Here is a 43,267-nt window from a genome sequence, read left to right as displayed (position 1 = left end):
TTCTTCCGCCTTGGGGAACGAGTGCTCTTGGCTCATCATCATGGCTTCAGCTTAACCCTTTTTTGACTCCTGTCAACCCTTATCCCTGAATCCTTACAACAAACTTTATCCACTGTTTCGATTTTAGGCATTATTATCCTCTCAGGAATTGCCGTTTCTTCCGCAATCTTGTTACTAGAACTAATTTTAACAAAACGTCAAGAAGGTATTCCCAGAAGTAAAGCGATTCGAGAAGCGGGACCCGTACGTTTAAAAGCGATTTTCATGACGACTTTAACCACAATGATTGTGGTATTTAGACTTGCCTTTTACCCCGAAACAGGAATGGATGCTTATTCTCCCATTGCTACGGTTATTTTAGGCGGATTAACGGTATCAACGTTATTAACTTTAATTGTTATTCCTGTCGTTTATACCTTTGTTGATGACATTAGTAACTTCGTAAAAAATAAGATCCAACCATCAACAGCTACTAATCCCATTTTGGAACAATCAAGTTACAGTAATAAACTCTGAATTAAATGTAGGGTAGGCATTGCCCACCATAAACATCTACTTTTTAAGTTGGTATAACCTTGAAACAGATCAAGTCACTAATAATGGACAATCAGCTATAAAGTACGGTAGCCAAGGCAAACCCTACAAGTTTTTATCATTGATCGAAAGAAAATGGCATAATTTATGCGAATCTTATTAGTTGAAGATGAACCCGATTTAGGGCGTGCAATTAAAAGAACCCTCAACCAACACAATTATATAGTCGATTGGGTTTTAAATGGTGAGGAAGCATGGGATTATTTAGAAGACACTTTTTTAGAGTATGATTTGGCAATCTTTGACTGGTTATTGCCAGGGTTATCGGGACTGGAATTACTTCAACGTTTAAGACATCAAAATAATCCTTTACCTGTTCTCATGTTGACCGCAAAGGATACCATGGAAGATAAGGTAATGGGGTTAGATGCTGGGGCGGATGACTATTTAGTGAAACCGTTTGGTATGGCGGAATTATTAGCGCGACTCAGAGCTTTACAAAGAAGATCCCCTCAACTGCAACCGCAAACGCTAAAAGTCGGCAATCTTGAGTTAGATTATGGCACAAATACGGTGAAATGCACAGAGACATCTGGTGAAACAAAAGTTATTCCTCTCACCAGTAAGGAATTTCAATTATTAGAGTATTTTATGCGACATCCTAACCAAATCTTAAATCGAGAACAACTTTTAGAGCGATTATGGGAATTAGGTTCACAACCCATGAGTAATGTCGTCGCAGCACAAATGCGATTGTTACGGAAGAAATTATCGGAATATGGTTGTGAACATTTAATTGAAACCATTTATGGATTAGGCTATCGTTTAGCAATCAATGAAAATGAAACCCTTTAATTGGAATAGGGAGAAAAACCAACAACTGCAACAAAAAAGAGGAATTACCTTTGATAATATTATTCAAGCGATTGAACAAGGAAATCTCCTCGATGTTATTAAACACTATAACTCTGACAAATATCCCAGTCAAAAGATTTTTATTGTTAAAATAGATAATTATGTTTATCTAGTTCCCTTTGTCGAAAATGATTTAGAGATATTTCTCAAAACCATTATTCCTAGTCGAAAAATGACCAAAATATACTTAGGAGGTTAATCACATCATGAATTCTCTCAATCCTGAAGAAAAAGAACTGTTAGAAAGTGTTGAAAAAAAAGAATGGGAAAGTGTTGAAAATCTCTCTCAAGAAATGAAGCGTTATCAAACTTATGCTAGTCATCAAATCAATCAGCAAAAAATAGAAGTGACTTTATCTGTAGAAGATAGTCAAAAATTTCAAGAACTCTCTGAACAACTTGGTCAATCTATTCCTAATTTAAGTCAAGAAATTTTACATAAATACCTACAAGGTGAATTGATTGAAAGAGAACGATAGAGATAGGGGAATTAAAGAGAGTATAAAATGCAGAAATTGACAACTGATTTAAGATTCCTAACAGAATATAAAATTTAAAATCCATGAAACCAACCACTATTTATTTAGCAGAACGTTATCAAATTAGAAAAATTTTAACTTTAGATAGAAGACATTTTAATTTAATTCAATCAGACTATTTTAAATATTTGGAGTTATTTCCATGATTTTTAAATTCTTTGAAAGGATGAAATCAAGAGAAATTAGACGACAATGTAAATGTATAACAACAAATTATTTACAGAAACCAGATGGCGATTAGCGAGGTGGTATGCCGGAGTTTTAAGTTTAATTTTAGGAGTATCGGCATTAGGCGTTTATGAAGCGATCGCGCACGCCCATCGCATTAGTATTAATCAAGAATTAGAAACCGTTGCCGGGACAATTCATGACAGTTTAGAACCGATTTTAGAACAACCTGGACAATTAAATAAACGGGTTAAGAATCTAATCCCAACTTTGTGTGTAGAAACAACCAGTTGTACTCACAATAACCCTCAATTAGCGGGGGCACTGCAACAAGATCATTACTATTTACAGTTCTATGGTTTATCTGGGGAGTTAGTCGCCCTAGCAGGCATACAACCAGAAGGTTTATCAATCAATTATAATCAACAACAATGGAAAAATCTAAGGGATATTAATGGCATTCGTTATCGGCAAATTTATCTAGAATTACATACCCAAAATAATCAACCGTGGGGCTATCTTCAAATCGGAAGAAACCTAGAGGCTTTTGATAATTATGTTGCAAATGTCAAATGGATTATTGTATTAGGATTGCCGATTCTCATTGTTTTCGTCATGTTTGCGAGTTGGTGGTTGGCGGGAAAAGCAATGGCACCGATTTACCAATCCTACCAACAAATTCAACAATTTACGGCTGATGCAGCCCATGAATTAAGAACGCCTTTAGCTGCGACTCGCGCAACGATTGAATCTTCTTTAATGTTACCAACTTTAACCGAAAAAGACAGCCGAGAAACGTTCCACACCCTTAAACGACAGAACCAACGTCTTTCCGCTTTGGTTGCCGATTTATTAATGCTTTGTCGGATGGAACGACAATTAACAAACGATGATCAGTTATTAGAAAAAACAGTTATTCTCAATGATTTAATTACTGATATTGCTGAGGAATTTTCTGCTTTTGCCTATAGAGAAGAGATTAACTTAATTGCTCAAATGCAAGTTACTCAACCTTTAAAAGTAAGGGGAGAGGAAGAAAAATTGTATCGTTTAGTCACGAATTTAGTCATTAATTCCATTCAACATACCTTAAAAGGAGGAAAAGTCACTTTAGTTTTAAGGCAAGAACATAATAAGGCTTTGATTGAGGTGATCGATACAGGGATTGGCATTCCAAAAGAGGAACAAACCCTCATTTTTGATCGCTTTTATCGCGTCAATAAAGCCCGTTCAAGGGATAGAGGGGTTTCGGGTTTAGGGCTAGCCATTGCGAGCGCGATCGCGCTGGCGCATCAAGGTAAGATCAAAGTCAAAAGTGAATTAGGAAAAGGTAGTATTTTTACAGTTTGCTTACCGATTATTATCTGATTAATAAATAAAAAAATTCACCAATCTTCTAATTTGAATCATTTCTAACTAAGCAAATGAAGAAACGTTGCTTAAAAACCGCTGGGTCATGATGATGTTGATGATTGTGGTGTCCTTGATGACTTTAAGAAGAATGTTGCGAACGCTGATGAGAAGGGTTCATGAGTTGAACGGGTCATGCTTTGTTCTCATCCTAAACTCTACAGTTAACAGGAGAGTCTAATTCAATCAATAAAAACAATCGTTAATTCAAAAATGTAAAACTCAAGTTAATAAAAAAGCCAATTTAATGATTGCTGCCAAGACAAACCAGTTAATCATCGCTTGGTAAGGCAATGCGATTAAACATTTTTCTGTGTTTCAGAGTGATCTGGCGATTGAGGTTGTAGCCGTTTAAAAAACATCATGGTTAGAGAACCAACTTCGTGAATTTCAAAAAATTCCCATCCCTCTTTCCCTAAGCGGTTTAAAGCATCTTGTAATTGACGCGCCGGATGGTTAGAGGCTCCTTGTCCGCTATAAATATCTGGAAATTCTTGCTTGAGAAACTCGGGGCTAAACGTTCCTTTTGTTGCTGAACTCGCTGCTTCAGCATTGGGAGTTTCTGTATTTTTAATATTAAGATGAACGACTTTATATTCCCAAATGGGTTCGTTTTGTTCTGGCTTTTCCATGATTTTGCTCCTAATCGTAGCTTCTCCTCACTGTGACAAATTAATTGCCGCCTTTGCCACTCATCAGTGATCGCACTGATCAATGGCAAAATAGCAGTGATCTAATCATTAATTAAACGTTTCTTAACAAATTATGATGGCATTTTAGCTAAAAATCCTTCATGGCGAGAGCAAAATCGCGACAATGTGCTCAACTGAATATGTCACAATTGTTAACGGTATTTCCACTCAGTCTTCCCCAAGACGGTGGAAACTCTCCTCTGTTATCGATTAACTAGGGTGTAATCACTACTATCAGTAGGCTTAAATTATATGGAACAACTGTATCAATATGCTTGGCTAATTCCGGTTCTGCCTTTGGTCGGCGCGATGATTGTTGGCACTGGGCTGATTTCCTTTAACCAAGTCACCAGTCGTCTGCGTCAACCCGCAGCTATTTTTATTGTCTCTCTGACTGGGGCAACCATGGTTTTATCTTTCGCGTTGCTCTGGAGTCAAATTAATGGTCATGAAACGTTTCTGCGCACCTTTGAATGGGCAGCAGCGGGAGATTTTAAATTAACCATGGGTTATACCATTGACCCTCTCAGCACGGTGATGTTGAGCGTCGTAACCACTGTTGCTTTTTTGGTCATGGTCTATACCGATGGCTATATGGCTCATGATGCAGGTTATGTGCGCTTTTATGCTTATTTGAGCTTATTTGCCTCTTCCATGTTGGGCTTAGTGGTTAGTCCCAACTTAGTGCAAATTTATATTTTCTGGGAATTGGTGGGGATGGCATCTTACCTACTGATTGGCTTTTGGTATGACCGCAAAGCGGCTGCTGATGCTTGTCAGAAAGCTTTTGTCGTTAACCGTGTCGGTGACTTTGGTTTTCTCCTCGGAATGCTCGGACTCTATTGGGCAACCGGTACTTTTGAATTTACCGAGATGGGATTACAATTGGAAACCCTTGTTGAGTCTGGTATTATCGGCGCCAGTTTGGCGGCTTTATTTGGGATCTTAGTTTTCCTCGGTCCGGTAGCGAAATCAGCGCAATTTCCTCTTCATGTCTGGCTTCCCGATGCTATGGAAGGTCCAACGCCGATTTCGGCACTGATTCATGCGGCGACAATGGTTGCAGCCGGTGTTTTCCTAATTGCGCGGATGTATCCAGTGTTTGAAGCCATTCCTTCTGTCATGAGTATCATTGCTTGGACGGGGGCATTTACAGCGTTTTTGGGCGCAACGATCGCGCTGACGCAAAATGATATTAAAAAAGGATTAGCCTACTCCACCATTTCCCAATTGGGATATATGGTAATGGCAATGGGAGTTGGCGGTTACACGGCGGGTCTCTTCCACCTGATGACCCATGCTTTCTTCAAAGCCATGTTGTTTTTATGTTCCGGTTCGGTCATTCATGGCATGGAAGAAGTGGTGGGTCATAATCCCGATCTGGCTCAAGATATGCGCTTGATGGGAGGCTTACGGAAATATATGCCCATTACCTCTTTAACGTTTCTGGTGGGAACGTTAGCCATTTGTGGAATTCCTCCCTTTGCCGGCTTCTGGTCTAAAGACGAGATTTTAAGTCAAGCCTTTAGTGCCAATCCAGCTTTATGGTTTATTGGTTGGCTAACCGCTGGCTTAACGGCCTTTTATATGTTCCGGATGTATTTCATGACTTTTGAAGGTCAATTTCGTGGGAATGACGAGTCGATTTTGGCTTCTCTTAGACCCGCGTTTGGTCCGGGTGCTATGGATACCCGAGAACTGGAATCCGACCCTGGAGCCGATGAACATCATCACAGTGAAACCCCTCATGAATCGCCGTTAAGCATGACCTTACCTTTAATCATTCTGGCAATTCCCTCTCTTGCTATTGGTTGGATTGGTAAGCCCTGGGAAAACTTCTTTGAGGAGTTTGTTTATGCCCCTGGGGAAACTCTAGAAGAAGTGAAAGCGGTGATGGCTGAGTTTGAATGGTCAGAATTTTTGATTATGGCTGGAAACTCGGTGGGAATTGCTTTAATTGGCATTACCGTGGCGTCTTTAATGTATGCCAGTCATAAAATCGATCCGAGCGCGATCGCGCAAAAATTCCCTTCCCTCTACCGCTTCTCTCTCAATAAGTGGTACTTTGACGAACTCTATTACAGCCTCTTTGTACAGGGGAGTCGTCGCCTAGCCCGACAAGTGCTGGAAGTAGACTATCGGGTGGTTGATGGTGCTGTTAATCTCACCGGCTTAGTCGCCATTATTAGTGGTGAGGGCTTGAAATACTTTGAAAACGGTCGCGCCCAATTTTACGCTTTGATTGTTTTTGGTGCCGTTCTCGGGTTTGTCATTGCCTTTAGTGTGATTTAACCTTCTGTCAAAGCGGATCCTGAAAAATCGGCAATTGGGGATAGGAGAGGGAGAAAAGATGAGTACATCGTATCTGGTCTCCCCGATCCCTTGTCATTCGCTCACCTATCACCTTAAACATGAGAATTACACTTGATTTCATTTGAAAAACTATGACAAATTTTCCTTGGTTAACCACTGTTATCCTTTTTCCTTTAATTGCTTCGTTTTTTATTCCCTTAATCCCAGATAAAGATGGGAAACAAGTGCGTTGGTATGCCCTTGTAATCGGTTTAATTAACTTTGCCTTGATCGTAGCCGCGTTTTATCTTGACTATGACTTCTCGAACCCAGAACTACAACTCGTCGAAAGTTATAGCTGGATTCCTGAACTGGACTTGAATTGGTCAGTAGGGGCAGATGGTCTTTCGATGCCTCTGATTCTACTCACTGGCTTTATTACCACTTTGGCAATTTTAGCGGCTTGGCCAGTCACGCTCAAACCGAAACTCTTTTATTTCCTGATGCTGGCAATGTATGGCGGACAAATTGCTGTCTTTGCCGTCCAGGATATGCTGTTATTCTTCCTCGTGTGGGAATTGGAGTTAATTCCGGTTTACCTATTGCTTTCGATTTGGGGTGGAAAAAAACGCCTCTATGCCGCAACGAAATTTATCCTTTATACCGCAGGCGGCTCGCTCTTTATTCTGGTTGCAGGCTTAACCATGGCTTTCTATGGTGATACTGTCACGTTTGATATGCGGGCGTTAGTCAGCAAAGATATTGCGCTAAACTTTCAGCTCTGGCTCTATGCCGCTTTTCTAATTGCTTATGCGGTAAAGCTACCCATTTTTCCCCTTCATACTTGGCTTCCAGATGCCCATGGTGAAGCTACCGCTCCTGTCCACATGTTACTGGCAGGAATTCTTCTGAAAATGGGCGGTTATGCCTTAATTCGGATGAATGCGGGGATGTTACCCGATGCCCATGCCTACTTTGCCCCAGCGCTAGTTATTTTAGGGGTGGTGAATATTATTTATGCAGCACTGACTTCTTTTGCCCAACGCAACCTGAAACGAAAAATTGCCTATTCCTCGATTTCGCACATGGGCTTTGTTCTCATTGGCATTGGCTCTTTTACCAATTTAGGTTTAAGTGGGGCTGTCTTGCAGATGGTGTCTCACGGCTTAATTGGGGCAAGTCTCTTCTTCTTAGTGGGAGCAACCTATGACCGGACTCATACCCTAATGCTTGATGAAATGGGCGGTGTGGGACAAAAAATGCAGAAGATTTTTGCTATGTTTACCACCTGTTCTCTCGCCTCTCTTGCTTTACCAGGAATGAGCGGTTTTGTGGCGGAAGTGATGGTGTTTATTGGCTTCTCAACCAGTGATGCTTACAATACAACATTTAAGGTGATTGTTGTCTTTTTAGCGGCAGTTGGAGTCATTTTAACGCCAATTTATCTGCTCTCAATGCTACGAGAAATTTTCTACGGGAAAGAGAACCAAGAACTGGTGTCTCATGAAGTCTTAGTGGATGCTGAACCACGAGAAGTGTTTATTATCGCTTGTTTGTTGATTCCCATTATTGGCGTTGGACTCTATCCGAAAATTTTGACGCAGGTTTATGATTCAACAATGGTTGCCTATACAGATCGATTACGGAATTCAGTACCAACTTTAGTCAAATCATCTGATGTAGCAAAACTTAATTCTTCAGTGCTTTCTTTCACAGCGCCAAACTTAGAAAAGTAAGAAGGATTTCTGAATTCTTCAAAAATGTGATTGATAAAGGGTGAGAAATTTCTCACCCTTTTTATTTTTAATGTGTAATTTATAACAATCAATATTTTGTTTTATATCACATTAAAATTGTAATCTCAACAAAGAAATGTAGTTAATATTACAATTACAAGGGAAGCTGAAAATCTTGTTTTTCTGGGTAATGAATGCTTAAATCCTTTCTCCTAACGCTGATTGATCTCTAACAAAGAGGAAGAGAATGGGTAGTTATTAAAAGCAATTTTTTACAGTGTAAACAAGAAACTTTATGTGATCTAAATAACAGCTTACTTTATCTTTAATACCTAGAATTGTATTGTCAGCCACTAAAAAAAGGTGAATTTTGTCATGCGTTGCCAAACATTGACTCTGACTTTACTTCTAACAATCATCTTTATTTCAGCAGGGGATTTTTTCTTACCCCAACCTTTAGCTGCGACAAGCTATCGTGCCCGAAGTGAAATAAATCAGTTTTTTGTCAGCTTATTGCCCACGCCCGATCTTGATCAAATACAACAGAATCGTTTAAGGGAATGGGAAGAGATGAACTAAGGGAATTGCAAGTTCCAAGCAGCGGCAAAAAACTCGTTTTCACACTGCAAAGCATAACGGTAGGTGCTGTTACCTTTTTCCTCTCTAATCAGATACCGGTCAACTAAGCTTTCCAAGGTAGCGACCAGTTGACCGAACTCAGCATCATTGTAAGTTTTAATCCAATCGCTATATTGGTGAGTCTCAGCTTGATTTTGAGCGAGTTGGGTACCAAGAAAATAATACAGCCGCAGACAAGGCGTCATGGCACAAGCGGTTAGACCGACTTCACTTCCCCAAGCTGTTGCTAGGAGAAAATCAGTATAGCGGCGGGTAGCAACAGAAGGCGTCACTGCCTTGATCTCGATGCCCCATTGCTGGGCGTAGCTTTGATGAAGATTTAGCTCTGCGAGGACTCCTCCTGCCAATTGATGAAAGGTATTAAATCCTTCCCAATCTAAGGCTTTAGCCGCAGCAATACTGTAAGCGCGAGCAAATGATTCTAAGAAAAAGGCATCTTGTGCCACATAAAAAGCAAAGCATCGCTGATCGAGGCTGCCATCAGCAATTCCTTGGACAAAGGGATGGTTGAGACTGGCTTCAACTAAATCTTGGTTTTGCTGCCATAGTTTTTGGCTGAATGTCATTGTTTCTTAATCTTACAGTTGCTAAAGTCGATTTTAACAACTGATTGAATGATTAATCGCTTAACAAGTTAAGATCAAAAGCGACACAAACTTCTAACATTTACAAATTGGTCTATGTCAGCAAACGTCGAGATTTATACTTGGAGTTCCTGTCCGTTTTGTCTACGAGCGAAAGCACTACTTACTCAAAAAAATATTCCTTTTACTGAATACACCATTGATGGGGATGAAGCAGCCCGTGAGCAAATGGCAGAACGTGCCAACGGAAAGCGCAGTCTTCCTCAAATTTTTATTGATGATAACTCCATTGGCGGTTGTGATGAGCTGTATGCCCTGGAAGAAGAAGGTCAATTAGATCCAATGGTTAGTTCTTAAAAGGAATCGTCAGAGGGTTAGAGATGATGTAGGGTTTCTTGGATTATTTTTGCTAATTCTTGTAATTTAATGGGCTTTCTAAAAGCGTGAGCCACTTCTATCTCCCAGTTTTTCTCATCGGATAAGGTCTGAGGCGCGATCGCGATCATCGGAGTGCTTGTCAATTCCCCTTGCTCACGAATCGTCTGTATCATCTCTAACCCATATTGATCAGGCCCTTCCCAAGTGACGATCACTAAATCGGGACAAGAGGAGCGAGCGCGTGCCACCGCCTTTTCTTGATTATGGGCTGAGAGCAAGTGATATCCTCTGGCTTCGAGGTAGTTACTCACTGTCATTAAATTGCCTGCATGTTCATCAACCACTAAAATGACAGGGGCTTTTCCTCCGTTGTGCCAAGACTTGAGTTGAATTTCAAAAGCACTACTAGCAATTACACAAGGGAGATCAAAGACAAAACAACTGCCGATGCCTTCTTGACTGGTTACGGTAACTTCTCCACCATGCAATTTCACAATTTGTTTCACCAGAGACAGTCCAATTCCTGTGCCTTGATATTTCCGGTTTAAAGCACTATCAATTTGCACAAATGGTTCAAAAATTTTCTGTAAGTTCTCTGCAGCAATCCCAATTCCGGTATCATAAACGGCAAAGCTAAGCCAATGCTCTCCTTTCGAGCTCGGAAACCTTACTTCCAGGATAATTTTGCCCCCTTTAGGAGTAAATTTAATCGCATTACTCAGCAAATTAATTAGGACTTGGCGCAGCAATCGCTCTTCTACTGAAATTTTGAGCAGTGGCAAGGGAAGCTTGGTTTCTAATTGCAGTTGCTTATTCTGAACTTCAGGTTGAACAATTGTCGTTGCAGATTGACAGAGTTCAAAAACTGAGGTGGGAGTATAGTGCAATTCTTTTGTCCCGGATTCAATTTTGGAAAGTTCTAGCAGATCGTTGACCATTTCCAGCAAATGAGAACCGCTTCGCTGAATCACTTGTATGGTTTTGTGTTGTCGAGAATTCATACCTCCTAATGCTTCTTGTTCTAAGGCTTGCGTCATCCCTAAGATAGCGTTTAGGGGGGTCCGTAGCTCATGATTAATCGTTGCCAAAAATTCATCTTTGAGACGATTGGCTTGCACCAGTTCGGCATTTTTTTGTTCTAACTCAATTTGTGTGTTTTTGAGTTCTGTAATATCGAAATTAACCCCAATCATACTTTGGGCATTACCCTGACGATCGAAGCGAATCAAGCCATAAGTTTTAAGAAAGTGAATGCTACCATCGGGATGAATAATCCGAAATTCGGTATCAAAAGCTGTTTGTTGAGCAATTGCTTGATGGAAGCGTTGGTAAACGCGATCGCGATCATCACGATGGAGGCGAGAATGTCAAATCGCCCGAATTTCATCCGATGTAAGGGGATAGGTAACCGCAAAAATATTGCACATCCGCTGATCCCAAAAAATTGTCTTTTGGGCAATGTCCCATTCCCAATAACCGATTTGACCCGCTGCTAAGGATAGTTCCAAACGTTCTGATAATTCCCAAAGCTGACGCTCAGACCGTTTTTGTTCCGTAATATCTTGAAATGTGACGACGGCATATTCAATTTCCCCTACTTGATTATAAATGGGTGTTCCCCTGGTTTCTAAAGAAATGACGTGCTTCCCCTGATCGCGCCAATGAATTTCCACATCATTATTACTTGCGAATTCTCCGTTCAGCGCTCGCACCAGAGCTAATTTTTCATAGGGATAAAGTTGATTCGTACCAGCAAGATAAATTTGATAAACCTCTGAGATATCTGACAACTTTTTGAGAGAAACAGCCCTTTTCCCCAGAAGCTCCACAGCGCGTTGATTGGTATAGCAAGGATTCCCTTGGGCATCAATAATGCCAATTCCTACTGGAATCGCTTCTAAAAATTGCTGGAGCCGTTGATTAGTGGCTTTGATTTCTTCTAGAGTCCTGCACAGATGATCGTAGCTATGCTGAATTTCTTGACTCATTCGGTTGTAGGATTTGGCAAGGGCATTGAATTCTTTGATTTTGCTATTTTCTGGAATTGGGTGTTGCCAGTTTCCTTCGGCAATGGAGCGACTGGCATCGCTCAAATTTTCCAGGGCTTTGATCAACCAATAGGTAATCGTCAGGGTGAAACTTGTCACGGTAAAAATCGTTAAACCGCCAATCATAAGAGTATATTTGCGATTGCTCTCAATGCTTGTCATTAACTGTGATTGCGGCAGAATCGTAACAATAACCCAATCCAACCCATACTGATTCTGGTATGGCATGACGTGCAGATATTGATCCTCTCCATTAACTCGCAATAATGCTTCTTGAGCCGTCATAATCTCTGCTAAAGGACCAAACTTGGCTTCTAATGCCTCAGCACTCACTAGGAGATGGACATTTTCCCAACCGGGAAGCCACTGCTGAGCGATGGGTTGGAGTGGGTCAGGAACAGAGGTAACAGAAGCAGATATACTCCCTTCTGAACTGGCAATTAATGACCCATCCCGCTGCAAAATTAAAACTTGTCCGGTATCACCAATTGCTTGTTGCACTAACAACCCATTCAATTTTTCCAAACTTAGACTAACAGCAAAAACGCCTTCTAGATCCCCTGAAAATGGACTGTAAAATGGAGTATACGCATCAATCGTCAGGGCTTTGCTGGTTCCCAAGAAAAAAGGCTCACTCCAGCCTGATTGTCCAGTGGTCACGGCACGACGATACCAAGCGCGATCGCGCACATCAATTTGCTCGATGGTCTGTAAATGTTGCCCGAGCCTTCTATCTTTTGTTACGGCATAAAGGTCTAATTTTCTGGGATTATTTTCCTGAGATCGTCCGGCTTGGAACTGCCCATCTGTTGGCTCAACTACAGTGATTCCCTTATCTATCGAACGCTGACTGGTTAAAAAATCGCCTTCAGGATTGCCAAACATAACGTTGGTAATCTCTGGAAAGTCTTGATGGGCCTCGATAAGATAACGATGGATTTGATCTAAATTATCAAAGTTGGCTAATCTTGATTTGACCAGTGGCAGATGCACCTGACTAATATCATAAGCGTTGTCTAAATAATGATTGGTTGTTTGCGTAACACGATCACTGGTTTTATGTAAGAGCTGATGGGCTAATTCTTCAACCGCTTTTTTCCCACTATAGTAAGATAAATATCCGATTACCCCCACCACCCCCAAGATCTGGATGAGAAAAGGAACCAATAGTAACCAGCGCAGCGAAATGGCAGGAAATAAGGAACGGAATTTCATTGGTTGAGACAGTAAGACCTAATTTTTTATGGATTTGATCAGTTTTTTTAGCGGGAGGAAGTTCTTAAAATCTTTAATAGCAATTTTAAATATTTAGTAATTAATATCATTTTTACTTAAAAATTTAAATCACAATTTTGAGAATAATTGAAACTGATTCAGGGCGCTCAGTCGGTTGCATTACTTGTCATTCATCTCTAGTCAACTTAAACTTTCTATTCCAGTCAAGTCACGATTCATGAACGGATCAGCTCTAGTGTATCGCTTGTCTAAAATTATTTCATTATTTATACCTCGTCAATTTTTTTTACTAAAAATTCCTCAATCAGCTCTGCAATAATTGATCAGAATCACCAATAAAGCTGAAGCATAAAAGGGGGTCTAACTTCCTTCGTTTGTCTATTTTCATCGAATCAGCAGCCCTGCTTAAAGGAAAAGTATTGAGAATAACAATGAAGACGCGATTAATTGCTCATTTCAGTTCAATTTTGAAATAATAACAATCATTGAAAGATGTATTGCTAATAATCTTTTACAAACTGAAACTTGGCTAAACAATTAAGATGAAACTTGCCTTTATTATTGATCCACTGTTCCAACTTGATCCAACTCATGACACCACAGTTGCTTTTATGGAAGCCGCCCAAGCCCAAGGTCATGAAGTCTGGACAACCTCCGCCTCTTATTTGAGCATTGTCCAATCTCAAGCTTGGGCACGACTCCAACGAATTCACCTTACTCCTGTGAGTTTGCAAGATAACCATTGGGTCGCACAGAAAGAGTGGTATCAGTGTGGAGAATGGAAGTTACAACCGCTGACACAGATGGATGCCGTGTTTATGCGCACCGATCCGCCGGTGACGATTCCTTATCTTTATGCAACGCAAATCTTAGACTTATTAACGCCAACTGACACATTAGTGATTAATTCACCGCAGGGGTTGCAGAAAGCCAATGAAAAACTCTATGCTATGCGTTTTCCAACGGTGATTCCAGAAACCATTGTCAGTGAAGATAAAAAAGTAATTCGCGAGTTTGTGGAACGAAAAGAGGGTGCTGTTTTAAAACCGCTAGCCGGGAAAGCGGGGGAAGGAATTTTATTTTTAGAGAAGCGCGATCGCAATCTTAATTCTTTAATTGAAATTAGCACGCAAAATGGGCGAGAACCTGTAATGATTCAAGCCTTTCTCCCGGAAGCGAAAGAGGGAGATAAACGAATTATTTTATTAGAAGGAGAACCAATTGGTGCTATTAATCGCATTCCCACTAGCGGCGAGTTTCGCGGCAATATGGCAGTGGGCGGACGGGTGGAACCCGCAGCGATGACGAGGCGAGATCGAGAAATTTGTAGCGCGATCGCGCCTACTTTATTGGCCGATGGTTTATTTTTTGTGGGGATTGATGTGATTGGGGGGTATTTAACAGAAATTAACGTCACTAGCCCCACGGGGGTGCGCGAAATTGACCGCCTGAACAATGTTTCTCTGGGTCAGCAAGTGATGGAATGGTTACAACAAAAGAAAGGGTAAAACTTAGCGCTTGAGACATGCTACCTTAGCAGTGAATCTGGCTGAAACTAAAACCTTCCCACCCAGATGAGTAACTCCTTGGTTACGGCAATGGTAAAAGTTACACAAGAAGAAGTCCGTTGGGCAATCGTCTGTCATCTGGCGGGCTTGATTTGGATTCCACTGTACTGGCTAGAATTTCCCATTCCTCTAATCAATATTATTGTTCCCGGTTTAATTTGGCTGGTCAAGCGAGAAGAATCCGAATATGTCGATTTCCAAGGGCGAGAAGCTCTCAATTTCCAGATTGCCCTTGTGGGTTATAGTTTGGTGCTGTTTTTTCTCGGCGTAATCGGCTTTTTTATTTATTTAGCCATTTTTGGTGCTGAGGTGAACAGCTCTTTGGGCGCAATTGCACTAGTAATAAATGGGATTGATTGGGCAGGGCGGGGTGTTGCTATCCTAACGACATTTTGGAGTTTAGCACTGGTACCCAATGGCGCCGTAAGAGCAAAAAAGGGACAGATGTATTTCTATCCCTTAACCCTTCGCGTATTTAAAGCCCGGCGCGATCGTTAATGGAGAGAAGGAACAACTTCCAGGAGGCTGGCTTTAACTTGACCTTCATCTAAATTTCGTCCAATCAAAACCAGACGCGTTTGGCGAAGTTCATCCTTCTGCCAAGCGCGATCGTAAAATGAGTCTAAGTGCTTGCCTACCCCTTGTATAACCAGACGCATCGGCTTATTAGGAACATTGACAAAGCCTTTCACACGATAAATTTCCGCTTCCTTAAATAAGACTTCTATGCGTTCCATTAATGGTTTTGGTTCAAAAGCCTCATCTAAAATCAATTGCACCGAATTAATATCATCATCATGTTCGTGTTCTTCTTCGTGGTCATGATGGCTAGGGCGACTGTCTAAGTTTTCTTCCACCGAAGCATTAAAGCCCAGTAAGATATCGGCAGGCACTTGCCCGTTATAGCAAGGAACAATATTGACGCCTGCTGGCAATTCTTGTTTCAACCGCTTTTCAACTTTTTTCCGTGTTGCCGCATCCACTTGATCCGCCTTGGTCAGTAATACCAGATCGGCACAGGCTAGTTGATCTTCAAATAACTCCTCAATGGGGGTTTCATGCTCTAGATTGGGATCAGCTTGACGTTGCGCTTCGAGAGCGTCTAAATCTCCTACCAATGCCCCACTGGCTAAGGCGGCACAATCGACCACGGTAACCACCCCATCTACGGTTGCACCATTGCGAATTTGCGGCCAACGGAATGCCTGAACCAGGGGTTTCGGTAGCGCTAGCCCAGACGTTTCTACAACAATGCAATCAATATCATTCCGGCGTTTGAGGAGGGCTTGCATCGTGGGAAAAAATTCCTCTTGCACAGTGCAACATAAACAGCCATTGGTCAGTTCCACAATATTATTACTGGTCTGTTCATCCTCATCACAAATTTGGCAACTGCGAAGTAAGTCGCCGTCAATACCCACTTCGCCAAATTCATTGACAAGAACGGCAATTTTGCGTCCTTGATTATTTTGCAGTAAATGTCGCACCAGGGTCGTTTTGCCAGCACCTAAAAAGCCTGTAACAACGGTGACAGGGATTTTTGCAGCCATATTTACTCCTATTTTTTTGTCTGAATATTCTTTGTATTTGAGCTCTCACCCTTCAACTGAGAGCTAACAATCAACGAGTTCTCATTGGGAAATTGGAATCATTGCTACGGTCGTAAAACTGGATCCGTCTGACCCCTAAATACAATTCTTGAACGGTATCCCCTGCCGGAAAGGCAGTAATCCCAAACAAATAAGCACCACCATATCTGGGATTTTTTCTCGGTTGCAGTCCAATGGTGAAAGTGGTTCCCGGTGTCACGGGAGTTTCAAGTTGCACGGTAATTTGACGGTTATTCTCGCTTTGGGAAACATCTGCAAGCGCGATCGGTTCTTGTTTATCGCTAGCAGTCCCGACAAAGGCGGTGCTTTGGTCTAAGCGCAAGGGAATATCATCTACCCCACCCCGTTGCTCAATCATTATTTTCCCCAGCGGTTCACCGGCTTGAGAGGGAAGGGTGAGGGTGAAATAGTAAGTTGCCCCTCGCATTTGGGTTTCATTAAAGGTGGTTTTCGCCTCTTCCAAGCGGGGAGGTGCATCAAAAAATACGGTTCCGTCTAAACGTTCTCCTGCCCAACTCGCGGGCGCTAGCAGGAGAACTGTACCGCAAACAAGCAAACCAGAAGCAATGGACGGAACAGGCATGAGCTTGACCTCCTTAGATGACAGACGTGACAAAGACGACTCCCATTCCCATTATTCCACAACCAATTAATCGCGTGAGCGGAACGCTGGGGGTGCTCACTTGGGCGAGTAATGTTTGCGCCAGTTTATAGCTTCCTAAAGCAATGCCCAGTTGGATCAACGTAAACCCGGCTAAATAAGCAACCAGTGGGGTCATTTCAGCGCCAACAACCGCTTCTCCATAAGCATAACCATGAAAGATTCCCGCGATCGCGCTGCCCAAGGCAATCAAAAGGCTATAACTAAAGGATTCTGCCTGATTATTATGATTACTTTCACCCACCACATTATGACTTTGGAAGAGGACTAAAAAACCGCCCATTGCTATCACAGAAGCCGCAATCATCACTTCTAATAGAGGAAGGTTAACCCCTTGCAAATGAAGTCCGGTTCCCGCTATTGCCGCCATGACAAAGCCTAAAGGAATCATCCAACCCCGCTTTGTATTCGCAGCGACTAAACCACTGGCAATGACAAAAGCCAGATGATCAAAGCCGATTACAGGGTGACCTAAACCCGATAAAAAGCCTTCCCACCAATTGTTAGGCGCTTCTCCAGCAAACGGATGGTGGGCAACCGCCGGTTGCGCTAGGCTGAGTAGAGCAATCAGAGCGAGTAAACCAATGGTTAAGCGCTTCCAAAACCGTTCATCATTCGTCTGAATGGCAGATAGAATTTTGTTCATGATGATTCATTCCTTATGATTAGAGTTAAAACATACGGGATCATGGCCAGAGACGCTCTTAATCCCCGTTGTACGAAGATCAACTACTGGGGTGCAAAGCGGACTCTCCACTCAAAGAAGTTGGCGCTGAGTTTTCATAAATTTCTCATCCAACGCGCTATCCGTAGTGAGCTCAACAAGCAATTTCCTTCAACTTCAGATTGCTTAAGATAACGGTCTGACTGTTCCCATCGCAAGTAGCATTGGTTGCCACTGGGAAATTAAAAAAATAGAGATTGTCGGTTATAAACCGCATCTGTACCTCGCAGAATGCTTCTAGTCGGTTGAGATGTCTTAGGCGGGTGTTCTGACTGAGAAATTCTGAGCAAAAACAAATTTCATCACAGTTGCGGGACAGTGTCGGCCCTACACCGAGCTTTCCCCTTTACTTCGATTGCCTTTTTTAATCGAAACCTAAGCGCAAACATTACTATACCATGCTGTGGGTCAGGAAGCGCGATCGCTTAAGGGTTATCCGTCTGGGAATGAGCTATTTTCTTTTCGTTGACATTCCAGTCGAGTTGTACTTTTGTTTGAGATCAATGATGAAAGTTAGCTCAGTTATACAATTAGGTCAGGATTAATTGACGACTAATGATTTGGTCTTGAACAAACTTGCTCTTTTCTACTCACAAGATAAACAAGATAATAATGTTAGATTTACCGCCTTTGAATCAAGAAACGATTTGGGGGATTCTCCAGGAAGAACTTTCGGATGCTACTGTCAATCAACTGGTTTGGTATTATTTGGGGTATCGCTACGATTCCAAGCGGGAAGAATGGCAAAATGATTTGGTTCCCCCGGAGTGGCGAGACACTTATCCCCAGCCTCCCGATTTTATTGAAAGTCGCCCTGCTACCGTCAAATTGACCCGTTCCATTGCCAAACCCAATAAACAACTCCTCAAGGAAAAATTAGGCTTTAAAGGCTATAAAATTGGCGACTTTGGTCCCCGACAAACTCGACGCGCCACCATGGCTAATTGGCTACTTAGCCATATGCAGGAAGAGGGATTATTAGAAGAATAAGTTCTAAACCGTATACTTTGTAATAATTATCAAAGTTTTTCTCCAGAGTTCTTGCGGTTATAATGGCTACGCCAGTTTCTGTAGAGAATATCCCATGAATTCTCTTCTACGTTAGAGATTAGACCGGGCGTGATCCCTTAAAGATGAAGGTTGGCAATGGTAGCAAAAGAGAGTGCTGTGTTTCATCCACAGCACTAACTTAAGCAACATAAAAACCACATAGATGAACTAAGTCTTTTATAGCATTAATTTAAATCACTGTCAAATTATGCGGATATTACATATTTGAGGTTGCTTTTCCATTAGTAGATTGTTCAGGTTCTTGAATTTGCTCTTGTAAACGTTCAATTTCTCGTTGGTTAGAATCAACGGCACTATTTAGATTTTCGAGATTTTGAGGAATCTGTTCTCGCAAGCGTTCCATTTGTTGCTGTTGTGTATTCAGTTGTTGTTCTAAAGCATCCAATTGTTCTTGGAGTTCAATTTCCGTTTGTTCAAATTCTTGAGCTTTGCGCCGTGCCGTTTGTTCTTGTAGGATTAAGCGGTAGGCAAACCATCCGGACACACCAATTGTAATTAGAATTGCCACAATTAACCCACCAATTAATGTTTGTGCTGATGCCTGTAACTGCTCTAATTTTACTTCCAACTCTTCCACAGTTTGCGATAAGTTTTGAGATCTAGAAGCTTCTGGATTGTTATAGTCTGAAAAAGATTGTGGATTCATGGCAATTCACCTAAAGCGACATGGGCGAGTCGATATAGACCACAGGTTCAGGAGTGGTAAATTTAAGATTGTAAGCAGCTAGTTTATGCGCGATCGCGCTATTAGCTAATTCGAGAAGGCGTTTACGCAAGCCGAGAGAACTTTCATCCACACTAGAAATAAAAAAGATAATTCGTGCTCGGGTTCCGGCTTGATAATCAGTGCTACAAAACTGGACATGAATACTTGCTTTGGTAAATCCCCAAAATACATTACTCGCATCTTGTACCACTTGTTTAACTAAAGCCCGTTCTCCATTATCTAAAACTCTTAAAAAATCTAAGCATAACATAGCAACAATTTTTTTCCCGCGACTGATGTTTTCAATATTTTTTTCTGCCATTAATGAGTTGGGAACGATGGTAATCGTATTTGTTGCCACCATACGAATTTTAGTCGAACGTAAACCAATAGATTCAATCCGACCATAAGCATCTTCATCATAAGGATTAAAACTAATGCGGATATATTCGCCAGGGCGATAGGGACGATCTAAATAAATTTCAAGAGTGCCAAACAAGCGACTCAGCGTTTGTTGTGCCCCAAAAGCAATTGCAACCCCACTAATGCCTAAACTAGCAATGAGTGCAGTAATATTGAGTCTTAAACCAATGGCAAAAATAATTCCTGCTGCAATTACGATAACAACATAAATCAGGGTTTCAAAAATTAAAACGACTTCATTAACTTCCCCAAACCAACGTTGCACTAGACCAATCACTGTCCGCCGAATCAATTGACGACTGATTTTGAGGGCAATCCAAGCCAGCGTGACGGAAAGGGCAAAATAAATAAAGAAACCCAGAAATTTATACAGTTCTTCATACTCGGCAAGTAAGTTTAACGCTAACGCTAGAAAAGACAAAGTTCCTGCAATTGCAATTAAATTCTGGAACGATTTAATAAATTGATCATAGGTATGCCTGGCATCAATCGCAATATAACGTTGGGTTAACAGTAAACACCGCCAGATTAATCTTGGTAAAAATCGACCCACAAATGGGGAAACGATTGCAGCCAGAGAAAAGCATCCCAAGCGCAACATTAATACCAAAACATCCTTTAGAATATCCCATTCAATCTGCACAATTCACCATCACTTTTCACCAACAGTCAGAGATTACTAAATTGTCATTTCCTGAGGAACATCGACGGTTGTTTGTTCGCAGTTAAAGGCAATGCCGTAAATTTCTAAACGGTTCACGATATTATCACGGGCAATTTCGAGTAAGCCTCGGCGTAATTCCATGGAAGTATCCGCTGCACCTAAAATAAAGAAAATAATATCAGCCCGAACACATTGGTCTCCTCCGCGCTCAACAACATCTTTAAAATTAACTTGGGTTAACTCACTATCAATCCCTAAAATATCATCAGTACTTTGGAAAATAAATTCCTGAATCAGAGCTTTTTCATTCTCAGATAAACGACTAAAGAATGTCAAGGTAATCATGGAAATCACTCGTTTTGCACGGGTTAAATTTTCAATATTTTCCTTGACTAAATTACTATTGGGGATGACCGCTAATGTATTTTTTCCTGAGAGACGAATTTTTGTAGAACGCCAACCAATAGACTCCACTTTACCGAGAGTACGATCTTGAAGATGAATGTAATCATCCACACTGAAAGGGCGGTCAATTAATAAGACAATACTCCAAAGAATTTCTTCAATCACTTTCTGGGAGGCAAAGGCAATGGTGGCACCTGCAACTCCTAAACTAGCAAGTAAGCCAATCAAATTAATTTGATGGGTTTGGGCAAAGCAAAAGATAATAATAAGAACGGTCGTGGCTTTACTTAAATATTCCCCTAAGGCAAACAGTTCACTATTAATTTTCGTTTCGTCTTCAAGGGCGACCCCCAATAGATAATTCTCGAATAATTTATCAATGACTTTAAAGCTAAAGAAACAAACATCAACTGCGACAAACAATCCTAAAGGAAATTCTAACCATTCCAACCAAGTAGGACTGGGAAGTCGCAAAAAGGCGGCATCGAAAGCAATAATGATAATGGTTAAAACCAGCCAAATCTTAAAAGAAGGACTGGTGTTACGATAAATTTCGCCAGGGGCAAACCGTTTGATGAGAGCTTGAGAAATTTGAAAGAAGGGTAAATAGGATAAACCAGCAATTAAAAGAGAACTAAGAAACAGAACAACTGCTAGAAAAAAGAAAATACTGAGTTGTAAGGGATTAATCGAATTCACCAAATTGTCCAAACCGAATGCTCGCAAGTTTTATTTTAATCTTACTATTGGGATTTCTAGGCGGAGAACTGGTCCGCCGACTGGGAACGCCTCCCTTACTGGGAATGATTGCAGTGGGGATTCTCCTCGGTCAAGAATTGACCCATTGGCTTGACCCAATTGTAATCACTCTCGCTGACGATTTACGAACGGCAGCTGTTATGGTGATTTTAATGCGGGCAGGATTAGGATTAGATCAAGAAAAACTATGGCAACAGGGGAGTGTAGCGTTACGGCTGGGGGTTTTACCCGCTTTAGCCGAAATGAGCGCGATCGCGCTGTTTTCCATGCTGCTTTTTGATTTTAACCTCTGGATGGGTCTTTTATTAGGCTGTGTCATCAGTGCAGAATCCCCCGCAGTGATTGTTCCGGGAATGTTACGCCTCAAAAGTTTAGGGTGGGGGGTGACCAAAGGTATTCCTGATGTCATCTTAACGGGGAGTGCCTTATCCGATGTGTTAGTTCTCCTCATTTTTAGCCTCTTACTGAATTTTCTGGGACAAGGGATAGAAGCAAACTCTATCACCTTACTGCCTTTCCAAGTCCTCTTACAAATTGCTGGTGGGGTCATCATTGGCTATGCTATGGCTTGGCTGATTACGCTAGTTCTCGCTAAGTTTAAATTTGCCCAAAACCCGGTTCATGAACTGATCATTGTTGCCAGCCTTGCCTTAGGATTAATTGTCCTTGCCGAAACCTTCCCTTATTTTTCCGGCTATCTCGCGACGATGGCATTAGGCTTTTTCCTGATTGAATTTGATGCCCCTTTAGCACGACGGTTACGGGTAGAATTTAATCAGCTTTGGATTGTCGCCGAAATTGTTTTATTTGTCTTACTCGGCGTTAGTTTGAAACTCGGTGTTTTAGCTAGCGTTTTCCTTCCCGGTTTAGCCATTTTAGGCTTAGGCTTACTGTTTGGACGCAGTATCGGCTGGTATCTCTCCACTGTCGGGAGTAACTGGAATTGGCGAGAAAAACTCTTTTTACTGCCTGGAAATTCGGCAAAAGCCACGGTACAAGCTGCCATTGGGGCAATTCCTCTATCCCAAGGTATCGAAGGGGGAGAAATTATTCTTGCTTTGGCTGTATTATCCATTCTGGTAACCGCACCTCTGGGGGCGTGGGCAATTCCCCATTTTGCTCCAAAATTACTCGAAAAAGGAGAAGTTGACCCGACAAAAGTTACAACTACAGAAAAAACTCGTCTTCTTGCTGCTATTGATACTTCTCCTCTGGCAACAGACGTTTTGAAAAAAACGGGAGATTTAGCCAGAAGAACGAATGCAGAAGTCATTGTTCTCCATGTGATTAGCCATCGCGATGAAGAAAAAACAAATGAGTTAAGACAACTCAGCCAAAAACTGCTGGCTGATATTCCTTACCGCTTTACCACCAGTAATGGGGTTGTCGGGACAGAAATTGTGGAAACCGCTCAATTTTTAAGAGTCAGCGACATTATTATTGGCAAACGGGGACATCAACCCTTAGACAAAGTTTTAATTGGTTCGATTTCGCAAACAGTGTTAGAAAGCAGTCCCATTCCTGTCATCTTGGTTGAAGAAAACACATCCTGAAAGGTGCGGAGTTTGCGCACGGGAATACTATGCCCCAAGTGAATATCGGTTCCGGTCGGGTCAATACCTAAAGTTGAAGGAACCCACTCCACGAAACGTTGATAACTGGGAATACCAGGGAAAGCTGAATCCCAGTGCTGTTTAACTTGATTCAGAATTCTCAGCTGACCTTATTACTCATGATTTGTCTTGGGTTGAACAAAAACCCATTCCAATTCTTCCATGGGAACATTGAGAGTGATTGTTGCTTCGGGTGCGGGGGCTTGATCTAAATTGAGAGCTGTTACTTTTCCCACTGGAATTCCTGGTGGAAACAAACGACTTGCAGGAGAGGTCAAGACACTATCTCCTACTTTTACATCGGGTACTTTTTCAAAAAAACGCATCACTACTTGTTGCTCTCCTTCACCCCGAATAAATCCCATATCACGGCTTCGACTAATAATCGCTCCGACTCGACTTTTAGGATCGCTAATCAGTAAGACTAGGCTTGAGTGAGGCGTAACCTGTTCTACTCGCCCTACCAACCCTCCTAATCCGGTAACAATATCTCCTTGATGAATCCCCTCATTCTTACCCAGACCAATTGCCATCTGTTCCCACCAATGATCTGCACTGCGGCCAATAATTGGGGCGGTTTTTAACGGTGTCGAATGATTTTCAAGATATCCTGAGAGTTCCTTTAAGCGTTGATTTTGTTGTTGTAATTCCTCAACTTGCTGCTCCAGCTCTTGAATTCTGGCATTGGTCAATTCTCTTTGTTGATTCGCTTGCGCCATTTCAATGGGGCGTGTTAGCCAATAATATAATTCATAAATAGGCACAGCTTGTGTCTGTCGAATGATTCCTGCTGTTAGCAAGAGCAATCCAACTAAGATCAATTGTGAACCATACCGACCCCACCACCGACGAAGTGAAATCATAACCTCCTTTTAAAAGTTACATTGGCTAGATAGGAGTGTTTTAAGCGTGAGTGAGCGATTGTCTTTACTAACTAGAAATAGAGGATTACAAGTACTAAGCGACCCGAAGTTAACGGTGTGCATCTGTTTCAATCGGTCCGCCGTGAGACAGCAATACCCTTTGAAAATCGCAACTCAGGATACGCTCTAAGCAATGGCGAACTCCTCTCTGATCGCCCCAACCTAACTGGTATTCAGGAGCTGGTTGGGGTTGATGCCACAGTTGAAAGACCCATCTCATCCAAAATTGTAAAGTCCAATTCGGATTTGGGGTATAGTTGATAAAATTTTCAGTAAATCTGCTAACAGTAAGGTTCGACTCAGTTGGTGGAGATAGACAAAAATTGATCAAGTGATAACAATAGCCAATTTTTCACTTACAGATAATGATTAACCACTTGTTGTAAGCCATCTAGTTCCAGACCATTGCCAACTGCAGCCATTTTCCACTCATCATTATGGCGATATACCTCAGCCAGTAGCATACTGGTTTTACCTTGATAGTCATTTCCAGAAAGGGTGTAACGGGCAATTTCTTGGTTATTGTCTAAGTCAACTAGACGCACAAAGGCATTTTCCACTTGTCCAAAATCGTGTTTTCGTTTAACAGCATCATAGATATTGACAACAAAAACGAGTTTCGCAATTTCTGTAGGAATTTTCGGTAAATCAACGATAATTTGCTCATCATCCCCTTCTCCTGCACCTGTTAAGTTATCTCCTAAATGGGTAATTGATCCCGATTGATGACTCAAATTGCCAAAATAAACAACATTCGAGTTGCCTTTGAGCTGATCGTTTTCATCGAGACACAACACTGAAGCATCGAGGTCATAATCCGCTTTAAACATGGAATTTAAGCCTCGGGAACGATCAACCACATCCCAACCTAAAGCACACATTAATCGGCTTAAACTTGGCGCTTCTTTTTTCAGTGAAATCCGTTGTCCTTTTTGTAAGTTGATACCCATCTTTTCTAGTTTTTCTAGTTGTAGTAACGATTCAGAATAGCTTGTAACCCACCTTCATAACCCGCACCAACAGCGCTCATACGCCATTGTCCATCTTTCTGAGGAGACGCGTTCTCCTTTTTTTAAGGAAATCCCCATAATCAACCTCTGTTTTGGCTAATTGGGTTTAGTTTAGCAAGAGATCCTCTTTATTTAATAGTCCTGCATTGTAGATTAAAAAATATTTGGCGGCGAGGGTCCTTCTCTGAAAATTTAAGATCGAAAATTATTTGCAATCTTCAGTAACCATTGAGAAAACTTGATGCCCCCTCCCCAATTTTGCTGAATCGCTATAACATAGGAAGTGTGAACGATATGTACTTCCCTTTACAATCTTTACAAGCAGGACACTGGTTTAAGCTGATTTGTGGTGCCAGTTATCAGCATCTCCCGGCAGTCAGACAGCTCAGTTTGGTCTATGCCTTAGCCGGTGCAGATTGCATTGATGTGGCTGCCGATTCTGCAGTTGTAGCAGCAGCCAAGGAAGGATTATCCGTTGCAGAAGCATTACAGGAGCGCGCGATCGCGCAAGGCTTTCTGACGCAAGGTCGTCCTTGGTTAATGGTCAGTCTTAATGATGGAGAAGACCCTCATTTTCGTAAAGCGACGTTTAATCCTGATTCGTGTCCCATAGATTGTCACCGTCCTTGTGAAGCGGTTTGTCCGGCAAATGCCATTGATTTCTCCGGTGTCATTACTGATCGCTGTTACGGTTGTGGACGTTGTTTACCGGTTTGTCCCTCGCAACTGATTACCACCCAATCGCATCAATTGTCTGCGAGTACGGTGGTTGAACAGTTAAAGGAATTCAACATTGACGCGATCGAGATTCATACCCAAGCTGGACGAGAAAGGGAATTTCAACAATTGTGGGAGTCCCTGCAGCCAATTCTGCCTCAACTGAAACTTCTCGCCATTAGTTGTCCAGATGACCCCAAATTAATTGACTACTTAAAAGCACTCTATCAAATCATTTCTCCCTTACCTTGTCCTTTAATTTGGCAAACCGATGGCCGACCCATGAGTGGAGATTTAGGGATGGGAACGACGCGCGCCACGGTCAAGTTAGCACAGAAAGTTCTACACGCCAACTTACCAGGCTATGTGCAACTGGCAGGAGGAACCAATCAACATACCGTAACCAAACTCCATTCTGAAAAACTACTCAACGTTCCTCCTGATTTTCCTCAGTCTTATGTTGCAGGAATTGCTTATGGCAGCTTTGCTCGTTCTCAGTTAAGCTCATTTTTAGAGTCTCTAGAGCAGTTTTATGACCCCAATTCAGCACTTGGAAGCAATGGATCTTCCTTGCAATTAGAAAATCATCCTGAATTATTATGGCAGGCTGTCAGCCAAGCCGATACTTTAGTATCCCAACTGAAACGAAATCGACAGCAAGCAAAGACAAACCCACTTACCACGAGTGAATCGCGAACTGAATTAACCTGTTAAAAACGTTTATGGTGAGCCAAAATCAACGCCAATCGGATCAGCAAAATCAATTTGATCATGATGCTGTAAACAATACGGAAAAGGAAAAACCTTTATTTCAACGGATGCAGGTGACTGATGACTTGGATGCTTTACTCGCCACCTTGCCGCCAGAAATTTCTAACCACTTGACCCATCATCCACAGCGCGGGGAATTGATTGAAGTGGTCATTGATCTGGGACGAAAGCCGGAAGCGCGCTTTGCCAATCATTGGGAATACCTGAGTGAGGCAACGGTCACTCGCGAAGATCTTCAATTTTGCAGCGATCGCGTGGGGATGTTTAGTGGCGATAACCGAGCAGGAATTGAACGGACTTTACACCGCATCAGTGCTATGCGCAACCGCACTGGAGAAATTGTGGGTTTAACCTGTCGCATTGGACGGGCCGTTTATGGCACCATTGGCATGATTCGTGATTTAGTGGAGACCGGTCGGTCTATTTTGATGCTCGGTCGTCCTGGTGTGGGGAAAACCACAGCACTGCGGGAGATTGCACGGGTGTTGGCGGATGATTTAAATAAGCGGGTAGTGATTATCGATACCTCTAATGAAATTGCGGGCGATGGCGATATACCTCACCCTTCCATTGGACGGGCGCGACGGATGCAAGTGGCAAGCCCCGAATTACAGCATCAGGTAATGATCGAGGCAGTGGAAAATCATATGCCGGAAGTGATTGTCATTGATGAAATTGGCACGGAATTAGAAGCCTTAGCCGCCCGTACCATTGCCGAACGGGGGGTGCAGTTAGTCGGTACTGCCCACGGCAACCAACTGGATAATTTAATTAAAAACCCCACCCTCTCCGACTTAATTGGCGGCATTCAAGCGGTTACTTTAGGGGATGAAGAAGCGCGACGCCGGGGTTCACAAAAAACGGTTTTAGAACGCAAAGCCCTTCCTACCTTTGATATTGCGGTGGAAATGCTGGAAAGACGACGTTGGGTGGTTCATCAAGACGTGTCAGTTACCATTGACCAACTCTTACGCGGACATGATCCGGTAACGGAAGTCCGGTCAGCGAATGAACAGGGGGAAGTGGAAATTTCCACCCAAGGCGGTCAACCGCCAGGAATGAATGGGAAAAATCGCTTGCAAAATCCGGTTTTGCCCCGTCCCACAGGATGGCGTGCTTCAGGACAAATGACCCCCGTTGATCCATCGCCACCGCACAATCCGGAATTTGAGCAGATGTTGGATCAATCTTGGCAGCAACCAGAAGGACCAACGGAAAAAGTTCGCACACCGGGTCCGAATGGGGAAGATTGGCCGGTTTATGTCTATCCCTATGGCATTAGTCGTAACTTGTTAGATCAGGTGCTGGAATTATCCAAATTACCCATCGTACTGACTAAAGATATTGATTCGGCGGATGCGGTGATGGCGCTGCGATCGCAGGTGAAGAATCATTCCAAGTTGCGTCAGATGGCAAAAACGAAAGAAGTCCCGATTCACGTGGTCAAATCCAATACCTTACCGCAAATTAGCCGTACCCTGCAGCGTTTACTCGATCTTGATCCAACCACTTCCGAAGGGATGGATTTGCGGATGTTTAGCGAAAGTAGCAATCAAGACGAGATTGAAGCGCTAGAAGAAGCAAGGTTAGCGGTGGAACAAATTGTCATTCCCAAAGGACAACCAGTAGAATTACTCCCTCGTCCGGCAAAAGTCCGACGGATGCAGCATGAACTTGCCGAACATTATCGCTTGAAATCCGATAGTTTCGGGGAAGAACCGAATCGACGTTTACGGATTTATCCTGCCTAGTTGTCAAGTTATGCACCAGCGGACACTTATTAAAATGACTGTCATTGCTATTGTTACGAACGGTCTGATTTTGATCGCTGCAATGACAGTTTCTTTTTTTTACTCTGTGGATGCAGAAAGTGTTCCCTCCCAAGCCTCGCTTCCTCCTTTACAATCTCATCCCCTTCCTCCTGCTTTAGCACAATGGCAGAGTGCTTTGGAAGGGGGGGATTATTTTTCAGCGGTTGAAGAGAGTCCGTTGGGTTATTTGATTTGGTCTGAGTTTCCTGTGAAAGTCTATCTTGATTTAGGGAGTGCTTCTCCAAGCGATCAACGGTTGCAAGAGTGGGTCAACGCAGTCACGACAGCCCTTGCGGAATGGGATGAATATTTGCCTCTAAAAAGAGTGGATAATCGCGCTGAAGCGAATATTATTATTGCGCGATCGCGCCCTCCCCTCAATACTACTCGTAACCCAGAAACCGGATTAATCAGGTTTTCTCGCGCTCGTAATGCCCGCACCCATTATAAGTTTGATTTAGCAGGGAAACAATTAATTCACCGCATGAAGATCGAAATCAGCCCCCACCAAAGCCAAGCCCATACCCTAGCGACAGCACGTCATGAAATCGGTCATGCTTTAGGGATTTGGGGACATAGTCCGCATCCTGATGATGCCTTATATTTCTCCCAAGTGCGACAATCCCCTTCAATTTCGCCTCGCGATATCAATACCCTGAAAAAAATTTATCAACAACCTACTCGCTTAGGCTGGAAGATTGTTTCTCCTGATCAGAGCAAGAATGTTTATTCCCAAACTAAACTTAAATCTAACGTAAATTCGGGCAAAACTTCTTCTCCAGAAACTTGTTGTGGATTATCTAAAACTTCTGTGGCTTTCCCGGGATGATAAATTTCCACTTGTTTGTCTAGGGGGTTAATTAACCAACCGAGTCTAACTCCATTTTCAATGTATTCCCTAAGTTTCGCTTGTGTCTCGGTTAAGGAATCGGTTTCCGAGCGTAATTCTAAGACAAAATCAGGCGCAAGATTGGGGAATTTTCGCTTTTCTTCAGTTGATAGATTATTCCAGCGTTCTTGTTTGACCCAAGCGACATCAGGAGACCGAATCGCACCATTGGCTAACTTAAATCCAGTAGAAGAATCAAATACTTGTCCGAGTTGTTTCCGGCGATTCCAAATAATAAATTCACCAATGAGTTCAGCATTACGGTTCCCTGTTTTACCTCCCGTTGGCGACATGATAATTAAGTTCCCTTGTTGACTTCTTTCAAACTTTAAGTCAGGATTGGCTTGCGATAATTGTAAGAATTGCTCATCATCAAGCCTGACAATAGGCTGTAATTTCACCGTGTAAGTATTCATGGGTCTGTTTCTATTCCCAAACTAAACTTAAATCTAACGTAAATTCGGGCAAAACTTCTTCTCCAGAAACTTGTTGTGGATCATCTAAAACTTCTGTTACTTTCCCGGGACGATAAATTTCCACTTGTTTTTCGAGGGGATTAATTAACCAACCGAGTCTGACTCCATTTTCAATGTACCCCTTGAGTTTTGCTTGTATCTCAGCTAAGGAATCGGTTTTTGAGCGTAACTCCAAGACAAAATCGGGAGCAAGATTGGGGAATTTTCGCTTTTCTTCAATTGATAAACGATTCCAGCGTTCTTGTTTGACCCAAGCGACATCAGGAGAACGAATTGCACCGTTGGGCAACTTAAATCCAGTAGAAGAATCAAATACTTGTCCGAGTTGTTTCCAGCGATTCCAAAGTCCAAATTCAATGATTAACTCGGCATTACGATTTCCTGTTTCACCTCCAGTTGGCGACATAATGATTAAGTTTCCTTGTTGACTTCTTTCAAACTTTAAGTCAGGATTAGCTTGGGATAATTGTAAGAATTGCTCATCATCAAGCTTTAAAATTGGTTGCAAATTGAGAGTATAAGTATTCATCATCCTTGACAGGTTTAAGGAATTTGTAAAACCACAAACTCTTGTTCGGGGAGGTAGCTACGAAACTGAGCGCGATCGCTGAAAACAGCAATAATATTGAGAAAAATATCGGGAGACATTCCTAAATCGTCCCAAGGCACCGATAATTCCAGACAATCATTAAAATAAAACTTCGCTCTGGTGCGACGACCAAACCAACGATTATGATCGGTTGCTTCTTCTAACCAAATCGTTTCTTCAACAATATTAATTCCGAGGTGATGATGATATAAATAATTGAGTGGAGGATGTTGGGGAACCTTGTGTAAGGGAAGCTGACTATTAATTAAAGTTACCCCCGGATAGAACCAAAATAAATGTAACTCTGGCGGTAAGTTGGTACCGGGTTGTCCCCCTTTTTTGAAATCAAACCGGAAATAAAAATTGAGATGATCTAAGCCATACCATAAGCGCTTGACATCACTATTCTGGTGCATCGCCCCACTGGTAGCAATATCAATCCGCCCGGCTTTATCCCAGTCTTGTTCATCAGCAATACCATCAATAAAGGGATGAATAAAACTAAGAGGCGGATGGGATTTTTTCCGTTGATGAGACTCTAGGGGGTGCTTGAGATCTTCGGGAATTGGGAGGTGGAGTGCTTGATAAATATTGGCAAGGTGATTGCGAAAGAGTTGATCAAAAATGGCATCTTGATTCGATGAATGTCCTTCTCCAAACCACCAAAACCAATCGGATCCTTCTGCTGCATAGAGGGCTTCCCACGCTTCTTCGCTGGCTTCAGGATGTTGGGCTAGGGTTTCTCGGGCGGCATTGAGTAAATCCCAAGCCCGATTTTTCACCGGATCGCCAATCCAAGTGGTCAAGTCGCCATCGACCCAAGATCCACTGTGTAATTGTTGACTGGGTAAGGTGGCTGTGGGGGGATATTTTTCGAGAAATTCAGAAACAGTCACCAATTCAATGCCGGGATGATCGCTAAGGCTTTGATAGAGCGTTTCTAAAAAAGGTTTCCCATCTTGAAGATACTCTTCCCAACAATTTTCGCCGTCTAAGGCAATGGTGACTAACCAGGGATATTCGATGGGGGTACCCAAACGTTGCGCGATCGCGTCTAAACGACCAATAAAGTCTTTCGCTGCCGTTTTTGCCGACAGTTTACTGTAGGTAAAGCCAATTAAATCGGATAACCGATGATCGCGGAAAACAACATTTAAATCGCCGTGAGAAGTGGGAAGACGATAGGGTTGATAGAGTAACTCTGGGGCATAAAGGGTTCCTCCTTCATTGCGATGGAAAAAATGATTGAGCGTCCAGCCCAAAATTGCTTCATCGGAACAAAACCATTTAAACCCAGCAGCAGCAATATCAGACAAAACCTGTGGACTAATCGCTTGTTCTGAGGGCCATAATCCTTGCGGTAAGCGATCAAATTGGGATTGATAGATGGCTTTTGCTTTTTCTAAATGAGGCGGGATATCTTCTTGCCAACGAAAACGATGTTCCGGCAGAATAATATCGGGAATGGCAACTTTAGCAACGTTAGTATCGGCCAGTAGAGGAAGAATGGGATGGGTATAAGGACTGGTAATAATTTCCAGTTGCCCCGTTTCTTGCATCCGTTTATGTTGCGGAAGAATCTGGCGAATAATCTCTTGCTGTTTAGCGTAGATCTGTTGCCGATCTTTTAAGGTAAAGCCTTTCTCTTTCTTTAACCAATAGGCAATTTCAGGATCATCCCAAAATAAAGGGTCGATCCAAGCTAAATTATGCCAAGCTAGGAGGTCGCTATAGTCTTGTTGCGTCCAATTGTGTAAGCACCAAACAGCACCATGTTCTTTACGCTGCTGATAAAGTTCTCGGTAGCGGGGATGGGGATCAATGAGCGTGCGATAGTTGGCATCAAAAAAATGATTAATGATGTATTGCCGTTTTCCGCGATCTAAATGCTTTTCCGGAGTTAAAGTTAGATCCAAATAGGGATCACGGGCCTTTCCTTGCGCATAATCTTCGAGTTGTTGCATCAGCGTTGGAACCAAATTCACCGTCTGATGAAGTTTTGGATAACGCTGTAATAAGAGAATGAGGTCGAGATAGTCTTTTGTCCCATGTAAGCGAACCCAAGGTAAATGATACTGCCCTGGCGAGGAGTAATAAAGCGGTTGGTGCTGATGCCAAACAAAGGCGACGTAGAGAGGATAAGCCATATCAGCTTGCAAAAAAATATTGAAAGATCACGGTTGAGACAAACTCCGGTTCGGTCGTCTCAGAGTTACAGGGACGATCGCGCTGTTGCTATAGAAACATTTTAGAAAACATTGCGAGAGAAACCAGAGGGAATACAGTTCAACTGCATTCCCCCAGTCAAAACCAGACCGGAAGATAATTATTTGTCTAGAATAGCAGGTGCGCTCAGATCAGCCAGGGAGACTTGACGATTATCGGCATTGGCTTCTTCAACACGGGTTGCTTCGGCATTCAAAATCGCTGTATTTTTCACCGAGGCATTGGCAAGGGAGAATAAAGGATTCGACAAAATGCCCGCCAAGGAAGTAACAACCAGCGAAAAGACTAACCCCACTTGTAAAGGACGCATTCCGGGTAAATTCCAACGGATTTCGGGATAGTTTTGGATGGTTTCCGACATTTCTTGCGGTTCTTTCACGACCATCATCTTGACGACTCGGATGTAGTAGTAAATTGAAATAACACTCGTAACCAATCCTAAAATCACTAAACCATATAAACCAGCTTGCCAACCGGCCCAAAACAGATAAATCTTACCAAAAAAGCCGGCTAACGGGGGAATTCCGCCTAAAGAAAGTAGACAAATACTTAAACCAAGGGTGAGCAGGGGATCTTTTTGATACAGTCCAGCATATTCCGTGATTTGATCGGTTCCGGTGCGGAGAGAGAAGAGAATAATGCCGGTAAAGGCACCCAGGTTCATGAAGAGATAAACCAGTAAATAGAAAATCATGCTGGCATATCCGGCGTCGGTTGCAGCAACCATGCCAATCATAATAAATCCGGCTTGACCAATAGAGGAGTAAGCCAGAAGGCGTTTCATGCTGGTTTGAGCAAGAGCCACCGCATTCCCTAAAATCATACTTAAGATGGCAAGGGCGGTGAAAATGAGACGCCATTGCGGTTCTTCTAAGGGGAAGGCGACCACTAACAAACGAATGGCAAGGGCAAATCCCGCGGCTTTGGAACCAACGGATAAGAAGGCAACCACTGGGGTGGGGGAACCTTCATAAACATCTGGTGTCCATTGGTGGAACGGAACGGCAGAAATTTTAAAAGCAATCCCGGCAATCATAAAGACCAACGCGATCGCGCTAGTGAGTTCTCCCCCTTCCATTTGGGCAATTCCTGCTGCAATTTTCGGTAAACTGGTTTCTCCGCCAGAAAGTCCATAAAGTAGAGAAGACCCATATAAAAATACTGCAGAACTAGCTGCGCCAATGAGAAGATATTTTAAAGCCGCTTCATTAGAACGAGAATCCCGCTTCATGTATCCCGTCATTAAATAAGAAGAGATACTAAGGGTTTCCAGAGACACAAAAATCATCACCAGTTCATTCGCCCCAGACAAGAACATTGCCCCTAAGGTTGCGGTGAGCATAATTGTGATGAACTCGGAAAGGGCAGAACCGGTTTGTTCCACATACCGAATTGACATTAAAATTGTAATCGCTGTCGAGAGGGCAATCACGCTGCGAAAAACAATACTGAGGTCATCAGCACTAAAACTCCCTAACAGCGCGATCGGATTTTCCGCATCCCACTGCAAGTAAAGCGCAACGATCGAAGCGAGTAAGCCCCCAATCCCAATATAGGGAAGGACTCGCGCTGCGTTTTTTCCGACAATTAAGTCGCCCACTAAGACAATCAGGAGTGTAATGACAATGATGCTCTCAGGAAGGATTAGACCTACGTTAAGTTGAGCAGAAAGATTACTTGTAAAGTCCATAGAAGTCCATATAAAGTTACGGATAGTTAACAGTTGTTTAGTACAGCGTACCAAGATTTAGGATAACAGCCGAGCCATCATTTGTTCTTGGTTGGCGCTGGATTGAGATCGCAAACTCCCCTTAAAGAAATGTTTGCATTTTATGACGATACTTAATAAAAGTTTATATTATACCAAGTTCAGGAAATCCCCCTCAAACGGGCAGATGTTTGCGGCTTTTTCCAATTGCAGAGATTAATAAACCTGAACAGAGCGATAAGTTTTATGAAGTTCTATGGTTTCCCTCTCAGGTTTTTTATATCGTGTACGACAGTAGAAATATCTGCAAAGAGCAATTCATTGAGCTTGAAAGGTTAGGCTTATGTATCCACGATTCACTGTTATCCCTCGGTATCAACTAGACGATCAGATTCCTTGGTTAGAAGGAATTGATCCCTTAAGAAATTACTGGATTGCAGTTAACGGCGATCGCGATCAGATCATCACGCTTCCGGGCTTAACCGCTGCTTCTTTTGATGCCTTTAAACAAGTCATGCGCCATTTCCGAGCGCTAAAATCCGGTGAATCTTTATTACTCGGAGACAGCAAGAATGCTGGCAAAATTATTTGTATTAGTGCCAATTGCTACGCTTATGAAAGTAATATTGATGATGCGCCTGTTTGGCACCTCTTTGATCAAGAAAGCCTAGATAGCCTTTTGATGTCAGCTCATCCTGACTGGCAATGTTCTCAAAAAGATTTATTGCTGGGTCGTACCCAACTCGAAGCATCCTGGCAAACGACTGCTGTGGCGTAATTTAACGTTGAATTTGAGCCAGTTCTTCCCAAGAAGCCAGCAACTTGACAACAACAACTTGTAGCTGATTGTTGGCGTTGATTAAAAATTGCCAAGCGACATTCACGGTAAATAAAGACGTTTTAACGTAGCCCTGAACCCGGATATCATATTCTCCTTGATCTTCTCGGGCGACGGTTCCTTTTTGGGGAATGAGAGTCATCCCCACGGCTTCGGTGGTGAGATATTGCGCGATCGCGCTATTACCGACAACCGGTTCTTCTAGTGGCGGGTGTAATTCTCCCTCTTGTGCAAATAGATGAGCAGTTGCTTTGAAATCTTGATCATTCAGGGTTTGGAAGTAGGTTTTGACCAAGTCATGATCAATCCCTGCAATGGAAAAGCGCTGTCTTGAGGGAGAAGCGGTGGACATATGTAGTATCAATTAATAATTAACAATGAATAATTAGTCGTGAGGGAACTTTCAACCAAGTGTGAAAAGGGGAGAAGACACGGTCAAAAGTTAAGAGCAAGTCACTAATTAGTATTTGAATCACTCAGTAGGGGATGCCAGTTTATCATTCAGCCTGACATCCCGAAGCAATGCATTACTACACTAGGCAAGGGGATCGATACCCATATCAACGACGATGCGACGTAAGATGGTGATTTGCTGGTTAAATTCCAGCCATTCGATTTTCGCGATCACTTGCTTGCCTTTTGCTGACAGTTGATATCCCGAAGGCATCGGAATAACCGTGCCATCTTCCATCCATTCTGCTAAACGATACCAGAATGCCAGTTTGGTATTCGCACTAAGCACTCCATAGGAACGGGTTTCAGGAGTGTTAACTTTTTCTACTAAATTACGCATGAACTGAAGTTGCTCTTGCTGAGGCATTCCTTTCACTTGATTGAGCAAACCTTCAGCCAGTTGTAATCTAGCAGCACCCGGAGCGGCAGGTGTAATTGCTTTTCCTGTTTGCAAGTAGATGAACCAAAGTGCCGCCAACTGTTCATCGGTAGTCAGCTGTTGAAACTCAGTAATGGCAGTATCAACGGCTTCGATTGGAGTAGAAATGAGAGATTGGTTGCGAGTGGCGACCATAATTTAGTACCTCTTGCGTAATTCAATGAGCTTGATTCAGCTGCTTTTGCTTCTATTATGTAAATTTTTATTAACAAACGCAACACTTTAGCCATGAGAATGGTAAATATCAACCATAAGTCAGACCAGATTGATCTGAGCAAAACGGCTCTGTGTGGTTTATGGAAGCCACGGGTAATCCCGGAAATTCGGTTTTCGTTTTTCTAGAAAGGCTTGTTTTCCTTCGCTCCCTTCCTCCGTCATGTAGTAGAGCAAGGTGGCATTGCCGGCGAGTTCTTGTAACCCCATTTGACCATCACAGTCGGCATTAAATGCAGCTTTCAGGCAACGAATGGCAGTAGGACTTTTATCTAAAATTTCATTGGCCCAGTTAATCCCTTCTGCTTCCAATTGGTCAACCGGCACTACTGTATTCACCAAGCCCATATCCAGTGCTTCCTGAGCACTATATTGCCGACACAAAAACCAAATTTCCCGTGCTTTTTTTTGCCCGACAATGCGAGCCAGGTAACTTGCCCCAAAACCCCCATCAAAACTGCCAACTTTCGGTCCGGTTTGCCCAAAAATCGCGTTATCCGCAGCAATGGTGAGGTCACACACTAAATGCAAAACATGACCGCCACCAATGGCATAGCCCGCCACTAAAGCAATCACGACTTTCGGTAAGGAACGAATAGCACGTTGTAAATCTAAAACATTGAGCCGTGGCGTGCCCTCATCATCCATATAGCCGGCTTTACCGCGGACGCTTTGATCGCCACCGGAACAAAACGCATACTTCCCATCCGTATGAGGACCGGCACCGGTTAATAAAACGACACCGATACTGGTATCTTCCCGAATGCGAGCGAAGGCATCATACAATTCAAAAACGGTTTTCGGGCGAAAGGCATTCCGTTTATGGGGACGATTAATGGTCAGTTTCGCAATACCGGCTGCTTGTTCATAACGGATATCTTCATAAGACTTAATGGTTTGCCAATTGATTTCCATTTGTTAACTTATTCCAACAATTCAGACTCATTATCTTAACTCTAGCCGGACTTTACCTCACCTCAATTGGCTGTTGTCTTTAAATAGAATCCAGATTTTTTAACAATACTTAATAGGAAGGAGGCATTGTTTCAAATCTCAATAATACTTTAGATTTTTTGTTCCTCACGCTCTCTCAAAACCGTTATCCTAAAAAATGGAAGATTTCATTTGGAGCCGAGGACAATGGATGTCATTTCTTATGAAAAGCAAAATCCCACCCAATGGTCAGTGGTTATTTTTATAACCCTGTGCTTTTGGTTGAGTGCCAGTTTAGTCTTAGACTTTGTAATTATTCCTTCTCTGATGGAAGCAGGAATGATGACCCAACCGGGTTTCGCGAGTGCTGGGTATTCGATGTTTGGTTTGTTTAATCATATTGAGTTACTCTGTGCTGCAATCATTTTAAGTGGTGTTTTCGTACTCAATAAAAATCACGTTTTACCGAAAAAGCAACAGCAATGGTCAATTATTTTATCTAGTTTATTACTCGGGATTGCACTGATTTGTAACTATGTTCTAACTCCGCAAATGAGCGGATTAGGATTAGATTTAAACTGGTTTGAATCAGCACGAACCATGCCGGCTGAGATGATGGAACTGCACGCCGGTTACTGGGGATTAGAATTGATGAAATTTATTGTTGGTGGAATCCTCTTAACCTGGAGTTTCCGGGCTTGGAACCCCCAAGAGAACCATTAAGTTAAGTCAGTTTAGTCTGCTTCGGCTTCTTCAAAGATTAATAATTTCAGCGCGAGTAAGGTAAATCCAACTGCTGCCAATGCTTTCAGTAGACGAGTGGGAAGCAGTTGGGCAACCCCTCCCCCTAACATGACGCCTAAAAAGCTCGCTGTTAAAAGGGCAGCAATACAACCGAGAAAAACTGCCGTTGGTGACTTGCTATTGCCCCCAAGCGCGATCGCGGCGAGTTGGCTTTTATCGCCAATTTCTGCTGCAAAAACGGTGACAAAGGTTAATCCAAGTAATTGCCAATCCATAAATGTTTTGATTTCTGAAACTGAGTTTAAGTAAGTGAAAGTGAATGCTTTACGCCCCCTCAACCACATCTCCGAGTAAGAGAACAGCAATCACGAGAAGCAGTCCAGCAACAATGACTTCTAGCCGTTGGGGAGACAACCGTTTCGCCAACCATTGCCCTAAAAGAACACCAATTAAACTGGTCATGATCAGCGCCAGGGCAGCCCCAAAGAAAACAACCAACGGCGATCGCGATTCAGCACTAATGAGTAAGGTGGCAAGCTGGGTTTTATCTCCAATTTCTGCCAGAAAAATGGTTACAAATGTGGAAAAAAAGACCGTGGAAAACCCCTTGTGAAAGAGGCGAGGGGGAGTGGGAACTGAGGTCTGAGTCGAAACGCGATCGCGCTGTTTAGTCACTGCTTCGGTTAATTCTTCAATCTTCTGGTCTATTCTATCGCGGTTCATCCACAGCATCGAGATAACGCGTCATTTCCTCACTGTCTTCGCCATAAACACTGGCAATTTGTTCACAACAGCAATCGATAGCAAATTCATCAAATTCATCATCATTGACCCCAAACATTCGCTGAAAGTTCTCGACACTCACCCGACAGAAGCTCGGACGTTCTTCGTAAATGCCACAAGTACGGGTTTCCTTCTGGTAATGAATACACCAGCCATCGGTACCGACTAAAGTGTAATATTGTTCTAATTCTTCTGGATCTAGATAAGTGTCTAATTCCGGTCGCTCTTCAGGGTTAAGATAACAACAAGCACCGCAGTGCTTGATACAAGACCAATGAGCCACTATTATTCTCCCGGTTTTTGATAGGTTTCGTTAATCACCAGCAGCGGATCGCCAATCGTTGTAATTTTCCAAGGAGGAGTGTCAATATAACGAGCTGCAACTAAAAAGGGAACGTTCAAGGATAAACGAGCAATCATTGCCTGCGGAGGAACAAACCCGGTGACATAAGGTTCATCAACACTGCCCACATAAGCATATACTCCGTAGTCTAACCAACGTCCCGCGACCGTCCCAACATCATCAGCAGTTGCTGCGGAAAAACTGTGTATGAGGTGCATTGCCATCGGCATATCAAGATCAGGAATATCTTTGACGTTTGCATTTCCATTACCGACGGCAAAATGACTTTTTCCCCCTCGCGAATTCATAAACATCAAATCATAATTCCATGCTTGAGCGGTAAGCTTTTGCCAAGTGATTTGACTCGCATCAGGTTGTTCAATGTGAGTTGTTGCCAGACCAATCGTTTCTAATTGTTTCCTTGCTTCTCCAAAGTGATAAGCTTCCCAATTTTCGCTGTGGGGATAACTATCATACAGTAAAGCCCGATCTGCATCTAAAAAAATAGCACACATCGCTTGATACACTGATCGCTCTGGAGTGCCATAAATCCATCCCGCAATGGCATACCGTTCCCCTCCCTCATTTCTGCCCAAGCCATCTGTTACTGCTAATAACTCCTGATTTTCTGGGCTGCGATATTTGACTGGCAAGCTACGAACTAAAGTAATCGTATCAATTGTATCTCCCAAGTGTTGATAGTCGTATCCGGTGTTTGCGACTAAGCGATTCACTTTCTCCTTCAAATGATTCCAACCCCGTGGAGGAAGCGTTTGGTTAAAATTTCCGTAGTATCCTTCTAAAAACAGTAAGGGTTGTCCGCGATCAGCAGCTAGTGCAACAGCAGCAACAGCAGCCGAATCATGGATGGAAGTCATGACAACTCCCGGCGGTGTCCATCCTAATTGTTGCCAAGTCTCCTTGAGGGTGTTTGCTTTAGTTTCCCAGCTTGCAGCAATAGCATCTTGCATTAAGCGTTTTCGATTTTGAAAGCCGGATGCTTTCACGGCCGATAATCGGATGACTACTTGGGGTTGAAAACGCTTTAAAAATAGGGGCGTATACTGATCGTCTTCAATTAAGATCGGATAACGTCGCTGTAAATTCCACTCTTGAATTGCTTGCAAAAAAATTGCTGTGTCAGGAACGAGAACAACACGACTGGCTGTTGGAATCGCTTGGCGCAGGATAGCTATTCTATACCCTAGCTGTTGCTGCCATTTTTCAACTTTAATCACTTTTGGCGTTGGCGGTATCAAAACCGGGGGATCTTGCTTTTGAAACGGATTGTTGTTGAGAGAAAAGCCAACTAGAAGGATTAGGAAGAGGACGGCTAAACGGTACTGTATCCACATGAATTGGGCAACCTGGAGAGCATTAAAGCAGGGTGTGTCTAGCACAACCCAACTTCATTACCCTCATCTTACGTTTCAGCATCTAAATTCTCTCTCAGAAATTGCCCATTTTCTCCTAAAGCAGGATAATGTTTTCCCACTTCATCATACTTAGCAGCTAAATCCGGATAAGCCCACTGGAATAGCACCTGCTGATAGGTTTCTGGATCAAGAGAGGGGTGATTATAAGATCCAGCAGCGAGTCTTTGTCGTTGTGCTTCAAACAGAATGACCGCTGCGGCAACGGAGACGTTTAAAGACTGTACCATCCCTAACATGGGAATATAAATCGCCTGATCCGCAAGTGCGATGGCTTCGGAACTCACACCCCATTTCTCGGCACCCAACAGAATGCAAGACGGTTGTGTATAGTCCGGCTGGCGATAATCTACGGCATCTTTTGTCAAGTGGGCCGCATAAATCGTATAGTTTTGGCTTTTGAGATGGCGAACTGCCGTTTCTAAATCGGGATGAGTCTGAATATTGATCCATTTTTCGCTCCCTTTTGCCGTTTCACTAAACGCCGGAACATCCCCTGCGGTATAAATCCCATGGGCAGAAAAGACTCCAACGGCATCACAAGTGCGAATAATAGCGGAGAAGTTATGCGGTTTATGCACATCTTCTAAAAGCACAGTTAAATCCGTCTGTCGTCGGTTCAACACATCGCGGAGTCGATGATAACGTCGAGGAAGCACTGGTTTCATTTCACCTATGGCGGGGGTTAACTATGATGGATCGAATCTCTACAGATACTATTGAACACTTTGTAGTCAATGCAACGCAAATGGCTGCAATTGAAGAACGGATCTTTGCAGTGGGAATGCCGGTGGCAGCACTGATGGAAAAAGCAGCTGGACTAGTAACACAGCGGATTGTCACGTTGTATCCACAGTCTAAGGTGGCAAAAGTCGGTGTAATAGTGGGTCCTGGGCATAATGGGGGCGATGCGACAGTAGTGGCGCGGGAACTGCATCTTAAAGGATATCAGGTCTGTTTATACCGCCCATTACAGAAAGGAAAAGAACTAACCCAAGCCCATCTTGATTATGCTCAAAGTTTAGGGATTCCAATTGTTGAGAAGGTCCAGGATTTAGCTAACTGTAATCTGATTATTGATGGGTTATTTGGCTTTGGGATGACAAGAGCGCTAGAAGGGGATTTAGCCACTGCTGTCGATACAATTAATCAATGGTCAATTCCGGTGGTGAGTATTGATCTCCCCTCTGGTCTTCATACCGATACGGGAGAAGTGTTAGGAACTGCGATTCAGGCAAGTCATACGTTCTGTTTGGGGTTATGGAAACGAGCGTTTTTTCAAGACTCAGCCCTTTCTTACTTAGGAAAGACCGAACGGCTAGATTTCGGCGTCCCTCTCGCTAATGTGCAAGCTGTCCTCTCCGATAAATCTTCTGTTGTCAAACAGATGACTACTGATTTAGCTCGTTCTTTCTTGCCGCTGCCGCGTCCCCTGGTTACCCATAAATATCAACAAGGACATTTGCTCATTATTGCTGGATCGCGCCAATATGCAGGAGGCGTAATTCTCACTGGTTTAGGCGCACGGGCAAGCGGCGTCGGGATGGTTAGTATTGCCGCCCCCACCTCCCTAAAACCGATGTTAGTCACCCATCTCCCCGAAGCCTTAATTATTGATTGTCCAGAAACTGAAAATGGCGCGATCGCGCAACTTCCTCCCAGCGCGCAACAATGGGAGCGGTATGATACGGTTGCCGTTGGTCCCGGCTTAACTTTAGATGCGCGATCGCTGCTACCAGGGATTTTAGAGGCAACAACTCCTTTACTCATCGATGCCGATGGACTCAACGCTCTTGCCGAATTAACCCCCAGCACGGCTTTAAAATCCCGCTCTGAGCCAACGATTCTCACCCCTCATCCTGGCGAGTTTCGACGACTTTTCCCCGACCTCACGACTAATGATCCGATGGCAACTGTGCTCAGCGCAGCGCAAGCAACTGATGCGACGATTCTTCTCAAAGGGGCAAGAAGTGTCATTGCTAGCCCAACTGAAACTTGGGTCATTCCGGAAAGTACCCCCGCCCTTGCCAGAGGGGGCAGTGGAGATGTCCTCACCGGCTTATTAGGCGGATTAATGGCACAACCTTCCTCTCAAAAAGAGATCTCGCCAGCGCAATTAACTGCTACTGCTGCCGTTTGGCACGCTCAAGCCGGAATCAAAGCCAGTCAAGACCATAGTGACCTGGGTGTGGATGCCTTTACGCTCACCAAATATTTAACACAGTTCCCAGTTAACAACCAATCTAAAGACGTTTTATCCCTCTCCTATCACTTTCCAAATTAAAATCGAGAAAAGTCTTGAGGTCCAATCTCTAGAAAGTAGGAGAGACAATGGATGTAGCACTACAGGTTCGTCAACATTTACGAGCAAGACCCCTGCCGGGGCGACACAAAATGCTAAAGAGTAGATGCAATCAAGCTTGCAGCCCTAAACCTCGCTGATAATTAGCGCATTTCTGGGGACTTAATTTCAGTGACATCTCCCGGCGCTGACCTATCGGTACAGCGCGGGCTTCCCATCCTCACGAATGGGCTTTCCTGCGTAGCACTTACCTATCAATTGACCCGGCAGGACGCTGCGTCCGGCAGAAAC

At 43.0% G+C, this 43,267-nt stretch carries 41 protein-coding genes, 4 pseudogenes and 1 riboswitch; of the genes and pseudogenes, 18 read left to right on the top strand and 27 right to left on the bottom strand.

Translation table 11 applies throughout. The features are described 5' to 3' along the window. Positions 1-96 precede the first annotated feature (96 nt). The 5 genes and pseudogenes from GVY04_04140 (at position 97) to GVY04_04120 (ending at position 3,524) form a co-directional block, all read left to right on the top strand. Positions 97-516, top strand: a pseudogene (locus GVY04_04140) (AcrB/AcrD/AcrF family protein). Between the two features lie 165 nt (positions 517-681). Beyond that, positions 682-1,389, top strand: a complete 708-nt coding sequence (locus GVY04_04135; GenBank protein ID NBD15343.1) for a response regulator — start codon at positions 682-684, stop codon at positions 1,387-1,389. After that, complete coding sequence (locus tag GVY04_04130) at positions 1,376-1,648, top strand: toxin (GenBank protein NBD15342.1); 273 nt, start codon at positions 1,376-1,378, stop codon at positions 1,646-1,648. The genes GVY04_04135 and GVY04_04130 overlap by 14 nt, the downstream gene beginning before the upstream one ends. 7 nt (positions 1,649-1,655) lie before the next feature. Next, complete coding sequence (locus tag GVY04_04125; protein NBD15341.1) at positions 1,656-1,928, top strand: antitoxin; 273 nt, start codon at positions 1,656-1,658, stop codon at positions 1,926-1,928. 258 nt (positions 1,929-2,186) lie between these two features. After that, positions 2,187-3,524, top strand: a complete 1,338-nt coding sequence (locus GVY04_04120) for a two-component sensor histidine kinase (GenBank protein ID NBD15340.1) — start codon at positions 2,187-2,189, stop codon at positions 3,522-3,524. 341 nt (positions 3,525-3,865) lie between these two features. On the opposite strand, the gene GVY04_04115 is transcribed toward GVY04_04120, so the two are convergent. After that, the gene (locus GVY04_04115; protein NBD15339.1) at positions 3,866-4,198 is read right to left on the bottom strand and encodes a hypothetical protein; all 333 of its coding nucleotides are present in this window, start codon (positions 4,196-4,198) and stop codon (positions 3,866-3,868) included. A gap of 312 nt (positions 4,199-4,510) precedes the next feature. Between GVY04_04115 and GVY04_04110 the strand changes: the two genes are divergently transcribed. Both GVY04_04110 and GVY04_04105 read left to right on the top strand, forming a co-directional pair. Then, positions 4,511-6,550: an NAD(P)H-quinone oxidoreductase subunit 5 gene (locus tag GVY04_04110; protein ID NBD15338.1), complete on the top strand. Its 2,040-nt coding sequence runs from the start codon at positions 4,511-4,513 to the stop codon at positions 6,548-6,550. 152 nt (positions 6,551-6,702) lie between these two features. Further along, positions 6,703-8,286 carry an NADH-quinone oxidoreductase subunit M gene (locus tag GVY04_04105; protein ID NBD15337.1) on the top strand — a complete coding sequence of 528 codons (1,584 nt, stop codon included), beginning with the start codon at positions 6,703-6,705 and terminating at the stop codon, positions 8,284-8,286. Between the two features lie 575 nt (positions 8,287-8,861). Here the strand turns inward: GVY04_04105 and GVY04_04100 are convergent. Then, the gene (locus tag GVY04_04100; protein NBD15336.1) at positions 8,862-9,491 is read right to left on the bottom strand and encodes a TenA family protein; all 630 of its coding nucleotides are present in this window, start codon (positions 9,489-9,491) and stop codon (positions 8,862-8,864) included. 114 nt (positions 9,492-9,605) lie between these two features. On the opposite strand from GVY04_04100, the gene grxC reads away from it, so the two are divergent. Then, positions 9,606-9,866 carry a glutaredoxin 3 gene (grxC, locus tag GVY04_04095; protein ID NBD15335.1) on the top strand — a complete coding sequence of 87 codons (261 nt, stop codon included), beginning with the start codon at positions 9,606-9,608 and terminating at the stop codon, positions 9,864-9,866. A 17-nt stretch (positions 9,867-9,883) separates the two neighbouring features. On the opposite strand, the gene GVY04_04090 is transcribed toward grxC, so the two are convergent. Both GVY04_04090 and GVY04_04085 read right to left on the bottom strand, forming a co-directional pair. Further along, positions 9,884-11,116, bottom strand: coding sequence for a response regulator (locus GVY04_04090; GenBank protein ID NBD15334.1), 1,233 nt, complete (start codon positions 11,114-11,116; stop codon positions 9,884-9,886). 138 nt (positions 11,117-11,254) lie between these two features. Next, the gene (locus GVY04_04085; GenBank protein NBD15333.1) at positions 11,255-13,150 is read right to left on the bottom strand and encodes a PAS domain S-box protein; all 1,896 of its coding nucleotides are present in this window, start codon (positions 13,148-13,150) and stop codon (positions 11,255-11,257) included. Positions 13,151-13,713: 563 nt separating this feature from the next. On the opposite strand from GVY04_04085, the gene gshB reads away from it, so the two are divergent. Both gshB and GVY04_04075 read left to right on the top strand, forming a co-directional pair. Further along, on the top strand, positions 13,714-14,679 hold the full coding sequence (gshB, locus tag GVY04_04080; GenBank protein NBD15332.1) for a glutathione synthase: 966 nt from the start codon (positions 13,714-13,716) through the stop codon (positions 14,677-14,679). Positions 14,680-14,745: 66 nt separating this feature from the next. After that, positions 14,746-15,237 (top strand): DUF4870 domain-containing protein, encoded by a 492-nt coding sequence (locus tag GVY04_04075; GenBank protein NBD15331.1) that lies wholly within the window; start codon positions 14,746-14,748, stop codon positions 15,235-15,237. Here GVY04_04075 and cobW read toward each other — a convergent pair. From cobW to GVY04_04060, 3 genes are all read right to left on the bottom strand, one after another. Continuing rightward, the gene (gene cobW, locus GVY04_04070) at positions 15,234-16,289 is read right to left on the bottom strand and encodes a cobalamin biosynthesis protein CobW (GenBank protein ID NBD15330.1); all 1,056 of its coding nucleotides are present in this window, start codon (positions 16,287-16,289) and stop codon (positions 15,234-15,236) included. The two genes, GVY04_04075 and cobW, sit on opposite strands and share 4 nt — an antisense overlap. 70 nt (positions 16,290-16,359) lie before the next feature. Next, positions 16,360-16,932, bottom strand: coding sequence for a DUF2808 domain-containing protein (locus tag GVY04_04065; GenBank protein ID NBD15329.1), 573 nt, complete (start codon positions 16,930-16,932; stop codon positions 16,360-16,362). Positions 16,933-16,945: 13 nt separating this feature from the next. Continuing rightward, entirely contained in the window at positions 16,946-17,656 is a 711-nt protein-coding gene (locus GVY04_04060; protein NBD15328.1) for an urease accessory protein UreJ, read from the bottom strand. Positions 17,657-17,974: 318 nt separating this feature from the next. Beyond that, positions 17,975-18,128, bottom strand: a riboswitch (cobalamin riboswitch). 218 nt (positions 18,129-18,346) lie between these two features. Here GVY04_04060 and GVY04_04055 point away from each other — a divergent pair. Continuing rightward, on the top strand, positions 18,347-18,724 hold the full coding sequence (locus tag GVY04_04055; GenBank protein NBD15327.1) for a DUF1823 family protein: 378 nt from the start codon (positions 18,347-18,349) through the stop codon (positions 18,722-18,724). Between the two features lie 277 nt (positions 18,725-19,001). Here the strand turns inward: GVY04_04055 and GVY04_04050 are convergent, their stop codons facing one another. Genes GVY04_04050 through GVY04_04040 form a run of 3 tightly spaced genes read right to left on the bottom strand, consistent with a single transcriptional unit; the run spans position 19,002 to position 21,702 of the window. Next, complete coding sequence (locus GVY04_04050) at positions 19,002-19,451, bottom strand: hypothetical protein (GenBank protein NBD15326.1); 450 nt, start codon at positions 19,449-19,451, stop codon at positions 19,002-19,004. Between the two features lie 10 nt (positions 19,452-19,461). Beyond that, positions 19,462-20,577 carry a mechanosensitive ion channel gene (locus GVY04_04045; protein ID NBD15325.1) on the bottom strand — a complete coding sequence of 372 codons (1,116 nt, stop codon included), beginning with the start codon at positions 20,575-20,577 and terminating at the stop codon, positions 19,462-19,464. Between the two features lie 36 nt (positions 20,578-20,613). Further along, the gene (locus GVY04_04040) at positions 20,614-21,702 is read right to left on the bottom strand and encodes a mechanosensitive ion channel (protein ID NBD15324.1); all 1,089 of its coding nucleotides are present in this window, start codon (positions 21,700-21,702) and stop codon (positions 20,614-20,616) included. A gap of 17 nt (positions 21,703-21,719) precedes the next feature. Between GVY04_04040 and GVY04_04035 the strand changes: the two genes are divergently transcribed. Continuing rightward, on the top strand, positions 21,720-23,315 hold the full coding sequence (locus tag GVY04_04035) for a universal stress protein (protein NBD15323.1): 1,596 nt from the start codon (positions 21,720-21,722) through the stop codon (positions 23,313-23,315). 68 nt (positions 23,316-23,383) lie between these two features. On the opposite strand, the pseudogene GVY04_04030 reads toward GVY04_04035, so the two are convergent. The 5 genes and pseudogenes from GVY04_04030 to GVY04_04010 all read right to left on the bottom strand — a co-directional run bounded on the left by GVY04_04030 (position 23,384) and on the right by GVY04_04010 (position 25,349). After that, positions 23,384-23,479, bottom strand: a pseudogene (locus GVY04_04030) (IS982 family transposase). A 9-nt stretch (positions 23,480-23,488) separates the two neighbouring features. Beyond that, the gene (gene mreC / locus GVY04_04025; GenBank protein NBD15322.1) at positions 23,489-24,238 is read right to left on the bottom strand and encodes a rod shape-determining protein MreC; all 750 of its coding nucleotides are present in this window, start codon (positions 24,236-24,238) and stop codon (positions 23,489-23,491) included. A gap of 109 nt (positions 24,239-24,347) precedes the next feature. Continuing rightward, complete coding sequence (locus GVY04_04020) at positions 24,348-24,518, bottom strand: hypothetical protein (GenBank protein NBD15321.1); 171 nt, start codon at positions 24,516-24,518, stop codon at positions 24,348-24,350. 136 nt (positions 24,519-24,654) lie between these two features. Beyond that, the gene (locus tag GVY04_04015; protein ID NBD15320.1) at positions 24,655-25,248 is read right to left on the bottom strand and encodes a TerD family protein; all 594 of its coding nucleotides are present in this window, start codon (positions 25,246-25,248) and stop codon (positions 24,655-24,657) included. A gap of 14 nt (positions 25,249-25,262) precedes the next feature. Then, positions 25,263-25,349, bottom strand: a pseudogene (locus tag GVY04_04010) (chemical-damaging agent resistance protein C). 244 nt (positions 25,350-25,593) lie between these two features. Between GVY04_04010 and GVY04_04005 the strand changes: the two are divergent. The 3 genes and pseudogenes from GVY04_04005 (at position 25,594) to GVY04_03995 (ending at position 29,307) form a co-directional block, all read left to right on the top strand. Next, positions 25,594-26,739, top strand: a complete 1,146-nt coding sequence (locus tag GVY04_04005) for a 4Fe-4S ferredoxin (GenBank protein ID NBD15319.1) — start codon at positions 25,594-25,596, stop codon at positions 26,737-26,739. 104 nt (positions 26,740-26,843) lie between these two features. Then, positions 26,844-28,547, top strand: a complete 1,704-nt coding sequence (locus GVY04_04000; GenBank protein ID NBD15318.1) for an AAA family ATPase — start codon at positions 26,844-26,846, stop codon at positions 28,545-28,547. Between the two features lie 10 nt (positions 28,548-28,557). Next, positions 28,558-29,307 (top strand): annotated as a pseudogene (locus tag GVY04_03995) (matrixin family metalloprotease). Between the two features lie 26 nt (positions 29,308-29,333). Here the strand turns inward: GVY04_03995 and GVY04_03990 are convergent. The 4 genes from GVY04_03990 to GVY04_03975 form a co-directional block, all read right to left on the bottom strand. After that, positions 29,334-29,912, bottom strand: coding sequence for a Uma2 family endonuclease (locus tag GVY04_03990; protein ID NBD15317.1), 579 nt, complete (start codon positions 29,910-29,912; stop codon positions 29,334-29,336). A gap of 10 nt (positions 29,913-29,922) precedes the next feature. Then, complete coding sequence (locus tag GVY04_03985) at positions 29,923-30,501, bottom strand: Uma2 family endonuclease (GenBank protein ID NBD15316.1); 579 nt, start codon at positions 30,499-30,501, stop codon at positions 29,923-29,925. A gap of 14 nt (positions 30,502-30,515) precedes the next feature. Then, positions 30,516-32,708 (bottom strand): glycoside hydrolase, encoded by a 2,193-nt coding sequence (locus GVY04_03980; GenBank protein NBD15315.1) that lies wholly within the window; start codon positions 32,706-32,708, stop codon positions 30,516-30,518. 179 nt (positions 32,709-32,887) lie between these two features. Next, positions 32,888-34,477 (bottom strand): NAD(P)H-quinone oxidoreductase subunit N, encoded by a 1,590-nt coding sequence (locus tag GVY04_03975; GenBank protein ID NBD15314.1) that lies wholly within the window; start codon positions 34,475-34,477, stop codon positions 32,888-32,890. A 361-nt stretch (positions 34,478-34,838) separates the two neighbouring features. Between GVY04_03975 and GVY04_03970 the strand changes: the two genes are divergently transcribed. After that, the gene (locus GVY04_03970; protein ID NBD15313.1) at positions 34,839-35,273 is read left to right on the top strand and encodes a hypothetical protein; all 435 of its coding nucleotides are present in this window, start codon (positions 34,839-34,841) and stop codon (positions 35,271-35,273) included. 1 nt (position 35,274) lies between these two features. Here GVY04_03970 and GVY04_03965 read toward each other — a convergent pair whose 3' ends face one another. The 3 genes from GVY04_03965 to menB form a co-directional block, all read right to left on the bottom strand. After that, complete coding sequence (locus GVY04_03965) at positions 35,275-35,685, bottom strand: nuclear transport factor 2 family protein (protein ID NBD15312.1); 411 nt, start codon at positions 35,683-35,685, stop codon at positions 35,275-35,277. Positions 35,686-35,868: 183 nt separating this feature from the next. Next, positions 35,869-36,360: an Orange carotenoid protein gene (locus GVY04_03960; protein ID NBD15311.1), complete on the bottom strand. Its 492-nt coding sequence runs from the start codon at positions 36,358-36,360 to the stop codon at positions 35,869-35,871. Between the two features lie 159 nt (positions 36,361-36,519). Beyond that, a complete protein-coding gene (gene menB / locus GVY04_03955) occupies positions 36,520-37,353 on the bottom strand; it encodes a 1,4-dihydroxy-2-naphthoyl-CoA synthase (GenBank protein NBD15310.1) in 834 nt (277 codons plus the stop codon). A gap of 225 nt (positions 37,354-37,578) precedes the next feature. Between menB and GVY04_03950 the strand changes: the two genes are divergently transcribed. Then, positions 37,579-38,094, top strand: coding sequence for a DUF4149 domain-containing protein (locus GVY04_03950; protein NBD15309.1), 516 nt, complete (start codon positions 37,579-37,581; stop codon positions 38,092-38,094). A gap of 11 nt (positions 38,095-38,105) precedes the next feature. On the opposite strand, the gene GVY04_03945 is transcribed toward GVY04_03950, so the two are convergent. The 5 genes from GVY04_03945 to trmH form a co-directional block, all read right to left on the bottom strand. Then, the gene (locus GVY04_03945) at positions 38,106-38,390 is read right to left on the bottom strand and encodes a TMEM165/GDT1 family protein (protein ID NBD15308.1); all 285 of its coding nucleotides are present in this window, start codon (positions 38,388-38,390) and stop codon (positions 38,106-38,108) included. A 49-nt stretch (positions 38,391-38,439) separates the two neighbouring features. Then, positions 38,440-38,790: a TMEM165/GDT1 family protein gene (locus GVY04_03940; protein ID NBD15307.1), complete on the bottom strand. Its 351-nt coding sequence runs from the start codon at positions 38,788-38,790 to the stop codon at positions 38,440-38,442. 34 nt (positions 38,791-38,824) lie between these two features. Then, complete coding sequence (locus tag GVY04_03935) at positions 38,825-39,181, bottom strand: YkgJ family cysteine cluster protein (protein NBD15306.1); 357 nt, start codon at positions 39,179-39,181, stop codon at positions 38,825-38,827. Positions 39,182-39,183: 2 nt separating this feature from the next. Continuing rightward, positions 39,184-40,596, bottom strand: a complete 1,413-nt coding sequence (locus tag GVY04_03930) for a hypothetical protein (protein ID NBD15305.1) — start codon at positions 40,594-40,596, stop codon at positions 39,184-39,186. Positions 40,597-40,664: 68 nt separating this feature from the next. After that, positions 40,665-41,342: a tRNA (guanosine(18)-2'-O)-methyltransferase TrmH gene (gene trmH / locus GVY04_03925; protein NBD15304.1), complete on the bottom strand. Its 678-nt coding sequence runs from the start codon at positions 41,340-41,342 to the stop codon at positions 40,665-40,667. A gap of 23 nt (positions 41,343-41,365) precedes the next feature. On the opposite strand from trmH, the gene GVY04_03920 reads away from it, so the two are divergent. Further along, the gene (locus GVY04_03920) at positions 41,366-42,958 is read left to right on the top strand and encodes an NAD(P)H-hydrate dehydratase (protein ID NBD15303.1); all 1,593 of its coding nucleotides are present in this window, start codon (positions 41,366-41,368) and stop codon (positions 42,956-42,958) included. Positions 42,959-43,267 lie beyond the last annotated feature (309 nt).

Source organism: Cyanobacteria bacterium GSL.Bin1 (assembly GCA_009909085.1).
In the GTDB taxonomy this organism is placed as follows: Bacteria; Cyanobacteriota; Cyanobacteriia; order Cyanobacteriales; family Rubidibacteraceae; genus Halothece.
The sequence above is the reverse complement of the archived record's forward strand: the minus strand, read 5'-3'. Positions and strand labels throughout refer to the sequence as shown.

Coding starts and splice junctions, on each gene's coding strand:
- GVY04_04135 (NBD15343.1), top strand. CDS start 682: ATGCGAATCTTATTAGTTGAAGATGAACCCGATTTAGGGCGTGCAATT.
- GVY04_04130 (NBD15342.1), top strand. CDS start 1,376: ATGAAACCCTTTAATTGGAATAGGGAGAAAAACCAACAACTGCAACAA.
- GVY04_04125 (NBD15341.1), top strand. CDS start 1,656: ATGAATTCTCTCAATCCTGAAGAAAAAGAACTGTTAGAAAGTGTTGAA.
- GVY04_04120 (NBD15340.1), top strand. CDS start 2,187: ATGTATAACAACAAATTATTTACAGAAACCAGATGGCGATTAGCGAGG.
- GVY04_04115 (NBD15339.1), bottom strand. CDS start 4,198: ATGGAAAAGCCAGAACAAAACGAACCCATTTGGGAATATAAAGTCGTT.
- GVY04_04110 (NBD15338.1), top strand. CDS start 4,511: ATGGAACAACTGTATCAATATGCTTGGCTAATTCCGGTTCTGCCTTTG.
- GVY04_04105 (NBD15337.1), top strand. CDS start 6,703: ATGACAAATTTTCCTTGGTTAACCACTGTTATCCTTTTTCCTTTAATT.
- GVY04_04100 (NBD15336.1), bottom strand. CDS start 9,491: ATGACATTCAGCCAAAAACTATGGCAGCAAAACCAAGATTTAGTTGAA.
- grxC (NBD15335.1), top strand. CDS start 9,606: ATGTCAGCAAACGTCGAGATTTATACTTGGAGTTCCTGTCCGTTTTGT.
- GVY04_04085 (NBD15333.1), bottom strand. CDS start 13,150: ATGAAATTCCGTTCCTTATTTCCTGCCATTTCGCTGCGCTGGTTACTA.
- gshB (NBD15332.1), top strand. CDS start 13,714: ATGAAACTTGCCTTTATTATTGATCCACTGTTCCAACTTGATCCAACT.
- GVY04_04075 (NBD15331.1), top strand. CDS start 14,746: ATGAGTAACTCCTTGGTTACGGCAATGGTAAAAGTTACACAAGAAGAA.
- cobW (NBD15330.1), bottom strand. CDS start 16,289: ATGGCTGCAAAAATCCCTGTCACCGTTGTTACAGGCTTTTTAGGTGCT.
- GVY04_04065 (NBD15329.1), bottom strand. CDS start 16,932: ATGCCTGTTCCGTCCATTGCTTCTGGTTTGCTTGTTTGCGGTACAGTT.
- GVY04_04060 (NBD15328.1), bottom strand. CDS start 17,656: ATGAACAAAATTCTATCTGCCATTCAGACGAATGATGAACGGTTTTGG.
- GVY04_04055 (NBD15327.1), top strand. CDS start 18,347: ATGTTAGATTTACCGCCTTTGAATCAAGAAACGATTTGGGGGATTCTC.
- GVY04_04050 (NBD15326.1), bottom strand. CDS start 19,451: ATGAATCCACAATCTTTTTCAGACTATAACAATCCAGAAGCTTCTAGA.
- GVY04_04035 (NBD15323.1), top strand. CDS start 21,720: ATGCTCGCAAGTTTTATTTTAATCTTACTATTGGGATTTCTAGGCGGA.
- mreC (NBD15322.1), bottom strand. CDS start 24,238: ATGATTTCACTTCGTCGGTGGTGGGGTCGGTATGGTTCACAATTGATC.
- GVY04_04020 (NBD15321.1), bottom strand. CDS start 24,518: ATGAGATGGGTCTTTCAACTGTGGCATCAACCCCAACCAGCTCCTGAA.
- GVY04_04015 (NBD15320.1), bottom strand. CDS start 25,248: ATGGGTATCAACTTACAAAAAGGACAACGGATTTCACTGAAAAAAGAA.
- GVY04_04000 (NBD15318.1), top strand. CDS start 26,844: ATGCAGGTGACTGATGACTTGGATGCTTTACTCGCCACCTTGCCGCCA.
- GVY04_03990 (NBD15317.1), bottom strand. CDS start 29,912: ATGAATACTTACACGGTGAAATTACAGCCTATTGTCAGGCTTGATGAT.
- GVY04_03985 (NBD15316.1), bottom strand. CDS start 30,501: ATGAATACTTATACTCTCAATTTGCAACCAATTTTAAAGCTTGATGAT.
- GVY04_03980 (NBD15315.1), bottom strand. CDS start 32,708: ATGGCTTATCCTCTCTACGTCGCCTTTGTTTGGCATCAGCACCAACCG.
- GVY04_03975 (NBD15314.1), bottom strand. CDS start 34,477: ATGGACTTTACAAGTAATCTTTCTGCTCAACTTAACGTAGGTCTAATC.
- GVY04_03970 (NBD15313.1), top strand. CDS start 34,839: ATGTATCCACGATTCACTGTTATCCCTCGGTATCAACTAGACGATCAG.
- GVY04_03965 (NBD15312.1), bottom strand. CDS start 35,685: ATGTCCACCGCTTCTCCCTCAAGACAGCGCTTTTCCATTGCAGGGATT.
- GVY04_03960 (NBD15311.1), bottom strand. CDS start 36,360: ATGGTCGCCACTCGCAACCAATCTCTCATTTCTACTCCAATCGAAGCC.
- menB (NBD15310.1), bottom strand. CDS start 37,353: ATGGAAATCAATTGGCAAACCATTAAGTCTTATGAAGATATCCGTTAT.
- GVY04_03950 (NBD15309.1), top strand. CDS start 37,579: ATGGATGTCATTTCTTATGAAAAGCAAAATCCCACCCAATGGTCAGTG.
- GVY04_03945 (NBD15308.1), bottom strand. CDS start 38,390: ATGGATTGGCAATTACTTGGATTAACCTTTGTCACCGTTTTTGCAGCA.
- GVY04_03930 (NBD15305.1), bottom strand. CDS start 40,596: ATGTGGATACAGTACCGTTTAGCCGTCCTCTTCCTAATCCTTCTAGTT.
- trmH (NBD15304.1), bottom strand. CDS start 41,342: ATGAAACCAGTGCTTCCTCGACGTTATCATCGACTCCGCGATGTGTTG.
- GVY04_03920 (NBD15303.1), top strand. CDS start 41,366: ATGATGGATCGAATCTCTACAGATACTATTGAACACTTTGTAGTCAAT.